The following is a 56,870-nucleotide window of genomic DNA, read 5'->3' on the forward strand; positions in this document are numbered from 1 at the left end:
TCATCGGGGAGCAGCTCTACACCGACCGCAACCTCGCCGTGCGTGAGCTCTACCAGAACGCCATGGACGCCTGCGAGGTCAGGCTTGCGCGGGAGACGCTGCTCGCGCGTTCTCATCAGCACCGGCCCGAGTGGCGCGGGCGGATCAGGATCAGCCAGGGGATGGAGGGACCGCGGAGATTCCTCCAGTGCGTGGACAACGGGTCCGGGATGGGGCGCGAGGAATTGGTCCATGCCTTCGCGCAGGGGGGCGCCAGACTCTCCCATCTCTCCCCGTTCCAGGAGGAGAAGCGGCTGTGGGAGTGGGAGAAGATCCCATTCCGGGAGAACAGCCGGTTCGGGATCGGTGTGCTCAGCTACTTCATGCTCGCGGACGAGATCGAGGTGGAGACGCGAAAGTTCCTCAAGGACGGCTCTCCGGCCGTCCCTTTGAGCGTCACGATCGCCGGGCCGGATCACCTCTTCCAGGTGCGGGAACACAGCGAGGAGAGCGACTTCCTCGGGGAGGTCTGCGGCACCCGGGTGCGCTGGTACCTGCGCAGTGACGTACCCGCCGACTTCAGCTGTGTACGTGCCCTGCGAGCGGTGCTGGGCGTCGCCCGGTTCGATACGGAGGCGGGCGAGGAAGCCTGGGAGTGGCGTCCGCAGGAGCAGTGGAGGAAGGGCGAATACCGAAGCCGTCCCGACAGCGTCGGGGGGCTGTCCATCAACGCGACCGGTCAGGTGGTTGCGGACACGCACGGCGACGTCTACTGGTGTGAGCACGGAGGGGCGCTGCTCGTCGACGGCATCGCGACCCGCGCGAACTGGTACCCGCCGGGTGCGGAATCCGGCCGCGACATGAGGCCCGCCGGTGAAATGCGGGTCGTCGGAGCGGTGGTGAACCTGCAGGGTTCGCTGGGCACCACCCTCAATGCGCGGGGGTCGGTGCCGCAGCTGTCCGTCGACCGGAGCCAGATCCTGCACGATGTCTTCGAGCCCCTCCAGAAGCGGCTGCGCAAGGCCGCTCCGTCACTGGCCGCGAGCGAGCTGTTGACTGAGGCATGGCTGGCGCATGTGGCCGACACGGAGCCGCGCGTCGCGGACCAAGTGGTCCAGGGGCTCGTGGAGTGCGGGGCACGGCTGGTCCACGAGGACGGCAGTGCCTCGGACATTGTCCGGACAGGCTTCCTGTCCGCGGACGTGGACCTTCGATGCAACTGGACCCGGTACCGATCGCCGAAGTCACGCAGTCGACGGCACGATGCCTACTGGAGGGTGGCGCGTCTTCCCGGTCATCTTGCTCTCTGGCGTTATCTGGCGTACTTCCCCACCGACGTCGAGCGTGCTCTCGGAGACTGCTGTCCCTCCGATCTGCCGTCCGCCACCCTCCGCTGGGCTCGTCCTTCCGACGCATGGCTCCTGGGAGACGATGAAGGGCGCGCGGTCTGGGACGGGGAGCCGCAGCTCGGTGACGTGGTCCACTACGCACGCACGCTCAATCTTTCTCTCTCCCAGACGCTCACGCGGCTCGGAGAGCTCGGACGGCCCGTTCTCGTTCCGGGCCGGCTGGACGGTGAGGCGCTGCCGGGAGAAGAGACCCTCCTGCTTCTCAGCAGGGACAACGATGGCATGCGCCCTTGGCTGCCGCCCGGTCAGAAGGTCTCCCCGATAGCCATGCTGACGACCTGCGAGAACACGAAGTTGACCACACACGAGGCATTCAGGCTCCTTGAGTCCTGCGGGTACGACACATCTCCGTACGCCGCTCTGAGGGATCCCGGAAGTCCCGCCGCCTCGCGGGCGCGCATCCTGTTCAGCGCCCGGTTGGACGGACTGGCCCCCTGGGCATCCGAACCGATCGGAGCGAAGCACATCGTCGACGCGGCGCGGCAGCTGAACACGACTCCGCGTGCCGTACGTGAGGAGCTTCGGGCGCTCGGCGTCGATGTGATCAGACAAGCGGAACTCGGAGGCCCGTACAGGTCTTTGCATCTGGCTCTCAACCGAATCAATGGTGACGAGCAGAGGACCAGTCCGGTCACGTCGGCACATGTGCTCAACTCGGCTTACCTGACCGGTGAGACCGTCGAGAACACCGCACTGGCCCTTGAGGCGATCGGCTACACCGTCTCCGAGCATTCCTCGTCGGCCGGCTCCGCTCCGGAACACGCTCACCTGCTCGGCATTCCTCTGGATGACGGCCTCTCGATCGACCTCGACGAGCCGGCGTCCCTCATGGCTGTTCACAGACTCGCACGCCGTAGCGGCGAGTCGTTGGCTCGAACGGGAGAGCTGCTCAGAAGCCTGGGTGTCGACGTTCCTTTCGATGAACTGCCTCTCGACCTGACGCCGGACGAAGTGCAGTTGTTCACGGCCTGCGCGGCTTCTCCCGGTGGGCAGGAAGACGGATTGAATCCAGTCTTGGACGTGCCTCTGGCTCATCTCGTCTACAAGGCCAGTGCTCTCGACCTGCCTCTGCTGCGTGTGGCCGAGCGGATGAAGGAGCTCGGCGCACTCGTGGGACCGATGCCGGAGCCGCTCCCCCCTGTTCCCGCCTCGCAGGTCGAACGCGCAGCCCTCGGAGCGTGGATCCCTTACCCAGGACGTCCGAACCGCGGCGTGCCGTGGGGGCATGTGGTGTGCACGGCGCAGTGGAACGGGTGGACCTCTCAGGAGGCCGCGGTGCGGCTGCGGCAGTGGGGCCTGCCGGTCGTTGACCCGAGCGGATCCGACTGGCCGGAGCCCGAGGCCCACGACCTGACGCTGCTCAGCCGGAACGCCGACGCCAGGACCCCATGGCTTGATCTGGCGCGTCCGGTGAGCACCCGGCATGTCGTCCGCGCCGCGCGAGTGACAGGAATGTCCATCGTGGAGGCCCGTGAGCGGCTGCTTGCCCTGGGCGCCCGTATCTCGCGGCCGGAGCGGACGACCGGTGAAGTGCGGTTCAGGGAGTTGGCCGGCGATGACGCCACGCTCCTCACCCAGGCAGCATGGGGTGCGAAGTACCTGACGGACTCTGCGGAACTGCCCGCCGCGTGGGTGCTCATCCGGGCCATGAGCACTGATCTTCCGGCTCTCGAGGTGGCGGAACGGCTGCGCGCGGCCGGTCTTCGCCTGCAGGACTACCCCTATCCGGACGCCCCCATGACAGCGAAGGATCTCGTGATCCTGAAGGAGAACGCCTACACGTCGAACGACTGGATGCCGCTCGAGACGAGCGTCGGCCTGGAACATCTGCTCGTGTGTGCCCATCGTCTCCATACGACGGTCGAGGACATGGCCGACCGGATGCGCAGGTTCGGCTACGCCGTTCCCCCTGTCACGGACATGGTGGCGGACGCATGGGCGAAGGTGCCGCGGACGGCCGAAGCCTCGGACGGTTGCCTGCCCGCCTGGTGAGCGGCCAGCCTTCCGCGTACGTAAGGTCTGTTGAAAGGCCAACGGAAGGCGGAGCGGTGATGCGCGGTTACAGGGGCGGTTCCTACGGGCTGGACGAGCCGAGAAGTCTCAGGGACCGGGCGGGGGAGTACGCGCTCCTGCCCCTGCGGATCTTTCTCGGCGTCACGTTCGTCTACGCGGGGCTGGACAAACTGACCGACAGCGCGTTCCTGTCGGCCGACGGGGCGGGTTCCATCGGCGAGATGATGCACGCCGTACGCGACAGCGCCGCGATCCCGGGCCTCGTCGACCTGGCGCTTAAGAGTCCCTCGGGCTTCGGCTACGCCATCGCGATCGGTGAGCTCCTCGTCGGCCTGGGCACCCTGGCCGGCCTGTGGGGCCGGCTCGCGGCACTCGGCGGGGCGCTGATCTCGCTCAGCCTGTGGCTGACCGTCAGCTGGCAGACCGAGCCGTACTACTACGGCAACGACCTGATCTACCTCATGGCCTGGCTGCCGCTGCTGCTCGCCGGCACGCCCTACTGGTCGGTGGACGCGCTGAGGGGACAGCGACGCCGCAGGGGGCTCTGACGGCCGACGGCCCACGTCGGGCATATCGCATAAGGGCGGGCACTTCGATGTGAGTGTTTTGAACCCGTGCCCATCCAGTGCGTTCGCCCTGCACGCAAGTTGTTAGCGTGATTGCAGCGGCGGCGTCCACACAGGTCTGCTGACGTACGGGGAAGGGGCAAGCGCCATGGCATGGGATGAATGGGAACAACTCAAGAGCGACGCTGCGGAGAGGAGCTCCGCGCGCATGCAGCTCAACCAGGCTCCCGCGGCCGGGGGTGGCGGCAGCGCGTCCAGCGGTGATCTGGTCGTGCACGACGACCAGCTGGGGAAGCTGGGGAACACGGCGTACGAGCTGCGCCAGCAGTTCGGGACGGCCAGCGACTTCGCCCGCCCCAGTACGTTCACCGCGTCGATCGACCTCTTCAACGACGGTCTCGACATGGGGTCCGCGCTGACCGAGCTGCACGACGCGTGGAACAGCCAGACCGGCACCTTGAAGGAGGCGTGCGCGCACATCTCGAACCACTTCGACTTCACGCGCGCACAGCACTCCAAGGACGAGGTCCACATCCAGACGAGTATTTCGGTGTCGAAGATCGACGATTACATCAAGTAGCTCATCGGAACCGATCGTCGACCGACAACTACGGGGCTGGGCAGCGTTACGGCCGGCAACAGGCGGAAGAAGATCGTGTTCGCCGCCATGGGCGTCCTCGTAGTTGCCGGAGTGGGCGTCGCCCTGTTCCTGCCGGATCAGAAGCCGGCTCTCTCCGTACCCGACCGGGTGTGTCAGGAGGCGGTGCCCGGTACCCACGTGGAGTCTCTGCTGCCGGAGAGCGGGGCCTTCGAGGAGAGTTCCATGAACTTCATGGCTGACGCGTCGAAGGGGCTGGGGAAGTGCGACCTGTCCGGCGGGGGCGGGGATCTCGAAATCAAGTACAGCAGGATCCAGGAGCCCGACTTCACCTGGGATTCGGTGCAGCAGGACGCGTCGAAGCCAGACAACACTCCGCTCTCGCTCGGACCGGCCAGTGGGTACGTCGGTAACAACAGGGCCGAGCTCTTCGTCGACTGCCCGTACTCGAAGGTCCGTAAGGATGCCCTGGAGGTCTCCGTCGGCATCGCGGGAGTCTCCGAGACGGAGGACAGCACCAGGACGGCGGAGCTCTCCGCGCTGACGGCCGACGTCGCCCGCGCGGCAGCCCGCGACGTCATCGGCTGCGAGTGCGCCGCCGACCTCCCCGACAGCGCCCCGAAGATCGGCTGATCCGGCTTGCCGGTGGTGGTCAGGGCACTCGGGTCGAACCAGGTGCCGACGCCTCCGCCGACGCCGTCCGCGCCCCGCGCCGCCGTCGCACCCGGTAGCTCACCCAGGTCGCCGTGGCAGCCAGCCACAGGCCGCCGACGAACACGGGTACGAAGAACGTCCACGGGGCGTTCCACGCGCCCGCCGCGTCCGCCGCGTAGCCGCCCGCCAAGGTGAGCATGACGAGGCCCGCCACCGCGCGGCCGGGCCGGATCTCATGACGCAGCACGGGTGACCTCCAGCTGTCCGATGCCGATTCCCATGCCGAGTTCGAGGGTTCCGGCGGGTTTGCTGTTCTCGGGGGGTTCGATGGTCCGCCGGGTGTGCCGGTCGGGGGCGATGTCCACGTCCTTGCGCAGGTCCGTGGGGAACTGGATGTCGCCGAGGCCCGCTTCGGCGTCCACCTTCACCGTCACCCCAGCGGGCACGACGACGAGCGCGCGGCCCGCCGCGACCTGGACGCGGGTGCGCAGGGTCTCGCCCTTCGGCACGGTGATCCGGGAGAGGTCCAGCTTCGCGATACCGGTGTTGACCTTGTACTCCGGCCGGACCGTGGCCACCGACGCGGGACGCCACTCCTTGCGGGCCCAGTCGGTACCGATGTCCCGGGGGATGGCGGATGCACCCGCGAGCAGCCCGGCCGTGATCATGGCCAGCACGATCGTACCGAAGCCGGTCCGGCCGAGGACGGACGCGACCAGCAGGCCCAGGCCGAACACCCCCAGAGCGGCGGCGAGCCCGATCTGCAGACTCGTCCCCAGCGGATGGGTCTCCCAGCTCAGCCCCGTTCCCAGGCCGCCCGCGATCAGGGCGAACAGGAACACGAGGCCGGCGATCGAGCGTGGGCCCCGGGTGCCCTGCGCACGGTGGGGAGGGCGGAACGGATCGTCGGGGGCCACCCTGCGCCTGCCCGGCTCCGCCGCCTCGGAGACCGCGTCGGCGGGGCCCCACAGATAGCCGGTCCCCGCCGGGCCGGTCGTGCCGTCCTTGACGATCGGATCCCGCCACCAGGACGGTCTGCCCGGCGTGGGTGGCGCCTTCACCTCGGGCGGCGCCCCGTGCCCGGCAGTGTGCGCCGCGCTCTTCGGGGTGTGCGCCGCCGTGCCCGGCGCGTCCTCGGGGGGGATCGTCCTGCGGTGCTGCGTCCACACCGAGAAGCCGATCACGCTCAGCGACAGCATCGCGGCGAAGGCGAGCATCCCGCCGTTGTGCAGCATCGACAGCAGCAGCCCGCAGCCCACCAGGGCCAGTAGCAGGGCGACCAGGGAGGCGCCTTCGACCCGCCCCGAGAGCAGCCGCCGCGCCTCGTTCTCGTCCTCGCCCTCCACCGGGAGCAGCAGCCATGCGAAGCCGTAGAAGATGAGACCGATGCCGCCCGTCACCGCGAGGACGCCGAGCACGATCCGGAAGATCACCGGGTCCACGTCGCAGTACCGGCCGAGTCCGCCGCACACCCCGGCCACCACTTTCCGCCGCGGGCTGCGCTGCAGCCGCGGTGCCGGTTCGGGGGGCGGCGTGACGCCCGGGGAAGCGTCCTGGGGAACGGTCATGGCTCCATGGTGACGGCCCGTACGTCCTCGTGGGACCCGCGACGACCCTGGACGATCCCTGATATTCCGTCCCTCCCGCCCCTGGGGGCCCGCCGCGGGCCCGTGTCGGAGACCCGGACCGCGGCGGCGACGCATCAGGGTCGGGTCGGGGGCGGACCCTGATGCCACGGCCCACCGGTACGTGTGACGATCGGTGCATGCCAGCAGCCACGACCCGAGCCCCGAGCTCCCACGCCCCGGACCCGGAGGAGCAGGTGCCGCGCAAGCTGTACCGCAGCGCCGACGGACGGATGCTCGGCGGCGTCGCGCGCGGGCTCGCCGGACATCTGGGGCTGCCCGTCGCCTGGGTCCGGTTCGTCTTCCTCGGGCTGTTCTTCGCGGACGGCCTCGGCGCCCTGCTCTACGCCGTCTTCTGGATCGTCGTACCGCTCGGGGTGGGCGGTGTCGGCGGCGCCGGTGGGGCGGGAGGCATGCAGAAGTCCCTCTTCGAGACCGCGCCCGACGGCCGGCGCAGACTCCGCAAGCCCGACAAGGGCCAGGTCTTCGCCCTGGTCGCGCTGCTCGTCGGCGCACTGGTCTTCGTCGGCAACGTCGACATGGGGAGCGACGCGGACCGCTACGTCTGGCCGGCGCTGCTGATCGGCGCGGGGTCCGTCCTGGTGTGGCGTCAGGCCGACAACGCCCGACGCGCCCGCTGGATCGAGGTCGGCCGCCGACGTCGCGTGCTGCACCTGGCCCGTGGACTGGCCGGTGTCGCACTCGTCGGCCTCGGCCTCGCCGCCTTCATGGTGGTGCGCGGCTCGGCGGCCCAGCTCGGCACCGCGCTGACCGCCGCCGTCGCGGTCGTCACCGGTATCGCGCTGCTCGCGGGTCCCTACCTCGTGCGCATGACACAGGACCTGTCCGAGGAACGTCTGATGCGCATCCGGGCCCAGGAGCGCGCCGAGGTCGCCGCCCACGTCCACGACTCCGTCCTGCACACACTCACCCTGATCCAGCGCAGTGCCGACGACGGCGGCGAGGTCCGCAGACTGGCCCGCGCCCAGGAGCGCGAGCTGCGCAACTGGCTGTACGACCCGTCGGGTACGGGCAAGGACGAGGACGACGAGCCCACGAACCTCGCAGAGGCGGTCAAGCGCGCCGCCGCCGAGGTGGAGGACAAGCACGGCGTCCCGCTGGAGGTCGTCGTCGTCGGTGACTGCCCGCTCGACGAGAAGCTGACGGCGCAGATGCAGGCCGCACGCGAGGCGATGGTCAACGCCGCCAAGTACGGTGGCGAGGGCGGCGCCGTCCAGGTCTTCGCGGAGGTCGAGGGCCGCACGGTCTTCGTCTCCGTACGGGACCGGGGGCCGGGATTCGACCTGGACGCCGTGCCCGGCGACAGGATGGGCGTACGAGAATCGATCATCGGCCGGATGCAGCGCAACGGCGGTACGGCGCGGCTGCGTTCGGTGCCCGGCGGGGGCACGGAAGTCGAGCTGGAGATGGAAAGGGCGAGCGAATGACCGAGAACACCGAAGCCACCGGGGGCCCGGAGCGCCGGGTACGGGTCGTGCTCGTCGACGACCACCGGATGTTCCGCACCGGGGTCCAGGCCGAGATCGGCCGCACCGAGGAGACCGGGGTCGAGGTCGTCGGCGAGGCCGCCGACGTCGACCAGGCGGTCACCGTGATCACCGCGACCCGCCCCGAGGTCGTCCTCCTCGACGTCCACCTCCCGGGAGGCGGCGGCGTCGAGGTGCTGCGGCGCTGCGCACCGATGATGGGTGCCGTCGAGAACCCGGTGCGCTTCCTCGCGCTGTCCGTCTCGGACGCGGCCGAGGACGTCATCGGCGTCATCCGGGGCGGTGCCCGCGGCTACGTCACCAAGACCATCACCGGCGCCGATCTGGTCGACTCCGTCTTCCGGGTCCAGGACGGCGACGCGGTGTTCTCGCCGCGGCTGGCCGGTTTCGTCCTGGATGCCTTCGCCTCGACGGACGCCCCGCCGGTCGACGAGGACATGGACCGGCTGACGCAGCGCGAGCGCGAGGTGCTGCGGCTGATCGCCCGGGGATACGCGTACAAGGAGATTGCCAAGCAGTTGTTCATCTCGGTGAAGACGGTCGAGTCCCACGTCTCGGCCGTCTTGCGCAAGCTCCAGCTGTCCAACCGGCACGAGCTGACCCGGTGGGCCACGGCGCGGCGGCTGGTCTGAGCCCCGCGCAAGCTCGGGCGGGATCGCGGGCTCAGGGGGATCGGGCTCAGGCGGATCGGCTCAGCGGGGTTCAAGGCGATCGGGCTCAGGCGGGGCCGAGCGAGATGTTGAGCTTCTCGCCGGTCCTGCGGTAGCCGATGCCCGCGTAGACCCGCTCGACGTCGGGACTGCCAGGCTCCAGCCACACCGCGTCGAAGCCGCGCTCGAAGGCGGCGCGGGTCAGCCACGCGGAGAGCGCCGCGCCGACGCCCCGGCGGCGGAAGGCGTCGGTTACGGCCAGGCCGGCCAGTTCGCCGATCCCGTCGATCGGGGCCGAGCAGCCGCCCGCGCCGGCGGGCAGGCCGCCCACGGTGGCGAGCCCCGAGACGCCGCCGCCCTCCGTCGCCGCACGGAGCCACGCGATCTCACCGTCGTCGGGACCGCCCTCGCCGCCGAAACCGGTGTGCTGGACGGCGGCGGCCGAGGTGAACTCCGTGTCGGTGGCGGGCTCGGCGATGCGGAGCCCGTCCACCGGCTTCGGAGCCAGGAGGGTATCCGCGGTACAGGCCATGACCGGGGCACGGTTCTCGACGGTGAAGCCGGCTGCCAGCAGGGCCGGTTCGACCGCGGGTGCCCAGGAGGGCAGGAACTCGAGCCGGGGCAGCCGGTCGTGCTCGCGGAACGCCGCGACCAGGTCGGCCACCTCCGCCTCGGTGGGTTCGGCGTCCTGGTCGGGAATGGCGTAGTTGGCGAACTTCAGTTCCCAGCCCGGATTGTGGCGCACCGTGAAGGGCCCCACCCGGTAATGGTCCGGGGAGCGGAGCGTGTTCGAGCGCGCGTAGTCCTGGATGCTTGTGTCCATGGGCCCGGGAGCCTATGCGACCCGGGTCGCTCCGGCGAAAGGCATTTCGGAGATCGGCGCGATACGTACGGGCGCACCCGGGCGCGGGGCGTGGATCATCTGGCCACCGCCGATGTAGAGCCCGACGTGGGTGACTCCGGAGTAGAAGAACACCAGGTCCCCCGGCGCCAGTTCGGAGCGGGAGACGCGCTGACCCGCGTTGATCTGGGTGTACGTGGTGCGGGGCAGTGACACACCCGCTGCTCGCCAGGCGGCCTGGGTGAGACCGGAGCAGTCGAACGAGGAGGGACCGGTGGCACCCCAGACGTACGGCTTGCCGAGAGCCCCGTACGCGAAGTCGACGGCCTGCGCCGCGCGGGCGTTGGGGGCGGTCACCGAGCCGCGGGCCGTGCTCCGGTCGGCACGGCCACCACCGCCGTGCGCGGCGTCGGCCGAGCGCTCGTAGTCGGCGCGCTGGTCGGCGGTGAGGGTGGCCAGGAGCTTCCGGGCGTCGGCGAGCTTGGTGCGGACGGAGTCCTTGTGCTTCTCCAGCTCGGCCCGGCGGGTGGCGAGGTCCGCGAGCTCGTCCTCGGCGCGGGCGCGCAGCTGGGCGATGTCGCTGATCTGCCGGCGCACGCCCTTGATCGCGCCGGCCTGTCGGTCGCCCGCCCGGTCCTCGTAGGAGGCTCGTTCCAGGTACTGGTCGGGGTCGGAGGAGAGCGCCAGCCGTACGGCGGGGTCGATCCCCGCGCTGCGGTACTGGGCGGTGGCGAACGAACCGAGTGCGTCGCGTGCGGTGTTGAGGCGCTCGGTCCTGCGGGCGGCCTCGTCGCGCAGCGCGTCGAGGGACTTCTCGGTCGCGGCCGCCCGCTCCTTCGCGCCGTTGTACTTCTCGGTGGCCACCTCGGCGTCGTGGTAGAGCCGGTCCACCTTGGCCTTGACCTGCGCCGGGGTGACCTGGGGATCTGCCTGCGCGGCGCCCTCGAGGGCGGTCGCGGCGGCCGCCCCGGCGAGGGCGAGCGTGGCCGCCGTGCGGGCGGCGGGCCCGGCGAACAGGCGCGGTCCGGGTTTGCGGTGAGCGGCTTCTCGATGGGCGGCCACGAGGGTGGTGCGTCCTTCCGATCGACTGCCCGTCGGTGGGTTGCCGGCGGGCCCGCCGGGGTCCGGCGGCGGGTCACCACAGGGGGAGTGGCCCGCCGCCGGATTCCTGGCGGGGCGACCGGGGGGCGCCGCCCGGTACGGGACGGTGGAGCAGAACCGGTCACCTGGGAGGGACGCTAAGCCCGGCACACGGGGAAGAGGCGTAATGACAGCTATTGCCCTCATGTGCTGTTTCGTTTCCTTCGGATGACAGGAAAATTCAACCGGAGTCCGGCAATTCGTGCAGACTCGCGGGCAACTCATCGGTAAGTCGTACCTGGCCGAAGAGTGGTGATATGGCCGCGGTTAGGCTGCGGCCATGGACGTACTCATCAATGTCTTCGTGGCCCTGCACATCATCGGTATCGCCTCCCTGCTGGGCGGCTTCCTGACCCAGATGAAGGCCATGGGGGCGGGCACGGCCCGCTTCGTCCCGGCCATGCTGCACGGTGCGCTCACCATGCTCGTCACGGGTGTCGCCCTGGTCGGACTCAACCAGGCGGACGACCAGAGCGTGAACAACATCAAGATCGGCGTCAAGCTGCTGGTCCTGATCGTGATCCTGGCGCTCGTCTACGTGAAGCGGGACGAGGAGAAGGTGGACAAGGCGGCGTTCGCCGCGGTCGGCGGGCTGACGGTCGCCAACATCTTCATCGCCACGCTCTGGACCTGAGCGGGCGGGCGCACGGCTGAGGGGCCCGGGACGACCCGGGCCCCTCCCGCGTTTCCGGCCGGTCGGGGCCGCGTGCTGGGCGCCGGGCCGTTACGCCGGGCGCACGCTGCCGTAGATCGGCATGTAGTAGATCGACTCCTCGCGGACGTTCGCCCCGGGCTTCGGTGCGTGGATCATCATCCCGTCGCCCTTGTAGATGCCGACGTGGCTGATGTCGTCGTAGAAGAAGACCAGGTCCCCCGGCCGCAGGTTCGCCGTGGCCACCCGGGTGCCCACCTCGACCTGGTCCCAGGTGGTGCGCGGCAGGTCGACGCCCGCGTTCTTCCAGGCGGCCTGGGTGAGCCCGGAGCAGTCGTACGAGGACGGGCCCGTGGCTCCCCAGACGTACGGCTTGCCGATCTGGGCGCGTGCGAAGGCGAGGACCTTCTCGGCCTTCGAGGCGTAGCCGCTGTCGGAGCCCGTGCCGGTGCCGGTGCCGGAGCCCGTGCCCGTGCCGGCCTCCTCCTCGGCGGTGTCCTCGGCCTGCTCCTTCTGGGCGGCGGCCTGCTGCCGGGCCAGCTCCTCGGCCTTGCGCTCGGCCTCGGCCTCCTTCTTGCGCTCCAGATCCGCGAGTCGCGCCTTCTCCTCGGCGGTCAGCTTCGACAGCAGCGAGCGGGCCTCGGTGAGCTTCGTCTGCACCTGCTGCTTGCTGGTGCGCAGCGCGGCCTGCGACTTGGTGAGCGTCTCCAGGCTCTTGGTCGCCTCGACGCGCTTCTCCGCGGCCTCCTTCTGCTGCGTACGGAAGTCCGCGACCGCCTTCTGCTGCTGGCTGGTCATCCGCGCCATCAGCTGGTCCTGGTCGAAGTACGACTGGGGGTCGTCCGCGAGGAAGAACGTCGCCGTCGGGGCGATGGAGCCACTGCGGTACTGCGCCGCCGCGTAGCTGCCCAGCTCGCGGCGCGTCTCGTTGAGCTTGTCGGCCCGCTTCGCCGCGGCCTCCAGCAGGGCGTCGACTTCGGAGCGCTGCTCGGCCGAAGCGGTCTTCGCCTTGTTGTACTGCTGCGTCGCGGTACCGGCCTGCCGGTAGAGGGCGTCGACCTTCTTCTGTACTTCCTCGATACCGGGCTTCGGCTCGGTGGGTGCGGCCGTCGCGCTCTGGGTGGAGAGCAGGGTGACGGAGGCGAGCGCCACCGTCGTGAGGCCGACGACTGGGGTGGTGCGCGCGCGGCGGGTGCGCGGCTTGCGATGCGATGCCAAGGCCGGCATCTCCTTCCGTGGACTGCCTACCGGGTTAGCGATGGGGTCCCCCCAGGCCGTTCGGGCACTGGGGGAGGGGTCGGGCGGAACGGAAGGCTGCCCTACGGTCCGGCGGAGACGGACCGATTCACCCCGGTGCTGCGTGTGGGTCCCCGGTTCCGGGCCCCGTTCGGGGAGTACGGATTCGGCGGGGGTGCCCGTGCGGCGCGGTTCGCCTCAAAGGGGTACGGGGCACCCGTCGGAGCACGCTAACCAACCCGTGGTGTCTCTGTGAAGGTTGATGTTCGATATGCCCGATACGTTTTCGTGACCTTTTCGGGGTGAGGGTCCGCGCGGCCGAAAAGAGCCCTCGAATCTCACGTAACGTGGGCGAACCGTCTCGTTGCGCGCACGGTCCGGGTCCCATGTCGTCGATGCGGCCCGGGCTGTCGGTGCGGCCGCCTAGACTCGTGAGGCGATGAGCAGCCTCTTTGACGACAGTTTCCTGACCGGCCTCCAGCAAGCGGAGGACGGCCCCCCGCCGCCCCCTGAGGAGCGTGCACCCGAAGCGGTGCCGGAGGGCCTCTTCGAGGACGTCTTCGACGCGCCTCCGCCGCCGCGCGACGCCTATTACCGCGACGGCGCCCCGCGTCCCGCGATCGATCCCGCCGCGCTGCTCGACGGGCTGAACACCGAGCAGCGCGCAGCCGTCGTGCACGCCGGGTCCCCGCTGCTCATCGTCGCCGGGGCGGGATCGGGCAAGACCCGCGTCCTCACGCACCGGATCGCCCATCTCCTGGCCGAGCGGGGTGTGCACCCGGGGCAGATCCTCGCGATCACCTTCACCAACAAGGCCGCCGGCGAGATGAAGGAGCGCGTCGAGGACCTCGTCGGCCCGCGCGCCAACGCCATGTGGGTCATGACGTTCCACAGCGCCTGTGTGCGGATCCTGCGCCGCGAGTCGAAGCGCCTGGGGTTCACCTCGTCGTTCTCGATCTACGACGCCGCCGACTCCAAGCGGCTGATGGCGCTGGTCTGCCGCGATCTGGACCTCGACCCGAAGCGCTATCCGCCGAAGTCGTTCACGGCGAAGGTCTCGAACCTGAAGAACGAGCTGATCGACGAGGAGACCTTCGCGGGCCAGGCCGCCGACGGTTTCGAGAAGACGCTGGCGCAGGCCTACGCGCTCTACCAGGCACGCCTGCGCGAGGCCAACGCACTGGACTTCGACGACATCATCATGACGACGGTCCACCTGCTCCAGGCGTTCCCCGACGTCGCCGAGCACTACCGCCGCCGCTTCCGGCACGTCATGGTCGACGAGTACCAGGACACCAACCACGCGCAGTACACCCTGGTGCGCGAACTGGTGGGCCCGGCGGGCGAGGCCGATGCCCCGGGCGAGCTGTGCGTCGTCGGTGACGCGGACCAGTCGATCTACGCCTTCCGCGGTGCGACCATCCGCAACATCCTCCAGTTCGAGGAGGACTACCCGGACGCGACCACGATCATGCTGGAGCAGAACTACCGCTCCACGCAGACGATCCTGTCCGCGGCCAACGCGGTCATCGAGCGCAACGAGAGCCGCCGCCCCAAGAACCTCTGGACGAACGCGGGAGCCGGTACCCGGATCACCGGCTACGTCGCCGACACCGAGCACGACGAGGCGCAGTTCGTCGCCGAGGAGATCGACCGCCTCACGGACGCCGGGGACGCGAAGGCGGGCGACGTCGCCGTCTTCTACCGTACGAACGCCCAGTCCCGTGTCTTCGAAGAGATCTTCATCCGCGTCGGGCTGCCCTACAAGGTCGTCGGCGGAGTGCGCTTCTACGAGCGCAAGGAGGTCAGGGACGTCCTGGCCTACCTCCGGGTGCTGTCCAACCCCGAGGACACCGTCCCGCTGCGCCGCATCCTCAACGTGCCCAAGCGGGGCATCGGCGACCGGGCCGAAGCGATGATCGACGCCCTCTCGATGCGCGAGAAGATCTCCTTCCCGCAGGCGCTGCGCCGTGTCGACGAGGCGTACGGCATGGCGGCCCGGTCGGCGAACGCGGTGAAGCGGTTCAACACGCTGATGGAGGAGCTCCGCACGATCGTGGAGTCCGGTGCGGGGCCGGCGGTCGTGGTGGAGGCCGTCATGGAGCGGACCGGCTATCTCGCCGAACTCCAGGCGTCCACAGACCCGCAGGACGAGACCCGTATCGAGAACCTCCAGGAGCTCGCCTCCGTCGCTCTCGAATTCGAGCAGGAGCGGGCGGAGGAGGAGGGTGCGGGAACCCTCGCCGAGTTCCTGGAGAAGGTCGCGCTCGTCGCCGACGCGGACCAGATCCCCGACGAGGACGAGGACGGCTCCGGTGTCGTCACGCTGATGACGCTGCACACCGCCAAGGGCCTCGAATTCCCCGTGGTGTTCCTGACCGGCATGGAGGACGGCGTCTTCCCGCACATGCGCGCGCTGGGACAGGTGAAGGAGCTGGAGGAGGAGCGCCGACTGGCCTACGTGGGCATCACGCGTGCCCGCGAGCGCCTGTACCTGACCCGGGCGGCGATGCGGAGTGCCTGGGGCCAGCCCTCGTACAACCCGCCGTCGAGGTTCCTGGAGGAGATCCCGGACCAGCACCTGGAGTGGAAGCGCAAGGGTCCGATGGCGGCGTCGGCGGGACCGACGTCCGGCATCACGTCGTCCCTGTCCTCGTCACGCTCGAAGTCGGGGCCCTCGGGATTCGCGACCCGGCGCACCTCCGAGAAGCCGGTGGTCACCCTGGTGGTCGGGGACCGGGTCACCCACGACCAGTTCGGCCTGGGCACGGTGACGGCGGTCGACGGGTTCGGCGACCAGGCGAAGGCGACGGTCGACTTCGGCGACGAGAGGCCGAAGAAGCTGCTGTTGCGCTACGCGCCGGTCGAGAAGCTCTGACCGGAGCCGGCCGGTCGAGGGGCCCCGAGTCCCCGGCCGGTCGAAGGGCTGTGCCTCGAATCGGCCGACCACGCGGGCCAGGTGTGCCGAGCCCCGGCCGGCCCCGTGGGCCGGCCGGTGTCAGTTCGGGTTGATGCCGTGGCTGCTGAACCACGGCATCGGGTCGATCGCCGAGCCGCCGCCGGGCCGTACCTCGAAGTGCAGGTGCGGGCCGGTGGAGTTGCCGGAGTTCCCCGAGTAGGCGATGACGTCGCCGGCCTTGACCGGACCGGAGCGGATCTTGGTGGAGCTGAGGTGGCAGTACCACGTCTCGGTGCCGTCGGCCGCGGTGACGATGGCCATGTTCCCGTAGGCGCTGTTCCACTGGGTGCGGACGGTGCCGTCGGTCGCGGCCATCACCTGGGTGCCGTAGGCGACGGGGAAGTCGATGCCCGTGTGCACGGACATCCAGTTCACACCGGCCTGGCCGTACATGGCGCTGAGGCCGTGCTGCGCGACGGGGAGGACGAACTTCGGGCGTGCGGCCTCGCGGCGGGCGGCCTCCTCCTCGCGCTTCTTCTTCTCCGCGGCCTGACGCTCCTTCAGGTCGATGCGCTCCTGGGTGCGGCTGGCGCGGTCGGCGAAGTTCTCGGCGTCGGCACTGAGGTTGGCGAGCTGGGTGTCCAGCTTGTTGTTGGCCACGGCCGGCTTGACCGTCTCGGCGGCCGCCATGGACGTGGTGTCGTCCTTCGTCTCCTCGCCTCCGCCGACACCGCTCACCGAGGCGGCGGCGATGCCCGCGACACTCATGACGCAGGCGGAGGGGACGGCGACGGTGAGGAGGGCGGACCGCTTCGCGGGGGTGCGGCGCCTGCCCCGGCTGCCGCGCCCGGCGGCGGAACGGCTCACGGGGCGCGCGGAGGCCTGGGCCGAGGGGGATTCCGCGGTCACGTCGAGGACGTCCGATGCCGGCTCGGCGACGTCCGGCATGTGCTCGGCGTCGTGGGCCTCGGGGGCCGTTTCGTAGCCGTCCGTGTAGGCGTCCGGGTGCGGAGCCGCCTGGACGGTCCCGGTCCCGTCGGTCTCGGCGTGGTCGTGGGCGCCGGGGGACTCGTGGGACGTGAACTCGGCCGATCCGTACGACTCGTAGGACGCCGACTGGTGTTCGTACGACAGGTACGACGTCTGTTCGGGTGCGTACGCGGCGTTCTCGGGCGTGGCGCCGCTGTTCCAGGCGGTGGCGTCGAAAGTGCCCGTCTCGGCGGCCGCGTAGCTTTCGTACCCCGCGGTCTCGAATGCGGGAGCTGCGTAGGTGCCGGTCGCGTAGGCCGTGGTGTCGAAGGTGGCGGTGGGGAAGGCGCCTGTGTCGCCGGTGTCCCACTGGCCGGCCTGGCCGGTGTGGTCCCAGCCGGTGGTGTCCCACTGTCCCGTCGCGTCCGTGGTGGCTGCCTGGGCCGGGATCCCGGCCTCGGGCATCCAGGTGGCGGTCGTGTCGTAACTCTGGTGCGCCTGGGCGTCGTAGGTGTCGTACGAGGCCTGCTGGTGCGCGCCGGTGTCCCACTGGCCGCCGTTGTGGCCGTTGTCGTACGCAGCGGCGTAATCGCCGCCGTACGTTGCCGCGTGGCTGCTGTCGTGCTGACCCGGCAGGGTCCCGAAGAGCGGGTCGGTGTCGAAGTTGCCGGTGGAATGGCTGTCGTATCCGGCATGCCCGGCGTGGGGGTGCTGGTCGTTCACCAACTTCTCTCTCGCCTCGGCAGCAGGACCTGTTCCGGGGGTCCGGTGGGGGGACCCCAGGGTGAGCAGTGGCCGCGACTGTACCCGGCGGTACGTGAGGACGACAATCTTCGGAGGGGTTCAGCACCTCAGGAAACGGGCAATCGGCCGCCTTTCGGAGAGCCGAGGCGACAGGCTTGGGTTTATGTTCGAAAGTCGTTCTATTCGGTAAGGGGCTCAGGGCGGTTCGGCCTCTGTCTCCCTTCCGGTGATGGTGCTCGGGTGGCTCGTACCCCGGTGTCGGGAGGAAATGTGCGTCGGTCCGGCCGGGGCGCGAACCCGGCCGGACCGGCTGCTCCTTGTCGGTCCGGCCGGTGCGGGACCACGGTCTCCACCGACGTCACCCGGGGGCCCGCGCTCCTCCAGGGCTCCGGACTTCGGTGACGACGGCTCCAGGTAGCGCGCGGTGCGGAGCCCGCGGAAGCGGGGGTCAGGCGACCGAGGCCGAACCCGGAGTGCCGATGGCGGCTCCGTCGGATTCGAGTGCCTGGCGGATCGCGGACGCGACCGCGGGATGCACCGGAAGGGCGAGATGGCCGATGCCGGTGACACGCACGTTCACCGCGTCGAGGTCGGGATGGTCGACGCAGGCCGTCTCGACCGGGAGCATCACCCTGTCCAGCTCGCTCCAGAAGCTGATGAAGCGAGTCCGGCAGTTCGGAGCGGGGCGGCGCAGTTCCTCGATCAGATCGGATCCGCTCCGCATCTGGCGGACGATGGGGTGGGCGCCGGCCAGTGGGGCGGCGGCGGTGCCGCCGTGCGGCGTGCCGAGGGTGACGAGTGTGCGTACCCGGCGGTCCCCGCCGAGCCGCTGCACGTAGTACCGCGCGATCAGACCGCCGAGGCTGTGGCCCACGATGTCGATCTCGTGATGCCCGGTGCGGGCGCAGATCTCTTCCACATGGCGGTCGAGCAGCTCCGCCGCCGTGCGGATGTCGCAGGTCAGGGGCGAGTAGTTGAGTGACTCGAGATGGTGCCAGCCGTGGCGGGCCAGGGAGCGGCGGAGGAGGACGAAGACGGAGCGGTTGTCGATGAAGCCGTGCAGGAGGACGACGGGTGGACGGTCCTCCGCCGCGGTGGGCAGCGCGGCCATGGTGGCCTGCGCGGTGGCCTGAGGCGTGTTCGTCCTGGGCAGCCCCGCCGGTTCCGCCGTACGGGTGATCCGGCCGGGGGAGGGTTCAGGTCCCGCTCCGGTGCCGGGTGCGGTATCGGGATGGGGCGGGGGCGCGGGGGTGCGGCGTTCCGGCGTGAGCCCGGACGGGTACATGAGCACGTGCCCGGCGAGGATCACCAGCTCCAGCGCGGTGGCTCTGACCAGCGTCGAAGACAGCCGGCTGGGGCGCAGGCACGGCCTGCGCAACAGTAGGGGTAGGAAGGACAGGACCTTCATGGCCGACCTCCTGCACCGGCATCCGGGGAAGGCGGCTCCTGCCCCGTACACCCTCACGGGGGTCGCTACGGAGGTTCGTGCGGCCTGTCGCGGCCTGGGATCGCACCACCGTGCCGTGCGGCTGACGGCGCGGTGGTACGACGACCTCGTTGCGGCTCCCTCGACGGCGTTCCCCGCGCGGCCGGGGCCGCCCGGTGTCGGGAACGACGCCGGCGAACATATCCCATGTGTGATTTCCCCCTCCCGGTCCACCGCGAAACGGCGCCGTGCGGGATGCTGCAGATAACGTTCGTTCACATCACCGGCCCTCCGGGTACGGGAGACGCATGTGGAGGCTTTGATGGGTGTGACCGGTCCGATCCGTGTGGTGGTGGCCAAGCCGGGCCTCGACGGCCATGACCGTGGGGCCAAGGTGATCGCCCGGGCGCTGCGGGACGCGGGCATGGAGGTCATCTACACGGGGCTCCACCAGACTCCCGAGCAGATCGTCGACACGGCGATCCAGGAGGACGCCGACGCCATCGGCCTCTCGATCCTCTCCGGTGCGCACAACACGCTCTTCGCCAAGGTCATCGAGCTGTTGAAGGAGCGCGACGCCGAGGACATCAAGGTGTTCGGCGGCGGCATCATCCCCGAGGCGGACATCGCTCCGCTGAAGAAGCAGGGCGTGGCCGAGATCTTCACCCCGGGTGCGACGACGACCTCGATCGTCGACTGGGTGAACGCTCACGTCCGCCAGCCTGCCGAGGCCTGACCGCCCAGCCCGCGCCGGTGGTCCGAGTCCGGAGAGGTCCGGGCCGGGCCTCCTGGGTCCGGCCCCGGGCCGGGTGAGCGCCGGGCCGTGGATCTGCCGGGACCTGGTGCCGGGCCGGCGGAGGGAGCTCGGCGCGGGTCCGGGCCGGTGGATCCTCGCCCCCTGACCTGGCGCGCCTCACCCGGTGCGCTCCTGCCCACGCCCCTTCCCCGTCACTCCGTGCCCCCCTGGGCCAGCTCCGCGTCCATGGTGCCGCGCAGGCGCAGGGTGGAGACCAGGCGCTGGAAAGCCTCCGACCAGTAGCCACCCGCACCCGGAGAAGCACCTTCCGGTTCGTCCGGCGTGGTGGTGAGGACCGCGAGCCTCTCCGCCTCGGCGGGGTCCAGGCAGCGCTCGGCGAGGCCCATCACCCCGCTGAAGCTCCAGGGGTAGCTTCCCGCGTCCCGCGCGATGTCCAACGCATCGACCACCGACCGGCCGAGCGGCCCGTGCCACGGCACTGAGCAGACGCCGAGCAGCTGGAAGGCGTCGGACAGGCCGTGTGCCGCTATGAAGCCGGCGACCCAGAGCGCCCGTTCGCCGGGGGGCAGGGTGGCGAGGAGCTTCGACCGCTCCGCCAGCGACGCCGTCCCGGGGCCGTTCGCCGGAGGTGTAGAGGGGGTGCCGAGCAGCGCCCGCGCCCAGTCGGGATCCCGTTGCCGCACAGCGGCCCGGCACCAGGCGGCGTGCAGTTCGCCGGACCAGCCGTCGGCGACCGGCAGTGCCACGAGCGCCTGTGCCGTCCGCCCGCCGAACCTCTCCCGCCAGACACAGAGCGGGGTCGACTCCACCAACTGACCCAGCCACCAGGACCGTTCACCACGACCCGAGGGCGGTGTCGGCACCACGCCGTCGCGTTGCATCGCGGCGTCGCACTCGTGCGGTGCCTCCACTGCGATGGACAGGGCATCCCCCGTACGGTCGGGGTTCACGCAGGACGTGGCACGGGCCGCCATCCGGCGGGCGAGCGCCGAATCGGGCAGCGCGGACAGCAGTTCGGCCGCCGTGTAACGGACGTTACGACTGCGGTCCGTGAGGGCGCCCTCCAGGAACGCCTCGTCGGCCGCGGAGAGGCCGGATCGCAGGGAGTCGAGGAACATCAGCCGGTCCTCGGCCCGCTCGGAGGACCAGGTACCGGCGAGCAGGGAGCGGGCGGCCCCGGGGTCCTCCTCCCTGAGGGCTCCGAGCAGCGCGACCCGCTCGGCGAAGAGGCCCTCCTCCCACAGCACGCCGACCTCCTCGGGATCCGTTGTGTCCGGGCGCGGCGCGCCGCGGGACGAGGCCCGCAGCGCGAACCTCCACTCGGGATTCAGCGCCGCCAGCCAGAGCCCGCGCGGCCCGGCGAATTCCAGGACGTGCGGACGAAGGTCCGTACGCGCTCTCGCCGCGTCCAGCAGAGCGGGCAGCAACTCCGCGGGCGCCCGGTAGCCGTGCGCACCCGCGGAGGCCAGCCACTGGGGGATGAGCTCGGTGAGATCGGGAGCCGCTCCCCGGCGCCCGCCGCCGGAGGGTGCCGACCGGTCGGCGAGCAACTGGGCGAGCCTGCGGCGTGCGGCGGCAGGCAGCGGTGGCCGGGGATCGGCGGGAGCGGGCTTTGGCAGTGCGGTCCGGCCGGCCGGCCGCAGAGCCGCCCTGCGCCGCACGGTATGAACCGCCGCCGCGTCGAGTAGCGCCGCCGGGCCGGCCGCGGCGCCGTCCCCCATCCGGAGCGGGCGCCGGTCGGTGCCGAGCAGGGCCGAGGTGACGAGGTCTTCCCAGGGGGCGCTCAGGGGCACGCCGGTCGTGTCGGAGGTGGGCATCGGTTCCCTTTCCGGTGGTCCGGGCCTCGCGGGCAAGGAGGTGCGTCTGATCGGGAGGGCGGTGCGTCAGGCCAGCGCGACGGCAGCCCCCGGTCCGGCGCTCTCAGCGGCCTCGGGGCACCAGGCGGCCAGCGGGTCGAAACCCCGGTGCCCGCACTCGCCGAACACCGTCAGGGGGCCACCACCGGAGAGCGCCACGAGCTTCCACAGGCCCGGCCGGGACAGCGCCGAGGGTGCGACCGGCAGGGCGGATCCGTCGGTCCGGCCGGCCAGCTGCCAGCCGTCCGCGGACGGCACGGGTATGACGTCGCGCAGCGTGGCCGGCCAGGCATCGAGCCAGGGGTCGTCCCGCAGGGCCTTCCCGTACGCGGCGACGGCATCGGCCGTCGTACCGCCGGGCGGTGGTGCTGTCGTGACGACCGGCTCGCCGAACCGCGGTCCCAGCACGACCCGTAGACCTCCGCCGCCCGGATAGGGCGTCACCTCGGCGTCGATCACCGCGCCCACCGGCAGCGTCTGGGCGGGGGAGCGCCCCGGCGATCCGTAGGACAGCAGCAGCGCGGTACGCGCCGACTCCCTGCCGTACAGCCAGATGCGGCGGGTGACGATCCTGCCCTCCGGCGCGTCGTGCAGTGCGAGGACCAGCCACTGGTCGCGGATGGCCGGGCCCTCCGCAGAGGCCGTCAGCCCCACCCTCGCGCGGACCGTGGCCGCCAGCGGGGCGGGCAGCCGGTCGAGCCCCAGCCAGGCGGAGTCCAGCAGGTGCAGCAGCGCGCACTCCTCCAGCAGCCGTGCCGGCCAGCCGGGCCCCGAAGCAGCTACCGAGCCCATCTCCCGCACACGGCCTGCGAGTCCCGGGGCCTGAGCGTCGATCATGCGCGCCGCTGTCTCCTCCCACAGTCCGTAGTCCGGCCGGTCCGTCGTCGCGAGTCCGCCGCGCAGCAGGTCGGTGAGCCGCTGGTCCAGCTCCTGCGCCCCGCCCGTGACGCGCTCGGCCCTGCGCTCGGCGCGACGGGCCGCGGCCCTGCCCGCAGACACCGCGGCCGCAGGGTCCTCCGGCGCTGCGACTCCCTGCCCGCGCCGGTCAGCCAGCCACTGCAGGACCCATGGCGGCTCCTGAGCCTCCGGTATCGGCGCGCCGGAGGAGAGGAGCAGCAGCAGCCCCAAAACATGCCCGCACGGGCGGCTGCCACCGGTGCAACTGCACGTGTGGGAAACCCCGTCGGTGTCGACCGCCGTGCGGTACGGCACGCCGTCGCCCCGGCAGACACCCCATACCGCGCCCGGGCCGGCGTGACCCGCGTCGGACCACACGTGTTCCGACGCGAGTGCCAGGCCGACGCCCCGTGTCGCTTCGTCAGGAGCGAGCGCCAGCACCTGCTCCCTCGTCCGACGCACCACCGGGTGGGTGGAGCGCCGGGTTTCTCCCCTGTGAGACAGCACCATGAGAACGACGGTAGGACGTGCCACTGACAATCGGCTCCGACCGGCGATCGCGCCCCTTCCGCGAGGGCTTGACCACTTCGCCGGTGTGCGCCTCTCGACGAAGGGAGAGGGCCGGTCAACGGAATCGGGGGATTCGGATGAACCGCGTCATGCGCACCACCCATGCCGGACGCACCCATCGCGCCGGACACGTCACCGGCGCCCGGCCGTGCCGCCCGCGCTGCCGCGGCGGCTGTCCGCGACCCCGCGTTCGGTCTCGGCGGCTGCTCGGAAGGCGCCGTCGACAGCGGCGACGAGGCAGGGGGCGAGACCTGAGGGGCGACGTACGAAGTCACCGGCACCAGTGCCGACGGCATCCGGTTCCACAGCGGCGGCGGCACGGCCGTGGAGCCCGGGACCGAGATCGTCGTGTCCCCGCGCCGGCCGTGGAGGAGGACCACTGTCACTCCACGCGGCAGTGTGCCCCCGGCGGTCATGCCTGCCGTATCGGCCGCTGACGCGGCGGATCTCGCCTGCGCCATCACGGACAAGGGCGAAGCATCGAGGAGGTGGAGGACGAGGCACCCCTGACGAGCGGCGACGCGTGGCGGCGGTCTCGCCCGTCTTGGGCCGACCCTCCAGGCGCGCCCGGAACGACATGGGAGCGGCACCGGGAAACGACCCCGGACCGGCACCGGGAAACGACCCCGGACCGGCACCGGGAAACGACCCCGGACCGGCACCGGGACCGATTGTCAGTGGCATGGTGCACCGTGGAAACCGCATCGGATCGACCGATCCGGAGGGGGATCCATGACCGTGTCCGTACAGACCGACGCGCCCGGCGGCGAAGTCCTGAGGCCGCACGCCGAGCACGCCTTCGCCGACGAGCTCACGGCGCTCGCCGCTGCCGACGACCGCCCCAGACCCACCCGTTGGAAGCTTTCGCCATGGGCGGTCTCCACCTATCTGCTCGGCGGGACACTCCCGGACGGCACTCTGATCACCCCGAAGTACGTGGGTCCGCGCCGTCTCGTCGAAGTCGCCGTGACCACGCTCGCCACCGACCGTGCCCTCCTGCTTCTCGGCGTTCCGGGGACGGCCAAGACCTGGGTGTCCGAACACCTCGCCGCAGCCGTCAGCGGGGACTCGACCCTGCTCGTCCAGGGCACCGCGGGCACCCCCGAGGAGGCCGTCCGCTACGGGTGGGACTACGCGCGGCTGCTGGCCCACGGGCCCAGCCGCGAGGCGCTGGTGCCGAGCCCCGTCATGCGGGCCATGGCGGAGGGCATGACCGTCCGCGTCGAGGAGCTCACCCGCATCCCCGCCGACGTCCAGGACGCGCTCATCACGATCCTGTCGGAGAAGACGCTCCCCGTCCCGGAGCTCGGACAAGAAGTGCAGGCGGTGCGGGGGTTCAACCTCGTCGCCACGGCGAACGACCGCGACCGAGGGGTCAACGAGCTCTCGAGTGCCCTGCGCAGGCGGTTCAACACCGTCGTGCTGCCACTGCCCGCGACCCCCGAGGCGGAGGTGGACATCGTGTCCCGGCGGGTGGCCCAGATCGGACACTCGCTCGACCTGCCTCCCGCACCCGACGGCGCGGCCGAGATCCGACGCGTCGTCACGGTCTTCCGCGAACTGCGCGACGGCATCACCACGGACGGCCGCACCAAGCTCAAGTCGCCGTCCGGGACGCTGTCCACGGCCGAGGCCATCTCCGTCGTCACCGGCGGTCTCGCGCTCGCCGCCCACTTCGGCGACGGTGTCCTGCGCCCCGGTGACGTGGCCGCGGGCGTCATCGGTGCCGTCGTCCGGGACACCGCTGCCGACCGCGCGGTCTGGCAGGAGTACGTGGAGACCGTCGTCCGGGAGCGGGACGGCTGGAAGGACTTCTACCGCGCCTGCCGTGAGGCCGCCGAATGACACCCCTCGCCGGGGGGACGCCCACGGCTCCCGGGGGACCGCTGCTGATGGGGGTGCGCCACCACGGGCCCGGCTCCGCACGCGCGGTCCTGGCAGCCCTCGATGCAGCGCGGCCGAGCGCCGTGCTCGTCGAAGGGCCGCCCGAGGGGGACGCGTTGCTGCCCCTCGCCGCGCACCGTCGCATGCGTCCGCCGGTCGCGCTCCTCGCCCACGCCGTGGACGACCCGGGGCGCGCCGCGTTCTGGCCGCTGGCCGACTTCTCGCCCGAGTGGGTGGCGATCCGCTGGGCGTCGGCGCGGGGGATCCCCGTGCGCTTCGTCGACCTGCCCGCCGCCCACTCCCTGGCGCTGACGGAACACCGGGACGGCGGGCCGGGGGAGGGCCGGGGCATCGGGGGCATCGACCCGATCGGAATCCTCGCCGGGACCGCGGGATACGACGATCCCGAGCGCTGGTGGGAGGACGTCGTCGAGCACCGTGGGGCGGCCGGCGGACCGGCCGACCCGCGCGCGCCGTTCGCCGCGCTCGCCGAGGCGATGACGGCACTGCGTGAGGCGCACGGGGACGGAGGGCATCCGCAGGACGCCGTCCGGGAGGCGTGCATGCGTCTTCAGCTGCGCGCCGCCCGCAAGGAGTTCGGCGACGACATCGCGGTGGTCTGCGGTGCGTGGCACGTGCCCGCACTCGGGGCGAGGACCACGGTCGCCGCCGACCGGGCACTCCTCAAGGGGATGCCCAGGGTCAGGGCGGAGCTGACCTGGGTGCCGTGGACCCATCGCAGGCTCGCGCGGCACAGCGGATACGGCGCGGGGATCGATTCGCCCGGTTGGTACGGGCATCTCTTCGCGGCCCCGGACCGGCCCGTGGAGCGCTGGATGACGAAGGTGGCGGGACTGCTGCGCGACACGGACAGGCCCGTCTCCTCCGCGCACGTCATCGAGGCGGTCCGGCTCGCAGGGACGCTGGCCGCCCTGCGCTGGCGCCCTGCCGTCGGCCTGGCCGAGGCCACGGACGCGGTCAGGGCCGTCATGTGCGAGGGATCCGATGTGCCGCTCGCCCTGGTGCGGGACCAGCTCGTCGTCGGCGAGATCCTGGGCGAGGTGCCGGACACCGCGCCCGCCGTCCCGCTCCAGCGCGACCTGGACAGGCAGCAGCGCTCGCTGAGGCTCAGGCCCGAGGCGGAGCGGCGTGACCTGGAGCTCGATCTGCGCAAGGAGACCGACGCGGCCCGCAGTTGTCTGCTGCACCGGCTGCGGCTCCTCGGAGTCGAGTGGGGCGAACCCTCCGAGGGCCGGGGCAGCACGGGGACGTTCCGGGAGAGCTGGCGGCTGCGCTGGGAGCCCGAGCTGTTCGTCCGGATCGCCGAGGCCGGCGTGTGGGGCACCACCGTGCTCGGCGCCGCGACCGCCAGGGCGGAATCGGACGCCCTGTCCGCGTCGTCGCTCGCCGCGGTGACCGCGCTCGCCGAGCAGTGCCTCCTGTGCGGTCTGTCCGGGGCGTTGCCCGTCGTGATGAGTGCCCTCGCCCACCGGGCCGCCCTCGACGCGGACGTCGGCCACCTCGCGGACGCGCTGCCGGCCCTGGCCCGCTCCCTGCGGTACGGCGACGTACGGTCCACCGACACCGCGGCCCTGGGGGAAGTGGCCGTCGGCCTCGCCGAGCGCGTCTGCGTGGGACTGCCGCCCGCCTGCACCGGTCTCGACGCGGACGCCGCGGCGGAGGCACAACGCCGGGTGGACGGAGTGCACCGGGCGATCGGGCTGCTCGCCGCCGCCGAGGTGCGGGCGGACGGGCTGTCGGAGCGGTGGGCCGGAGCCCTCCACAAGCTGTGCGCGAGGGATGCCGTCGCAGGCGTCGTCAGGGGCCGTGCCACGCGACTGCTCCTGGACGACGGGCGGCTGGCCGGGAGCGAGGCCGCGCGTCTGATGGGACTGGCCCTCTCGCCCGGTACCGAACCGGCCGACGCGGCTGCGTGGATCGAGGGCTTCGTCGGCGGAGCGGCGGGCGGGGGCCTGCTGCTCGTCCACGACGACCGGCTCCTCGTGCTCGTCGACACGTGGCTGACGGGCATACCGGCCGACACGTTCGCCGCCGTACTGCCCCTGTTGCGCCGTACGTTCTCGACCTATGACCCGGGTGTGCGGCGCACGTTGGGCGAGCTCGTCCGGCGCGGTCCGGATCCCGGCAGGGCGCGCGACGAGGGCGCGAACGGCGCGCACGGGTTCGGCGACGGATTCGACGAGGAACGGGCGGACGCGGTGGTTCCGGTGCTCCGGCTGCTGCTCGGCATCGAGGCCCCGGCCGAGCGGGCGGCGACCGGATGATGACGGACCGGGCGGGCACCGAGGAAAGGGTGAGGGAAATGGGCGCGACTCCTCCTGCCGAGGACGAGCGGCTGCGGCGCTGGCGCATGGTCCTGGGCGCGGACGGTGCCGACGGCACGGGACACGAGGTCACCGGACGCGACGCGGCGATGGACGGAGCGCTGACCGCGCTGTACGGCGGCGGGACGAAGCCGGCCGGCAGGGGCGGAGCCGAGCGTTCGGCCGGACTCGGGGCATCCGCCCCGTCCGTGGCCCGCTGGCTGGGCGACATACGTACGTACTTCCCGGCCTCCGTCGTCCAGGTCATGCAGCGCGACGCGATCGACCGCCTCGGACTCGCCACCCTGCTGCTGGAGCCCGAGATGCTGGAGGCGGTCGAACCCGACGTCCACCTGGTCGGAACCCTGCTCTCGCTCGGCAAGGCCATGCCGGAGACGACGAAGGAGACGGCCCGGGCCGTCGTGCGCAAGGTCGTCGAGGACCTGGAACGCCGGCTGGCCACCCGCACGAAGGCCACGCTCACCGGCGCCCTGGACCGCTCGGCCAGGAGCCGGCGGCCACGTCATCGCGACATCGACTGGGACCGCACGATCCGGGCCAACCTCAGGAACTACGTGTCTCTCCCCGGAGGCGAGGGGGCCGGCACGGTGGTGCCCGAGCGTCTCGTCGGATACGGGCGCACGGACCGGTCCGTGAAGAAGGACGTCATCCTGTGCGTCGACCAGTCGGGCTCCATGGCCGCTTCCGTCGTCCACGCCGCAGTCTTCGGCGCGGTGCTCGCCTCGATGCGGACCCTGTCGACCCGGCTCGTCGTCTTCGACACGGCCGTCGCCGACCTCACCGACCAGCTGGACGACCCGGTCGACGTCCTGTTCGGCACGCGGCTCGGGGGCGGTACGGACATCAACCGTGCGCTCGCCTACTGCCAGTCGAGGATCACCCGTCCGGCGGACACCGTGGTCGTCCTCATCAGTGATCTCCACGAGGGAGGGATCCGTGACGAGATGGTCGGGCGAGCCGCGGCGATGAAGGCGTCCGGGGTGCAGTTCGTGACCCTGCTCGCCCTCTCGGACGAGGGCACGCCGTCCTACGACCGTGAGCACGCCGCCGCGCTGGGAGCGCTCGGCGCCCCGGTGTTCGCCTGCACCCCGGACCTCTTCCCCGAGATCATGGCGGCGGCGATCGAGAAGCGGCCCCTGCCGATACCCGACCCCGGCCGGTGACCGGACTGCGCCCGGCCCGCACCACCCGACGCCGCCCCGGACCGCTCCCGGGGGGCGCCGTTTTGTCCTTCGTACCCCGGCTACCAGCGCGATCTGTGACCGGTATCACCGCTCAGGTGTGATCTGCAATTTAGGGTCCGGCGTGGCGCGGGGATAACCTGCCGGATGGACATGCCGCGTACCCGGTCACCGTGTGCGCCTCCCTAGTGACTGCGCAGTCACGTTGCCCTCGCGGCACGCCCACGCAGAAAACCAACCGCGAGACCACTAAAAGGGACGGACGCGCGTGGACCTGTTCGAGTACCAGGCGAGGGACCTCTTCGCCAAGCACGGTGTACCGGTGCTGGCCGGTGAAGTCATCGACACGCCTGAGGCAGCCCGCGAGGCGACCGAGCGGCTGGGCGGCAAGTCCGTCGTCAAGGCGCAGGTGAAGGTCGGTGGCCGAGGCAAGGCCGGCGGCGTGAAGCTGGCGGCAGACCCGGATGAGGCGGTCGCCCGGGCGACCGACATCCTCGGCATGGACATCAAGGGCCACACGGTCCACAAGGTGATGATCGCCGAGCTGTCCCCGGAGATCGAGGCGGAGTACTACGTCTCGTACCTCCTCGACCGCACCAACCGCACCTTCCTGGCCATGGCGTCGGTGCAGGGCGGCATGGACATCGAGGAGGTCGCGGAGAAGACTCCCGAGGCCCTCGCGAAGGTCCCGGTCAACGCCGTCGACGGCGTCGACATCGAGAAGGCCCGCGAGATCGTGGCCCAGGCGAAGTTCCCGGCCGAGGTGGCCGAGGGTGTCGCCGAGGCCATGGTGACCCTGTGGGACACCTTTGTCGCCGAGGACGCGCTCCTCGTCGAGGTCAACCCGCTGGTGAAGACCAAGGACGGCCGCATCCTGGCGCTGGACGGAAAGGTGTCTCTCGACGAGAACGCCGACTTCCGTCAGCCCGACCACGAGGCGCTCGAGGACAAGGCCGCGGCCAACCCCCTCGAGGCCGCCGCCAAGGCCAAGAACCTCAACTACGTCAAGCTCGAGGGCGAGGTCGGCATCATCGGTAACGGTGCCGGTCTGGTCATGTCGACGCTGGACGTCGTCGCGTACGCCGGTGAGAACCACGGCGACGTGAAGCCCGCCAACTTCCTCGACATCGGTGGCGGCGCCTCCGCAGAGGTCATGGCGAACGGCCTGGAGATCATCCTCGGCGACCCGGACGTCAAGTCCGTCTTCGTCAACGTCTTCGGTGGCATCACCGCCTGCGACGAGGTCGCCAACGGCATCGTCCAGGCCCTGGAGCTGCTCAAGTCCAAGGGCGAGGACGTCACCAAGCCGCTGGTCGTGCGCCTCGACGGCAACAACGCGGAGCTGGGTCGCAAGATCCTCTCCGACGCCAACCACCCGCTCGTGCAGCGCGTGGACACCATGGACGGCGCGGCCGACAAGGCCGCCGAGCTCGCCGCGGCTGCGAAGTAAGGGACGAGGGACTCCAACACCATGGCTATCTTCCTCACCAAGGACAGCAAGGTCATCGTCCAGGGGATGACCGGCGCCACGGGCATGAAGCACACCAAGCTCATGCTGGCCGACGGCACCAACATCGTCGGTGGCGTGAACCCGCGCAAGGCGGGCACCTCCGTCGACTTCGACGGCACCGAGGTACCCGTGTTCGGATCCGTCGCCGAGGCGATGGAGAAGACCGGCGCCGACGTGTCCGTCCTCTTCGTGCCGCCGGCCTTCGCGAAGGCAGCGGTCGTCGAGGCGATCGACGCCGAGATCCCGCTGGCCGTCGTGATCACCGAGGGCATCGCGGTCCACGACTCGGCCGCCTTCTGGGCGTACGCCGGTTCGAAGGGCAACAAGACCCGGATCATCGGCCCGAACTGCCCGGGTCTGATCACCCCCGGTCAGTCCAACGCCGGCATCATCCCGGGCGACATCACCAAGCCCGGCCGCATCGGTCTCGTGTCCAAGTCCGGCACGCTGACCTACCAGATGATGTACGAGCTCCGTGACATCGGCTTCTCGTCCGCGGTCGGCATCGGTGGCGACCCGGTCATCGGTACCACCCACATCGACGCCCTGGCGGCGTTCGAGGCGGACCCCGAGACGGACCTCATCGTGATGATCGGCGAGATCGGCGGCGACGCCGAGGAGCGTGCCGCCGACTTCATCGCGAAGAACGTCACGAAGCCGGTCGTCGGCTACGTCGCGGGCTTCACCGCCCCGGAGGGCAAGACCATGGGCCACGCCGGCGCCATCGTCTCCGGCTCCTCCGGCACCGCCGCCGCGAAGAAGGAGGCCCTCGAGGCCGCCGGCGTGAAGGTCGGCAAGACGCCGACCGAGACCGCCAAGCTGGCGCGCGAGATCCTCGAAGGCTGACCGCGCGCCGCGGCGGCCCGTCCGCCGCGGCACCGTGTCACCCGTAGCAACGGCGCGGGCCCGCACCCCCTCATCGAAGGGGTGCGGGCCCGCGCCGTTTCCGGTGGGTGAGTCCGGTCAGGGAATGCGCGGGAGGAGCCGTTCCGGGCCGTGCGCGAGCTCTCCCCGCAGCGATTCCTGGAGTTCCAGGTCCTGCGGCGTCAGCTTCTCCGGGCCCCCCTGTGCAGGGACGCCGCCGACCTGCTGGGCGGGTGCCAGCGGCTGCTCGTACCGGGTGGGGGCCGTGTGCAGAGTGAAGGCGGTCGAGCCGATGAGCAGCGCCCCGAAGCAGAGTGCGGCCCTGGTCCAGAGTTCCGCGACGCGCTCGCCGCCCGCGCGGACGGCCGGGGCCGGTGGCGGAGCGGGCACCTCCTCCGCGAGGGCGAGTGCGTCGAGCCGGTCGTGCAGCGGTACGGACCTGTCGTCCGGCTCCGAGGGAGCCGGCGGCTCCGCCGGTTCGGGCAGCTGTTCGGCGACCGCGGCACGTGCGTGCAGCAGTCTGCTCGCCGCGGCGGGGGTGCTCGCCTCCGTCTCCGCCGCTGTCTCCGGCAGGCCCAGGCCCACGCCGTCGTGGAGCAGCAGCGTGCGACGGTGTGAGGGCGGCAGGCCGAGCAGCGCGTCGAGCAGCGCGCGCCGCGCCGGGTCCTCGGGCGGCGGGTCGGCCCGGCGGTGTGCGCGGCGCAGCCGGTGCCAGGGCGACATCGCGTACTCGTACGAGGCCGCACGGACCCAGCCCGCCGGATCGCGGTCCCTGGCCACCTCGGGCCAGCGCTGCCAGGCGATGCGGAAGGCGTGTTCGACGGCTTCCCGTGTCAGCTTCCGGCGACCCGTCAGCAGGAACACCTGACGGGTCAGGCCGGGCGCCGTTCGTCCGTACAGGACGTCGTAGGCCTGTTCCGCCGTGAGAGCCGGCTGCGGAACGGGGTCCGGGCCGTCCGGCGCGGCCGTCTCCGGTGCGCTGCCCTCCTGGCGGGGGGAGACGCCGAGGGAGGCGGGGGCGGGCGCGTGAGGGGACGGCGTGGCCCGGGCGGGCGGTTCCGGGGTGGGGGCGTCCTGGGCGCGCGGTTCCGGGACCGGATCGACTTGCGTGCTTGTGGTGGGGCGGGTGCCGGGCTCGGTCGGGGACATCGTGCTGCTCCCGGAGGCTTCGACGGGGTGGGGCGGCGCGGGGCGGTGCTCGGCGAAGCCGATCAGCCTGGCGTAGGCGGCGCGCCGACGGCCCCGCGGGCTGGTGCGCCCCGTCTCCCAGGCGTGGACGGTGGCGGGCGTGACGCCCACGACCGCGGCGACCTGTTCCTCACTCAGCGCCCTCGCCTCGCGCAGCCTGCGGCGCTCCTTGGGAGAGGGCAGGGGGGCGGCGGAAGCGGCGGGAGCCGGGCCGGTGGTGCTCCGCGTCATGCCCGGCCTCCGCACGTGGTGGCACTGCACTGGGTGAAAAAGTACATAAACGTATATTGAGCGACACAGCGGCCATTGGCCCGTTACACGAAATAGGCGCGTGTCGTTGGCAGCATGGCCGGGTGACCCAAGTGACCGAGTGCAGCCCGACGTTGCCGGCCGAGCGGAGCAGGTCCGCCGTCCTGGCCTCCGCCCTCGTGCGCGGGGCGCTCGCGGCGGGGCTCGGGCTGGGCTCCCTGGCCGTCCTGGTCATGGTGCTGTGGATCAGTTCGCCGTACCCCGACAGCGGGCCCGCCGGGGCTCTTCACGTGGCGACGGGGCTCTGGCTGCTCTCCCACGGCGCCGAACTCGTGAGGGCCGACACCGTGGGAGGGCATCCCGCGCCCGTGGCGACGGTCCCGCTGCTCCTCGTCGTGCTGCCGGTGTGGCTGGTGCACCGGGCCGCCCGGGACTCGGCGGAGACCGACGGGAAGGCCTCGGGCGGCCACTCGGCGGTCGGGGCGTTCTGCGCGGTGAGTGCCGGATATCTGCTGGTGGTGCTGGCCGCGGCGGCGTACGCGCAGGACGGGGCGCTGCCTGCCGACCGGGCGTCGATCGCCTTCCCCGTCACCGTCGTGGTGGCCGGCGCGGCCGCCGTCGGGGTGTGGGTGGCGCGGGGGCGCCCGCTGACGCCGCTGCTGGTCCGGGCGCCGCTGAGGCTGCAGGAAGCGGCCGCCCGCTCCCGGTTCCGGGCCGGGGCCGGCGTGGTCCTGAGGTCGGCCGCCGCCGGTGTGCTCACGCTGCTCGGTGGCGGTGCGCTCCTGGTCGCGGTGGCGCTGGTCTGGCACGCGGGGGCGGCCAGGGAGTCGTTCCTGGGGCTGTCGGGAGACTGGGCGGGCCGGATCTCCGTCCTCCTGCTGGCGGCGGCGCTCGTGCCGAACGCGGCGGTGTGGGGTGCCGCCTACGGCCTCGGGCCGGGATTCGCTCTCGGTACGGCGTCCACGGCCGCCCCGCTCGCGTTCACCGGGCCGCCCGCGCTGCCTGACTTCCCGCTGCTCGCCGCGGTTCCGTCCCACGGTCCGGGTACGGCGGTGAACTGGGCGGCGGCCGCGGTGCCGGTCGTCGCGGGCCTGACCGTCGCACGGTTCGTGGCACAGGGGGCCGCGCCGGTGCGCGGGATGCGCGAGGAGGCGTGGAGTCAGGGCCGGACCGCGCTGGTGGCGGGGCTGGCGGCCCTGGGCTGCGGGGCCGGGGCGGCGGCCCTGGCGGCGGCTTCGGGTGGCGCTCTGGGGACCGGGGCGCTGGCGGAGTTCGGCCCCGTGTGGTGGCTGGTGGGCCCGGCCGCTCTCCTGTGGACGGCCGTGACCGGTGTGCCGGTGGCGCTGCTGGTCAGGGCGTGGCGGCTCAGGGAGAACCGGTGGGGCTGGCGCTGGGACGCGGCGAAGGGGGAGCCGACCGAGCCGGCACCCGGGCTGACGCCGGAGAAGGCCGGGAAGAAACAGCGCAAGAAGGTGGAGAAGACGCCGGGGGGCGAGGACGCGGAGCCCTACGACTTCCTGTCGGCCGACTCATGGCACGCGGACGGGGCGAGGGAGGCGCGCTGGGCCGCGCTCAAGAAGAATTCGGGAGGGCTGATGGCCGGCTTCCGTGCGGATACCGACCAGGGGGCCGCATCGGTGCCGGCACCGTCCCCCGCCCCCGTCTCGAAGCCCGCCGCTGCGCCCGGAGCCTCGCCGGATCCCGCCCCTGCCGCGCCGACGCCCGGTCCCGCCCCCGCGCCGACGCCCGGTCCCGCCCCCGCGCCGGCCCCCGCCCCGGTCGAGGAGGCCGCGTCCTCCTCGACCCCCGAGCCTGGTTCCCGCGAGGCTCCCGCCGACGAGCCCGATACGCGGACCGGCCGGGTTCCGGATGCCTCCGGGCACTCGGAACCCGGCCGGGACGACGCTCCGTAGGGAGCGTCACGTGCAGGCAGCGGGGCTACTTCTTCACGCCGAAGAAGGGCTCCAGCGGGTCGGGCAGCTTGTCGTTGCAGGCGACGGCGCCGGACTTGGTGAGTGCGTCGTTCACGCACGTGTAGTAGTCGCGGTAGACCAACTGCACCGTGTATCCGGTGGCCACGATCACCAGGGCCAGCAGTGCAGTCACCAGGCCGCTGACGGCCGCCGTCGTCTGCTGACGGCTGCTGACCTGCGAGGTGCCGGGCACCGCTCCGGGCGTGGCGGTACGGTCCGGGCCGCCCGTGCCGGATACGGCGGTGGGGGCCGCGCCGGCCGCCCCGGTCTTCCGCGGCCCGCCGCGGAGGGCGCTGATCGACCAGTACACGGCGAGGGCGCCGAGGAGCATCGCGATCTCGGGGAAGTCGAAGAGGGCGAAGAAGAACGCCCACATACCGCCCAGCACCGCGTAGCGGGCGCGTCGCTGGACGGGGTCGGTCGGGTCCCAGCGCAGCCCGCCGCGGCCGCCCTCGGGGCCACCGCCCTGGCCGCTGGGTCCACCGGTGCCACCTGGGCGGCCGCCGAAGCCGCCGTTCTGGCGGCCGGGCTGCTGGTCGCTCCACTGGCTGCCCCAGACAGGGCGGTCGTCGGAGTGTCCTTCGCCACCGTCACCGCCGTTGCCGTGGTTCCCCGGCGTGTGGGAGGGGTGGCGGGGCTGCCAGGGCTGGTCGGGGCGGTCCTCGGGCGGCGCCGCGAACGGATTGTCGTCGGACGGACCCGACGGGGAGCCCGAGCCCCGGGAGGATCCTGAGCCCGACGAGGAGCCCGACGAGGAGCCCGAGGAAGAGCCCGACGGTGATCCCGAAGAGGAGTCCGGCGATGAGGACTTGCTTTCCCGCATCAGCATGGATGCCCGCTCGGGCAGCGGGTGGCCAAGGGCGGTGCGGAGGCGGTCCGGCATGTGGTGAACGTCTTCCCCATCTCGTCATTTCCGCCCGGGGGCGGTTCCCTGTCCCCTGACGCTACCTTCCGGTCACGCACCCGTCCCGTGGGGGCCGCCAGGTGTGCCGGTATCGTTGCTGACGGTCGGACCGTTCGTAGAGTTCCCCGTATCGAGGGGCGAGCCTCTTTCGTACGACCATACAAACGCACCTCCTGCACATCGCGTACTTGCTGCACCACGCGAGAAAGGGCCCCGCCGTGGCCTCCCCGCCCCCCTCCGCCGCTCCGGCCCGTGTGGTCGTGCTCGTCTCCGGCTCAGGCACGAACCTCCAGGCACTCCTCGACGCGATCGGTGCCGACCCCGAGGGTTACGGAGCCCGGATCGTCGCCGTCGGCGCGGACCGGCACGGCACCGTCGGTCTCGAACGGGCCGAGCGCGCCGGGCTCCCGACGTTCGTGTGCAGGCTCGGCGAGTACGCGAGCCGTGACGAGTGGGACGCGGCCCTGACCGCGGCCGTGGCGGAACACCGCCCGGACCTCGTCGTGTCCGCGGGATTCATGAAGATCGTGGGCAAGGGGTTCCTCGCCGTGTTCGGCGGCCGTGTCGTCAACACCCACCCCGCCCTGCTCCCCAGCTTTCCCGGTGCCCACGGTGTCCGCGACGCGCTCGCGTACGGCGTGAAGGTGACCGGGTGCACCGTCCACTTCGTCGACGACGGCGTCGACACCGGTCCGATCATCGCCCAGGGCGTGGTCGAGGTGACCGAAGAGGAAACGGTGGAGGGCGAAGCCGCCCTCCACGAACGCATCAAGGAAGTCGAGCGCAAGCTGCTCGTCGAGGCCGTGGGGCGGCTCGCCCGCGACGGCTATCGCATTGAGGGACGAAAGGTTCATCTCGGTCATGTCGGTGAATAAGCCCATCCGCCGCGCCCTGGTCAGCGTCTACGACAAGACGGGGCTCGAAGACCTCGCCCGCGGTCTGCACGAGGCGGGAGTCGAGCTGGTGTCCACCGGCTCCACCGCCGGGAAGATCGCAGCCGCCGGTGTGCCGGTCACCAAGGTCGAGGAGCTCACCGGCTTCCCCGAGTGCCTCGATGGTCGCGTCAAGACCCTGCACCCCCGTGTGCACGCGGGCATCCTCGCCGACCTGCGCCTGGACGCCCACCGCGAGCAGCTCGCCGAGCTCGGCGTGGAGCCGTTCGATCTCGTGGTCGTCAACCTGTACCCGTTCAAGGCGACCGTCGCCTCCGGCGCGTCCGACGACGAGTGCGTGGAGCAGATCGACATCGGCGGGCCCTCGATGGTCCGCGCCGCCGCCAAGAACCACCCGTCCGTGGCGGTCGTCACCAGCCCCGAGCGTTACGCCGACGTCCTTGCCGCGGTCGCGGCGGGAGGCTTCGACCTGACCGCACGCAAGCGGCTCGCCGCAGAGGCCTTCCAGCACACCGCCGCCTACGACGTGGCCGTGGCCTCCTGGTTCGCCGACGGTTACGCGGCCGCCGACGACTCCGGCTTCCCCGACTTCTCCGGTGCGACGTACGAGCGCAAGAACGTCCTGCGCTACGGCGAGAACCCGCACCAGCCCGCCGCGCTCTACACCTCGGGTCAGGGCGGTCTCGCCGAGGCCGAGCAGCTGCACGGCAAGGAGATGTCCTACAACAACTACACGGACACCGACGCCGCCCGCCGCGCCGCGTACGACCACGCCGAGCCGTGCGTCGCGATCATCAAGCACGCCAACCCGTGCGGCATCGCCGTCGCCGACGACGTCGCGACCGCCCACCGCAACGCGCACGCCTGTGACCCGCTGTCCGCGTTCGGCGGCGTCATCGCCGTCAACCGGCCGGTGACCGTCGAGATGGCCGAGCAGGTCGCCGAGATCTTCACCGAGGTCATCGTCGCCCCGGCGTACGAGGACGGCGCCGTCGAGGTGCTGGCCCGCAAGAAGAACATCCGGGTGCTGCGCTGCCCCGAGGCCCCGGCCGCCACGGTCGAGGTCAAGCCGATCGACGGCGGTGCACTGCTCCAGGTCACCGACCGGCTCCAGGCCGAGGGCGACGACCCCGCCAACTGGACCCTCGCCACCGGCGAGGCCCTCTCCGACGATGAGCTCAGGGAGCTCGCCTTCGCGTGGAAGGCGTGCCGCGCGGTCAAGTCCAACGCGATCCTGCTCGCCAAGGGCGGCGCCTCGGTCGGTGTCGGCATGGGCCAGGTCAACCGCGTCGACTCGGCGAAACTGGCGGTCGAGCGGGCGGGCGAGGAGCGGGCCCGTGGCGCATACGCAGCGTCCGACGCCTTCTTCCCCTTCCCCGACGGTCTGGAGATCCTGACCGCCGCGGGCATCAGGGCCGTCGCCCAGCCGGGCGGCTCGGTCCGGGACGAACTCGTCGTCGAGGCCGCGAAGAAGGCCGGCGTGACCATGTACTTCACGGGCACGCGCCACTTCTTCCACTGACCTCCGGGTCGTAGCACCACCGCAGGCCGCACCCCTCGGGGTGCGGCCTGCGGCGCGTCCGGCGTGCGCCGCCCGCTCGCCCCTCTGTTCTAATGGATGGCCTTGTCGGGCCGTAGCGGCGGGACCGGGCGACCGGCAGTGACCAGTGGGGGATTCCGTTGCGGGGGCATGGTGCTTGACCTGAACCAGAGCGAGACCGACGTGCCCGGGGAGCAGGCCCCGGGGCCTGCCACGGGCACGCCGCACCCGGCACCGCCGCGTCCGTACCTGATCACGGCCGCGGTCCTCTGCGCGCTCTACTTCCTCTACGCCTACCTGCGCTACAGCCACTTCCAGTCGCCGTCCTGGGACCTCGGCATCTTCGAGCAGGAAGTGCGCGCGTACGCCGGATTCGACGCCCCCGTCGTCGACATCAAGGGACCGGGCTACCTGATCCTCGGCGACCACTTCAGCCCGCTGGTGGCGCTCCTGGTGCCGCTCTACTGGATCTGGCCCTCCGCCGTCGCCCTGATCTTCGCGCAGGCCGCACTGTTCGCCGCCTCCGCGGTCGTCGTCGGGCGTACCGCCCAGCAGATCCTGGGCGGCCGCACCGGCCTGTGCGTCACCGTCGCGTACGGGCTGTCCTGGGGGCTGCAGGAAGCGGTGAAGGCCGACTTCCACGAGATAGCGCTCGCGGTCCCGCTGCTCGCCCTGGTCTGCCGGGCCCTGCTCATGGAGCGCTGGCGGGCCGCCGTCCTGTGGTCGTTGCCGCTGGTCCTGATCAAGGAGGACCTCGGTGTCACCGTCGCCGTGGTCGGCGGACTCCTGGCCCTCTACGGGCGGCGGCTCCAGGGTTTCCTGCTCGCCGCCTTCGGGGTGAGCGCGTTCGCGCTCACCGTGCTGGTGCTCATACCCGCGGCCAGCAGCGCGGGGTCGTACGACTACTGGAAGAAGATCGAGGAGAACGGCGGGCAGGAAGTCCCCCTGCTCGACTCCGTCCTGGGCGTGTTCGACTCCTCCGTCAAGCTGGAGATGCTCGTCTTCCTGGTCGGCATCACGGCCTTCATGGCGCTCCGCTCGCCCCTGATCCTGCTCGTCCTGCCCACCCTCGGGTGGCGTCTGCTCTCCCAGGACTCCAACCACTGGGGCATGGTCTGGCACTACAGCGCGATCCTCATGCCGGTGGTCTTCCTGGCCATGGCCGACGGCATCCGCCGCAGCCGGGGATCGAAGAGGCCCTGGCTCGTCTCGTACGCGAACGTCGCCGTGCCCGTGGCCACGGCGATCGCCGTCACCCTCACCCAGCACCTCCCGCTCCGCGACCTGCTGCGCCCGGAGACGTACCGGGCCGACGCGCGCACCCACGCCGCCGAAGAGGCGCTCGAAGCCATACCCGCGGGCGCGCGCGTGGAGACGGACATCACGCTGATGGCGCACCTGACCGGGGACCGCACGGTCTACTGGGTCGGCGGTGCCCCCGGAACCGCACCCGACGTCGTCGCGATCAACCTGGACTTCGGCTGGTCGCGGCCGATCGACGACCCGGTGGAGTACGCCGAGCAGCTGCACCCGGAGGCGCGCTACCGGATCATCCGCGAGGCGGGTTCCTTCGTCGTCATGGAGCGGACCTCACCGGCGCCGGAAAACAGCTGAAGGCCGCACACCCGCCGCTGGGCGGGTGCTACGGCCTTCACGCGCGGGTGCGGGAACGTCAGTGCTGCTGCTGGCGGTTGAACCACGCGCCGCCGTCGGACTTCGCCACGAAGACGACGACCAGGATGGCGAGGACCGTGTGGGCGAGGCCCATCACGACGAAGGGGTAGATGCCGAGGATCGCGGTGATCACGCCGAAGACGATGGTGGCGATGCGGATTCCGCTGCCACCCTTGCCGAACTTGGCGGCGAGGACGACGGCGAGGACTCCCCACAGCACGGCGAAGGCGACGATTCCCCACAGCACGGCGCCCGAGTACTCGGCGAGCTGCTGGAACTGGACGTCCTCCTGGAGCGTCGCGTCGTTCTTGGCGGCGTTCACCGCCGCGGCCGCGAGGGCGACGAAGATCGCGCCGATGACCTGGAGTCCGGCTATCACGTAGAGCATGACGCGGGCGGCCTTCACACCGCCGGGCATCTCGGTGGGTCCGCCCGGGAAGCCGTAACCGCCCTGGACCGGAGGCGCCTGCGGGTAGCCGTAGCCCTGCTGGGGGGCGGCACCCTGCTGGCCTTGCTGCGGGTAGCCGTAGCCCGGCTGCCCGCCCGGCTGTCCGCCCTGCTGCTGGCCGTAGGGGTTGTTGGGGTCGCCGAAGCTCATGGCGAGGTTCCTCCGTTGCGAAGTGCGGGGACGACGCGGTCCGGGCGGAGGAATCGTGTGCAATCTTGAACGGTGGTCCCCCCGACACTGTCCGCGGTGATGCGGGACTTATCGTCGTCATGACATCCACGTTTTGTCCAGCCGATTGCCGAATGCGTTGTGCAAGTGCAATCTCCTGTCCACGTGACAGACCAGGATTGGTACGCGGGCGGGGTCATCCGCGAGGATGGGTGTCATGACTGCCCAGATTCTCGATGGCAAGGCCACCGCAGCTGCGATCAAGTCCGATCTGACCGTCCGCGTGGCGGCCCTCAAGGCGCAGGGCATCACACCCGGCCTGGGGACCCTGCTCGTCGGCGACGATCCGGGCAGCCGCTGGTACGTGAACGGCAAGCACCGCGACTGTGCCCAGGTCGGCATGGGCTCCATCCAGCGTGAACTCCCCGACACCGCCACCCAGGAGGAGATCGAGGAGGTCGTGCGGGAGCTCAACGCCGACCCGGACTGCACGGGCTACATCGTGCAGCTCCCCCTCCCCAAGGGCATCGACACCAACCGCGTCCTGGAGCTGATGGACCCGGCCAAGGACGCGGACGGGCTGCACCCCATGAGCCTGGGCAAGCTCGTGCTGAACGAGAGCGGTCCGCTGCCCTGCACCCCGCAGGGCGTCGTCACCCTGCTCCGTCGCCACGGTGTGGAGATCAACGGTGCCCACGTGGTCGTCGTCGGCCGGGGTGTCACCATCGGCCGCCCCCTCCCGCTGCTCCTGACGCGCAAGTCCGAGAACGCGACCGTCACCCAGTGCCACACCGGCACCCGTGACCTCTCGGCGCACCTCAGGCAGGCCGACATCATCGTCGCCGCCGCCGGTGTGGCCCACCTGATCAAGCCCGAGGACGTGAAGCCGGGTGCGGCGGTGCTGGACGTCGGTGTCAGCCGGGACGAGAACGGCAAGATCGTCGGAGACGTCCACCCCGGTGTGGCCGAGGTGGCCGCATGGGTCGCCCCGAACCCCGGCGGCGTCGGCCCCATGACCCGTGCCCAGCTGCTCGTCAACGTGGTCGAGGCGGCCGAGCTCGCCGCCGCCGAGGCCTCCGCCGCATCCGCCGGCTGACCCGGACCGGAGGAACGTCATGGGTGCTGGCACGAGTCCGGCGGACGGTACGCACGCGGGCGGGCCCGCCGAGGAGGCGGCGACGTCCGACGAGGCCCGGGTGGCCGGAGGGGCTGTTGCGTCGGGGGAGTCCGCAGTGGCCGGGGAAGCCGGGACGAACGAGGGCGCCGGAGCACCGGAGAGGGCCGTGACGTCCGGGACGTCCGACGAGGGCGGGGAGTCCGTCTCCACCGAGTCGGCCGGGGCCGACGGGGAGACCGTGAGCGGGGGCTCGACCTGGGCGCCCTCACGGCGCTTCTCGCTGACCCGTGACACCGCGCGTCCCGAGGGCGGCGGCCGGGCGGCGCCAGGTGACGCCCCCGCCCCCGCCAGGCAGTGGCCGCTGCTCACGGTGCTCGGCACCGCCGGGCTCGGGCTGCTGATCGTGGGGGCCGACCCCTTCGACCAGGCGTTCAGGATCGGCGCGATGCTGATGGGTGTCGCACTGCTGGCCGGGGCGGCACTGCGCTGGGTCGTCCCCTCCGTCGGCATGCTGGCCGTCCGGTCGCGGTTCACCGACCTGGTCACGTACGGCCTGATGGGCACGCTGATCGTGCTGCTCGCACTGATGGCGCAGCCCAAGCCGTGGCTGCAGGTGCCGATCCTCCAGGACGTGGTCCACTTCACGATCCGCTGAGGGGTGTCCGTGGGGTGTCCGTCCCCTCCCCCGAGAAGGGACGGACACCGGCCAGGGGGACGGCACGAGAAACTCCGGAATGCGGTGACTTGTGCGGCCTTGCCCTGTCCTGTTGTAAGTGTCATGCGCATGAGGCGGCGGGTTCAAGGGCTGCCTGGTGCCTGTGACGCGGAGGTGACCATTCCGCCACCGTGTGATCGTCGCGCAACGGTCGGTGGCGGCCTCGGCGCGCGCTACGGAACAGCCCTCGGGGCGCACAACCCGGCGCGCGCTCCCTCGGATGCTCCGGCGCCCTCGCGGAGGTCCGCTACAGCCGGACCTGCGGGGCCGCCCGGGGCCGCGTCACCCGGGCGTCGGAGGGTGACACCGTGCGGATCACCGCCGGTTCGTCCGAGCGGAACGGCACGGTGGAGGCCGGAGCCGACGCGTACACCCCGATGGTCGCCGTGAGGCGGGCCTCCGATGCCGAGGCCTGCGCGGTCCGCGCCTCCGTGGCGACCGGCTGCACCAATCCGGGGTGACGTGGGCGAAGGCTCCGCTGCGTAACCGGCTGTGTGCGGTCCCACAGGGGGGCGGACGGCTCGGGGAACGTGGGTCGGATAGCCTGACGGCTGGATATCTCTTCACATCAAGATTCAGAGGTATCCAGCACCAGGGGCAGGGACCCCCACCGCCAGCTGTCTAACGGAGATCGCCATGACCCGCACTCCCGTGAATGTCACCGTGACCGGCGCAGCCGGCCAGATCGGCTACGCGCTGCTCTTCCGCATCGCCTCCGGCCACCTGCTCGGCCCGGACGTGCCGGTCAACCTGCGACTCCTCGAGATCCCGCAGGGCCTCAAGGCCGCCGAGGGCACCGCCATGGAGCTCGACGACTGCGCCTTCCCGCTGCTGCGCGACATCGAGATCACGGACGACGCCAACGTCGGCTTCGCCGGTGCCAACGTCGCCCTCCTGGTCGGCGCCCGCCCGCGCACCAAGGGCATGGAGCGCGGCGACCTGCTGTCCGCCAACGGCGGCATCTTCAAGCCGCAGGGCAAGGCCATCAACGACAACGCCGCGGACGACATCAAGGTCCTCGTCGTCGGCAACCCGGCCAACACCAACGCCCTCATCGCGCAGGCCGCCGCCCCGGACGTACCGGCCGAGCGCTTCACCGCGATGACCCGCCTGGACCACAACCGCGCGATCTCGCAGCTGGCCGCCAGGACCGGCGCCGCCGTCTCCGAGATCAAGCGGCTGACGATCTGGGGCAACCACTCGGCGACCCAGTACCCGGACATCTTCCACGCGGAGATCGCGGGCAAGAACGCGGCCGAGGTCGTCAACGACGAGGCGTGGCTGGCCGACACCTTCATCCCGACCGTCGCCAAGCGCGGCGCCGCGATCATCGAGGCCCGTGGCGCGTCCTCGGCCGCCTCCGCCGCCAACGCCGCCATCGACCACGTGCACACCTGGGTCAACGGCACCGCCGACGGCGACTGGACCTCGATGGGCATCCCGTCCGACGGCTCCTACGGCGTTCCCGAGGGCATCATCTCCTCCTTCCCGGTCACCACGAAGGACGGGAAGTACGAGATCGTCCAGGGCCTGGACATCAACGAGTTCTCCCGTGCGCGCATCGACGCGTCGGTGCAGGAGCTCACCGAGGAGCGCGACGCGGTCCGCGAGCTCGGCCTGATCTGACCGGCGTCCGGCCACGCGCCGGATCCGGAGCCACAGGAGGGCGCCCCCGGGCAGCGATCGCTGCCCGGGGGCGCCCTCCTGTGTGTGCTCAGCGGCCGAGAAGCCGGTCCGCGAGGTCGCGCACGGCTTCCGCTGCCCTGCGCTGCAGCTGGGGGCCGAAGGTGATCCGGGCCGCGCCCAGCTCGCCGAGCCGGCGCACGGCGGACGGGCCGTCGGGTGCGCCGAGGGCGTTGAGCGGGACGGTGACCGCCCCGGCCAGACGGGGAAGGTCGTCGGCCGGGGCCATGATCGGATAGACGCAGTCCGCACCGGCTTCGGCGTAGAGCCGGGCGCGGGCCACCGTCTCCTCGACCACGTCCACGGTGTCCGGGTCCCCGTGGACGTACGTGTCGACGCGGGCGTTGACGAAGAGGCGGTCGCCCGCCACGGCGCGCACCTCCGCGAGCCGGTCGGCCTGCCGCAGCGGGTCGACGAGGACGCCGTCGGTCGAGTCCTCGAGGTTGCAGCCGGCCACTCCTGCTTCCAGCAGGCGCTCGACGAGTTCGGCCGGGGCCAGGCCGTAACCCGACTCGATGTCCGCCGACACGGGAACGGAAACCGCCCGTACGATCCGGCCCACCGCCGCGAACATCTCGGCGGCCGGTGTCTGCCCGTCGGCGTGACCGAGAGAGGCGGCGACACCCGCGCTCGGGGTGGCCAGGGCGGCGAACCCGGCGTCCTCGAACACGCGCGCGCTCGTGGCGTCCCACGGGCCGGGGAGTACGAGCGGGTCGGCCGGCGCGCGGCCGCGGTGCAGGGCTCGGAAGACGGAAGCGGGCTCGTTCATCGGGGCTCCGGAGTGGAAGGGCGCGGGGTCGGGCGGCCCGGCCGGGTGCCGGGGCGGGGAAGGACCCTCGCCCCGGCACCCCGGCGGGTTCAGTGCTTGATGTCGCCGGGCGTGTAATGCCCCGGAGCCAGCCGGGCGGTCACCCCGAAGCGGTTCCACGCGTTGATCACGGTGATCGAGGCGATGAGCTGGGCGAGCTCGCCCTCCTCGAAGTGCTCGGCGGCCTTCGCGTAGACCTCGTCCGGCACGAAACCGTCGGTCAGGACCGTCACAGCCTCCGTCAGCCGGATCGCCGCCAGCTCCTTCTCCGTGTAGAAGTGCTGCGACTCCTCCCAGGCGCTGAGCTGGATGATCCGCTCGACGGACTCGCCCGCGGCGAGGGCGTCCTTCGAGTGCATGTCCAGGCAGAAGGCGCAGCGGTTGAGCTGCGAGGTGCGGATCTTCACCAGTTCGAGCAGCGTCGGGTCCAGTCCCTTACGGGAAGCGGTGTCCAGCCGGACCATCGCCTTGTAGACGTCGGGCGCGAGCTGGGCCCACTGCAGACGGGCGGGGTGCTCGGGGGCGTTGCCGGCGGGCGCGTGGAGATGCGTGTGCGTGGTCATGGTGGTGAAGCTAGTGGGTGGATGGCGCAGCGGTATGGTCCATTTCCATGACGGATTCCTGGGCCGCTTTCGGTGCGGACCTGCACATCGAACCGGTCGGCGCGGGCCTGCGCAGCGGGCTGACGAAGGCGCTGCGGGAAGCCGTACGCACCGGACGGCTGGCCCCCGGCACCCGGCTGCCCTCCTCCCGGACGCTCGCCGTGGATCTCGGGATCGCCCGCAACACCGTCGCCGACGCCTACGCCGAGCTCGTCGCCGAGGGCTGGCTCACCGCGCGGCAGGGTTCGGGGACCAGGGTCGCGCAGCGCGCCGCCCCGCCCGGGCCGGCCGCACGCGGGGCCAGCGGCCGCCGGGTCGACCGGAGGCCCGCGCACAATCTGCTGCCTGGGTCACCGGACCTGTCGTCCTTCCCGCGGGCGGAGTGGCTGAGGGCTGCCAGGCGCGCCCTCACGGCCGCTCCCGACGCGGCCTTCGGCTACGACGATCCGCGGGGCCGCATCGAGCTGCGCAGGGCGCTCGCGGACTACCTGGCCCGGGCGCGCGGGGTGTACGCGGACCCCGAACGCATCGTGATCTGCTCAGGGTTCGTCCACGGGCTCATGCTGATGGGGAAGGTGCTGCGGCGCCACAAGGTGCGGGGGGTGGCCGTCGAGTCGTACGGCCTGGACATCCACTGGGACATCCTGAGGGGGGCGGGCCTGCGCACCCCGTCTCTGCCGGTGGACGGGCTCGGAGCGGGGACCGGGGCGCTGGGCGGGACACCGGACGTGGGCGCGGTGCTGGTGACCCCCGCCCACCAGTTCCCCACGGGCGTCCCGCTCCATCCCGACCGGCGCACGGCGGCCGTCGACTGGGCCCGCTCCTCGGGCGGTCTGATCCTCGAGGACGACTACGACGGCGAGTTCCGCTACGACCGTCAGCCGGTGGGCGCGCTGCAGGGGCTGGACCCGGAGCGGGTGGTCTACATGGGGACGGCCAGCAAGTCGCTGGCGCCCGGGCTGCGGCTGGCCTGGATGGTGCTGCCGGAAGGACTGGTGGACGAGGTCTGCGACGCGAAGGGCGGTTTCGACTGGATGTCCGGTGCGCCGGACCAGCTGACCCTCGCGGAGTTCATCGCGTCCGGGGCGTACGACCGGCATGTGCGCGCCATGCGGCTGCGCTACCGGCGCCGCCGCGACCAACTCGTCGAGGCGCTCGCCGAACGGGCGGCGGACTTCCGGGTGAGTGGCATCGCGGCGGGCCTGCACGCGGTGCTCGAACTCCCTGAGGGGGCCGAGCAACCGGTCGTCCAGGCGGCCGCCTGGCAGGGGCTCGCGCTGGAGCGGCTCTCGCGCTTCAGGCACCGGGAGGCGGAGCCGGGCCGCGACGGGCTGGTCATCGGCTACGGCACGCCTTCGGAGAGCGGTTGGGCCGGTGCACTGGACGCGCTCTGCCGCGTGCTCCCGTGAACGGGGATTCCGGGACGCGCGGGAGGAGTGGGCGGCACCGGGTTTCAGTCGCGCGAGCCATGCATCTAATCTGACTGACAGTTCGCCGGTGGGCGGGCACGGCTCATGGGCACGACGGGGGAGAACAGAACATGAACAGGCGCAGGCTGAGGTCGAGCACCGTCGTGCTCGGCGGCATGGGAGTACTCGCGGCAACGCTCACCGCGTGCAGTTCGGAACCGGACGAGCGGTGCGTCGACCCGGTGACCCAGGAGATCCTGCCGAGCTACGAGTGCGAGGACAGCGACGGCGGCGGCACCTACTACTACGGCGGCAGCAGCCACAACAACCGGATGTCCGGCGGCAGTTTCAACAAGTCGGCGGTCGAGCGCGACGGATTCGGCTCCTCCGGCTCCAGCGGCGGCTGAGACCTTCATGGAACGCCGCACCACGGAACCGCGTCCCGGCTGGCAGGAGACCGTCGAGGAGCAGGGGCTGATCTACCCCCTGACCCGGTACCCGGACGGATCCCTGCGCCCGTACTGGGACGAGAGCGCCTACTACGTCTTCTCGCTGCCGGAGGTCGAGGCGCTGGAAGAGGTCGTGGAGGAACTCCACACGATGTGTCTGGCGGCCGCCGCGCACATCGTCGAGCACGACCGCTTCGCCGATCTCGGCATCACCGACCCGCGACTGGCGGGCCTGATCGCCGAGTCCTGGCGGCGTCGTGCCGAACTCCCCTCCCTGTACGGCCGTTTCGACCTGCGGTACGACGGGACCGGTCCGGCCAAGATGCTCGAGTACAACGCGGACACCCCCACCTCACTCGTGGAGGCCGCCAGCCCCCAGTGGTTCTGGATGGAGGACCGCTTCCCCGGGGCCGACCAGTGGAACTCCCTGCACGAGCGTCTCGTCGACGCGTGGAAGCGACAGGCCCCGCTGCTGCCGCCGGGCCCCCTGCACTTCGCCCACTCCGACGGCGACGAGCTGGGCGAGGACCTGATGACGGTGGCGTATCTGCGGGAGACCGCCGCGCAGGCCGGGATCGACACCGAGGCGCTCTCCGTCGAGCGGATCGGCTGGGACCAGCTGTCCAAGCGCTTCGTCGACGAGCGGCTCCGCTTCATCCGCAGCTGCTTCAAGCTGTATCCATGGGAATGGCTCACGACCGACCGCTTCGGCCCGCACGTGCTGGCCACCCTCGACAACGGCGGGGGCACCGGCAGCACCTGCTGGATCGAACCGGCCTGGAAGATGCTCCTCTCCAACAAGGCTCTGCTCGCCGTCCTCTGGGAGCTGTACCCCGGCCACCCCAACCTCCTCCCCGCCTATCTCGACGGCCCCCGCGAACTGGCCGGGGCCGGCGGAGCGGGTTATGTCGCCAAGCCGCTGCTCGGCCGTGAGGGCGCCGGGGTCACCGTCCACGAACCGGGCAGCGCTCCGTCGCTGCGCGACGAGCCCTGCTGCTACCAGGAGCTGGCACCCCTTCCCGACTTCGCCGGCAACCGTGTGGTGCTCGGAGCCTGGGTGGTCGAGAACGAGTCCGCCGGGCTCGGCATCCGGGAATCGGCGGGGCTGATCACGGACGAGTACGCCCGCTTCCTGCCCCACGTCATCCTCTGAGCCGTCGGCCGGGCCCCGCCGACCGGGACTCGGCCGACGGGGCTCCGCCGGGCCGGAACTTCAGCCGACGGGACCTCGGCCGACGGGGATTCAGCCGGCCACTACGCCGCGGAGCTGGTCAAGGCCCCAGTCCAGGTCCTCCTTGCTGATCACCAGGGGCGGGGCGATCCGGATCGTGGAGCCGTGGGTGTCCTTGACCAGCACCCCGCGGTCCATCAGCTTCTCCGAGATCTCCCGGCCCGTCCCGAGCGCCGGGGAGATGTCGACCCCCGCCCACAGACCTCGTCCCCGCACGGCCTGCACGGCGCCGCCGCCGGTCAGCAGCCCCAGCTCGTGGTGGAGATGGTCGCCCAGCTCCGCGGCCCTCTGCTGGAACTCGCCGGTGCGCAGCATCGCGATCACCTCCAGCGCGACCGCACAGGCCAGCGGATTCCCGCCGAACGTGGATCCGTGTTCGCCCGGCCGGTAGACACCGAGGATCGCGGCGGAGGACACGACGGCCGAGACGGGCACGACGCCACCGCCGAGCGCCTTGCCCAGCACGTACATGTCGGGCACGACGCCCTCGTGCTCACAGGCGAAGGTCCGGCCCGTACGGCCCAGACCCGACTGGATCTCGTCCGCGATGAACAGGACGTTCCGCTCCTGGGTCATCTGTCGTACCCCGGCGAGATAGCCCGGCGGCGGAACCAGCACCCCGGCCTCGCCCTGGATCGGCTCCATCAGCACCGCGACGGTGTTCTCCGTCATGGCCTCGGCGAGCGCGGTGAGGTCCCCGTACGGAACGATCTCGAACCCCGGTGTGTACGGACCGAAGTCCGCCCGTGCCTCGTGGTCCGTGGAGAAGCTGACGATCGTCGTCGTCCTGCCGTGGAAGTTGTCGGCGGCGACGATGATCTTCGCCATCCCGTCCGGCACGCCCTTGACGCGATAGCCCCACTTGCGGGCCGTCTTCACGGCCGTCTCCACCGCCTCCGCCCCGGTGTTCATGGGGAGGACCATCTCCATGCCGCAGAGCTCGGCGAGACGCGTGCAGAACTCGGCGAACCGGTCGTGGTGGAAGGCGCGCGAGGTCAGCGTCACGCGTTCGAGCTGAGCCTTGGCCGCGTCGATCAGCCGCCGGTTGCCGTGCCCGAAGTTGAGGGCCGAATAGCCGGCGAGCATGTCGAGGTAACGGCGTCCCTCGACGTCGGTCATCCAGGCACCGTCCGCCGAAGCGACGACGACCGGCAACGGGTGGTAGTTGTGCGCGCTGTGCGCCTCTGCGGAGGCGATGGCGGTTTCCGTGGTCGACACGGGATCTCCGTTCGTCGTGCGGCGTGGGCGGGGGTCGTGCCCACTTTGTATCGTCGGTCGGATCCGGCGCGGGGAAACCTTCGGCGCGTGGCGCGCCTCGCGGCCTCAGGGCCCCGCCACCCGCTCTGCCGCCGTTCCCGCGGCTCGGAAACGAAGCGCGCCACTCCCCGGCCACACCCGGTCGGCCCGTCAGGCCGAGCTCCCCGGAGAGCGCGGGCCGTCCTTCCGGCCCAGCCACCACGCGCGGACCCGCTCCAGGCGGCCCGCGGGCTCCGCAACGAGCACGGACGCCGGCACAGGCACCGCTCCCGCGAGGATCTGGGCCAGGACCCGCTCGGCCATCGTCGCGCCGTCGGTGTCCGGCACGTCCAGCCCGTCGCGCAGCGCCATCAGCTCCGCCCGCAGCCGCTCCCGCGTCCCGTCCCGCCGCCGCCGCCCGGGGAGCTCCGGGTCATCGCCGTCCGTCGTTCCTCGCACCGCGCCCTCCCTCCTTCCGTTCGTCCCGCTCCGGACCCAGCTGGCCGCCGAGCCGCCGCTCCAGCTTCCTCAGCGCGCGATTGAGCCGGGACTTCACCGTCCCCCGGGGCCAGCCGAGGGCCTGAGCCGTCTCCGCCTCATCCATCTCCAGCAGGTAGCGGCAGGTCACCACCTGGCGCTGCTCCTCGCCCAGCTCCTCCAGCGCGGCGGTCAGCAGCGTCCCGCGTTCCCGGGCGAGGGCCGCCGCGGCCGGGTCCACCGAATCGGGTATCACCGGATCCACCCCCCGGGAACAGGCGTCACGGCCCGCCACCGCTCGCGCACGCCCTGCCGAGCGGACCGTGTTTCTCGTCTCATTCATCACGATGCGCAGCAGCCACGGTCTGAAGGGCGCGCCATCCCGGAAACGCCCCAGCGCCTGATACGCCTTGAAGAAGGCGGACTGCACCACGTCCTCGGCGTCCGCCCCCGCTCCGAAGGCCACCGCAGCCCGCAGCGCGACCCCCGTGTGGGAGCGCACGAGCTGCGCGTATGCCTCAGCGTCCCCGGCGCGCACACGAGCGATCACCACCGCCTCGCTGTCGTCATGTCCTGAGGGCAGCCCTCCGGCTCGCCCGACAGCGCCTCTCCCGCCCCCGTCGTCGATGCTGCGGCCCTCCTCCGGGCCCGGTCGCGATGCCCCTTCCCGCGTCCTCACATCTTTCCTACACCGGTTGCCGGAGATCGGTTCCACACCTGAGACAATGAGTTCATGGCCTCTGACCGACCCCGCGTGCTCTCCGGAATCCAGCCCACCGCAGGCTCGTTCCACCTCGGCAACTACCTCGGCGCGGTCCGCCAGTGGGTGGCGCTGCAGGAGTCCCACGACGCCTTCTACATGGTCGTGGACCTCCATGCGATCACCGTGCCGCAGGACCCGAAGGAACTCCGCGCCAACACCCGGCTCGCCGCCGCCCAGTTGCTGGCGGCCGGGCTCGACCCGGAGCGGTGCACCCTCTTCGTGCAGAGCCACGTCCCCGAACACGCCCAGCTCGGCTGGATCATGAACTGCCTCACCGGCTTCGGCGAGGCGTCCCGCATGACGCAGTTCAAGGACAAGTCCGCCAAGCAGGGCGCCGACCGGGCGACCGTGGGCCTCTTCACCTACCCGGTCCTCCAAGTCGCCGACATCCTGCTGTACCAGGCGGACCAGGTCCCGGTCGGCGAGGACCAGCGCCAGCACATCGAGCTCACCCGGGACCTCGCCGAGCGGTTCAACGGCCGCTTCGGACAGACGTTCACGATCCCGGCGCCGTACATCCTCAAGGAGACGGCGAAGATCTTCGACCTGCAGGACCCGGCGATCAAGATGAGCAAGTCCGCGTCCTCGCCGAAGGGTCTGATCAACCTCCTCGACGACCCGAAGGCCACCGCCAAGAAGGTCAGGAGCGCGGTCACCGACACGGACACCGTGATCCGCTACGACACGGAGAAGAAGCCCGGTGTCAGCAATCTGCTGAGCATCTACTCCACCCTCACCGGCACCGCGGTCACCGATCTGGAACAGAAGTACGAGGGCAAGGGCTACGGCGCGCTCAAGACCGACCTCGCCGAGGTCATGGTGGAGTTCGTCACCCCGTTCCGGACCCGCACCCAGGAGTACCTGGACGATCCGGAGACCCTGGACGCCCTTCTGGCCAAGGGAGCGGAGAAGGCCAGGACCGTCGCGGCCGAGACGCTCGCGCAGACCTACGACCGGATGGGTCTTCTGCCCGCGAAGCACTGAGTCCAAGGACCCTGGCGGGACCACGGCCGAAGGGGCCACACTGGCGTCGGCACGACCGAAGAACGACCTTCGAGGATTGAGGAGAACGACGTGGGGACCGTAACGCTCGGCGTTTCGATCGCGGTCCCGGAGCCGTACGGCAGCCTGCTCCAGGAGCGGCGCGCGAGCTTCGGGGACCCTGCCGCGTACGGCATCCCCACGCACGTCACCCTTCTCCCGCCGACCGAGGCCGAGGCGGCCGACCTGCCGGCGGTCGAGACCCACCTCTCCCAGATCGCCACGGCCGGCCGCCCCTTCCCGATGCGGCTGTCCGGCACGGGAACCTTCCGCCCGCTCTCACCGGTCGTCTACGTCCAGGTCGTCGAGGGTGCCTCGGCCTGCTCCTGGCTCCAGAGGCGGGTCCGGGAGGCCTCCGGGCCCCTGGTGCGCGAGCTGCAGTTCCCGTACCACCCGCACGTGACCGTGGCGCACGGCATCGCGGAGGAGGCCATGGACCGGGCGTACGAGGAGCTCTCGTCGTACGAGGCCGCCTGGACCTGCGGTTCCTTCGCACTGTACGAACAGGGCGAGGACAGTGTCTGGCGCAAGATCAACGAGTTCCCGTTCGGCGGCGGCGGGAGCGCCCCCGCCGTACCCGCCCAGGGCGGCAGCTCCATGGACCAGCCGTCCCTGCGCCCCTGAGCCCCGCATCTCCCGGACCTGACACAGCCCCGCGCCTGACACAGCCCCGGACCTGACACAGCCCCCCCCGCCGGGGTCCTACCGCACCGGCAGCCGTCGGAACAGCGGACGCGGTACGTGCCGCAGGGCCGACATCACCACCCGCAGCGCCCCCGGCACCCACACCGTCTCCGAACGCCGCCCCAGCCCCGTCACGATCGCGTCGGCGACTGCCCCCCGGGGTCGTGGCCAGCGGAGCCTCCTCGCGCCCTGCCGTCATCCGTGACCGTACGAAGCCGGGGCGTACGACCATCACGTGCACCCCCGTGCCGTGCAGCGCGTCGCCGAGCCCCTGCGCGAACGCGTCCAGCCCCGCCTTGCTGGAGCCGTAGATGAAATCGGCGCGCCGGGCGCGCTCTCCGGCCACCGAGGAGAGCACCACCAGCGATCCGTGGCCCTGCGCCTGGAGCGCGCCGGCGCACACCAGGCCCGCGGAGACCGCCCCCGTGTAGTTGGTCTGCGCGACCCGGACCGCGGAGAGCGGTTCCTCCTCGTCGCGGGCCTGGTCGCCCAGGACACCGAAGGCCAGCAGCACCATGTCGATGTCCTCCTCGGTGAAGAGCTTCCCGAGCACCTCCTCGTGGGAACCGGAGTCGAGCGCGTCGAAGGGGACGGTACGGACGTCGGCGCCCAGCTCACGCAGTTCGGCCGCGGCCCTTTCCAGGGCCGGCGAGGGCCTCCCCGCCAGCCGGACGGTCCTGGTGCGGCGGGCGATCAGCCGCCGTGCGGTGGCCAGGCCGATCTCCGAGGTGCCGCCGAGGACGAGCAGGGACTGCGGGGCACCGAAGGCGTCCTTCACGGGATAACTCCTAGCGGGATGACTGAGAGGTGCTGCGGCGCGGGCCCGGAGCGCGAGGCGGCGGGACAGGCCGGACGGGGAGGCCCCTGCGCCGGACGGGGAGGCCCTCGCCGCGTCCGGCCCCCGCTCGGGGCCCGAGCCGGGCCGGGACACCGTGCTGACAGACATGATCGTGACGTTATCGCCCGCGAAAACCCTTTTGAGGGATTCGTTACATGACTCACCGAAATGGGTGATTGGTGATTCGAGAGGGCGCTCGCATCGGTTTTCTGCGCCGGGAGGGGTACGCGTACGTCATGGACTGGCTGAAGAACCTCCCCGGCATCGGGCCGTTCGTCGCACGGCTGATGGAGACGCACGCCTGGCGCTCCTACGAGACGCTGGACCGGGTCCACTGGACCCGGCTCGCCGCGGCCATCACCTTCCTCAGCTTCCTGGCCCTCTTCCCGCTGATCGCGGTCGGGGCCGCCATCGGCGCCGCGCTGCTCACGCCCGGGCAACTCGACAAGATCGAGGACAAGCTCGCCGACCAGGTCCCCGGCATCTCGGACCAGCTCGGCATCGACAACCTCGTGGCACACGCGGGCACGGTGGGGCTCGTCGCCGGTGTGCTGCTGCTCTTCACCGGCATCGGCTGGATCGGCTCGATGCGGGACTGCCTGCGCGCGGTGTGGGAGAGGGACGACGTGGACGAGGGCAATCCGGTCGTCCGCAAGCTCAAGGACGCCGGCCTGCTGTTCGGCCTCGGCGGAGCGGTGCTCGTGACGCTCGCCGTGTCCGCCGTCGCCTCCACGGCCATCGGCTGGACGGTCGACCGTCTGGGCATCCCCGAGAACGGTGTGGGCGGGGTGCTGCTCCAGGTGGCCGCCGTGGCCGTGGCGGTGCTCGGCGACTTCCTGATCCTGCTCTACCTGCTGACCCTGCTGCCCGGGGTGGAGCCGCCGCGCCGACGGCTGATCGTGGCGGGGCTGGTCGGCGCAGTGGGCTTCGAACTGCTCAAGCTGCTGCTCGGCAGCTACATCCGGGACGTCGCGTCGAAGAGCATGTACGGCGCCTTCGGCGTGCCCATCGCGCTCCTCCTCTGGATCAACTTCAGCGCGAAGCTCCTCCTCGTCTGCGCCGCCTGGACGGCGACGCCGAGCAAGGGCGAGGAGAAGGACGCGGTGGACGGGGAGGGCGCGGACGTCAGCGACGGGGGAGGCGACGCGCCAGGGCCGGCAGCGGCCACCGCCGGTTGACCAGGAACACTCCGGCCGCCAGGACCACCAGGACACCGCCGACGACCGACAGGGCGGTCCAGGCCCCGCCGGAGCCGGCCGGGGCCGTCGCGGTCGCCGCGGCCGCGTGCTTCTTCTCGGCCTTGCCGGCGCCCGCCGCCGGTTCCGAGCCCTTGACGGCCACGGCGGACTTCGGCGGCACCAGCTCACCGACCGGGGTCACCTTGCCGCTGGCGGAGAAGCCCCAGTCGAGCAGGTGCGCCGCCTCCTTGTAGACGGCGTGGCTCTCCTCCGCCGAGGGCTTCATGACCGTCACCAGCAGCACCTTCCCGTCGCGTTCGGCGATCCCCGTGAAGGTGTTGCCGGCTTGGGTGGTGTAGCCGTTCTTGACGCCCGCGATGCCCTTGTACGGGTCCACCCCGATGTCACCGGTGATGAGCCGGTTGGTGTTCTGGATCTCGAAGCTCTTCCGCTTCTTGCCCTTCTTCTGCTCGCCGGGGAACTCCGCCGTCGCCGTCGCGGCGTACTCGCGGAAGTCCGCCTTCTGCATCCCGCTCCGGGCGAACAGCGTCAGGTCGTACGCGCTGGAGACCTGGTGCGGGGCGTCGTAGCCGTCGGGGGAGACGACCGTCGTGTCCAGGGCCTGGAGCTCCTCGGCGTGACGCTGCATCGCGGCGACCGTCGCGGGCACACCGCCGTACATCTCGGACAGCACGTGCACCGCGTCGTTGCCGGAGCGCAGGAACACGCCGAGCCACAGGTCGTGCACCGTGTAGGAGTGGTCCTCCTTGACGCCCACCAGGCTGCTGCCCGCGCCGATGCCGGCGAGCTCGTCCTCGGTCACCAGATGGGTCATGGACTTCGGCTGCAGGGCGGGCAGGACCGTGTCGGCGAAGAGCATCTTCAGGGTGGACGCGGGCGGCAGCCGCCAGTGCGCGTTGTGCGACGCGAGCACCTCTCCGTTCTCCGCGTCGGCGACGATCCACGACCGTGCGCTGAGGTCCTTCGGCAGCACCGGAGCGCCCGGCCCCAGGTCGACCTGCGTGCCGATCTGTCCCAGCCGCTCGCCGCCCACGGTCGACATCGGACCGGTCGGCTTCGGCTGTTTGTCGTCGGTCTTGTCCTTCTCGGCCGCCCCAGCGGGACAGACGGCAGACACGGACAGCAACGCGGCAGAGAGGACCGCCAGTACGGTCTTTTTCAGAGCAGGCACGGTCGGAAACGTACAGGGCGTCACTGAGGATGGGGACCCGGATGGCCTGACCCGCCGTGCATACCGCCGGGACAGCCCACCCCGGGCGATCGACGAGGAGCGCGGCGGCGATACTGATTCCATGAAGCTCAGCCGCCCCGTCTCCTGGTTCCTGCTCGTCTTCGGAGCGTGGAGCTGGGTCATCTGGGTCACCTTTGTCAAAAATCTCTGGAAAGACGGCAGCGGGCTCGCGTTCGACGACGCGGGCGACCCGACTGCGTACTTCTGGGTCCATCTCCTGCTCGCCGTCACCTCGTTTCTTCTGGGGACGGCTGTGGGGGTCATCGGGTTCCGTGGTGTCAGGGCTTCGCGTCACGAAAGCAGATGACGTGACGGGTGGGGGCCGTCGTCCGGACAGCATCGTTTCAGCGGGGGAGCGTACGTGTTTGTGGTCTTCGTAGTCGTGGCGGTCGCGGTTGTCGCGCTGCTCGCGGGCGTACACCGCTATGTGTGGCGCCGGCTGATCGGCGACACGACACGGAAGGGCGGCCTCGCGCGCCGCGCGGGCACCGTCGCGGCCTTCGTGCTGCCACTGCTGACCGTCGGCGCCTTCATCTCCAGCCGCGCGGGCTTCCCCTTCCCGCTGCAGCAGGCGCTGGCCTGGCCGGGCTATCTGTGGCTGGCCGCCCTGCTCTACCTGACGCTGGCTCTGCTGGTGGGGGAGGGCGTCCGCCCCCTCCTGCGCAGGATCCTCGCCCGCCGGGCCGAAGCCGCCGGCGCCGGGCACGCGGACGTGGCCACGGCGACCGCTGACGGGTCAGCCGCACCCGCCGGGCACACGGACCGGGAAAGCGTGCCGGCCGCCCTGCAGTCCGACGCCGTCACCGCGACAGCCGCCGAACCCGCCACCGCGGCGGGGGGCGGCAGCGCCGTCACGGACCTCGCGCCGCGCGCCGAGACCCCCGCGCCGTCCGTCGCCGATCCCTCGCGCCGGCTCTTCGTCGCCCGAGCCGTCGGCGGAGCGGCCGCCCTCGCCGGTCTCGGCACGGTCGGGTACGGCACCTACGGGGTGCTGCGCGGCCCCAGCACCAAGCGGATCACCATCCCGCTCGCCGGACTGCCGCGATCGGCCCACGGCTTCCGGATCGCCATGGTGAGCGACATCCACATCGGCCCCATCCTGGGCCGCGCCCACACCCGGCGGATCGTGGAGGCGATCAACGCCACCCGTCCTGACCTGGTCGCCGTCGTCGGAGACCTGGTCGACGGATCCGTCGCCGACCTCGGTACGGCGGCCGAGCCCCTGGCCGGACTGGAGGCCCGACACGGCAGCTTCTTCGTCACCGGCAACCACGAGTACTTCTCTGGCGCCGCGGAGTGGGTCGACCACGTACGCGAGCTGGGTCTGCACCCGTTGGAGAACGCCCGCGTCGAGATCGCCGGCTTCGACCTCGCCGGAGTCAACGACGTCGCCGGCGAGAGCGAGGGCCAGGGCCCCGACTTCGCCCGCGCCCTCGGCGACCGTGACCGCAGCCGCGCCTCGGTCCTCCTCGCGCACCAGCCCGTCGTCATCGACGACGCCGTCGAGTACGGCGTCGGTCTCCAGCTCTCCGGCCACACCCACGGGGGCCAGCTCTGGCCCGGGAACCTGGTGGCCG

48 protein-coding genes and 2 pseudogenes (2 of these 50 only partly in view) are annotated in these 56,870 nt (G+C 71.5%); 31 read left to right on the plus strand and 19 right to left on the minus strand.

The features are described 5' to 3' along the window. The 4 genes from JOC24_RS02520 to JOC24_RS02535 form a co-directional block, all read left to right on the plus strand. Positions 1-3,380: the 3' portion of a wHTH domain-containing protein gene (locus tag JOC24_RS02520; protein WP_205018404.1), read on the plus strand. It extends 1,783 nt beyond the left edge of the window; the window shows 3,380 of its 5,163 coding nt (coding positions 1,784-5,163); the start codon falls outside the window, past its left edge; the stop codon is at positions 3,378-3,380. Between the two features lie 59 nt (positions 3,381-3,439). After that, positions 3,440-3,949, plus strand: coding sequence for a DoxX family protein (locus tag JOC24_RS02525; RefSeq protein WP_205018405.1), 510 nt, complete (start codon positions 3,440-3,442; stop codon positions 3,947-3,949). Between the two features lie 166 nt (positions 3,950-4,115). Then, complete coding sequence (locus JOC24_RS02530) at positions 4,116-4,547, plus strand: hypothetical protein (protein WP_205018406.1); 432 nt, start codon at positions 4,116-4,118, stop codon at positions 4,545-4,547. A 75-nt stretch (positions 4,548-4,622) separates the two neighbouring features. Next, positions 4,623-5,198, plus strand: coding sequence for a hypothetical protein (locus JOC24_RS02535; RefSeq protein WP_205018407.1), 576 nt, complete (start codon positions 4,623-4,625; stop codon positions 5,196-5,198). A gap of 19 nt (positions 5,199-5,217) precedes the next feature. On the opposite strand, the gene JOC24_RS02540 is transcribed toward JOC24_RS02535, so the two are convergent. Further along, entirely contained in the window at positions 5,218-5,466 is a 249-nt protein-coding gene (locus tag JOC24_RS02540) for a hypothetical protein (protein ID WP_205018408.1), read from the minus strand. Beyond that, positions 5,453-6,787, minus strand: a complete 1,335-nt coding sequence (locus tag JOC24_RS02545) for a PspC domain-containing protein (RefSeq protein ID WP_205018409.1) — start codon at positions 6,785-6,787, stop codon at positions 5,453-5,455. Before JOC24_RS02545 ends, JOC24_RS02540 begins: the two co-directional genes overlap by 14 nt. A 197-nt stretch (positions 6,788-6,984) precedes the next feature. Between JOC24_RS02545 and JOC24_RS02550 the strand changes: the two genes are divergently transcribed. Both JOC24_RS02550 and JOC24_RS02555 read left to right on the plus strand, forming a co-directional pair. Then, positions 6,985-8,292, plus strand: coding sequence for an ATP-binding protein (locus tag JOC24_RS02550; protein WP_205018410.1), 1,308 nt, complete (start codon positions 6,985-6,987; stop codon positions 8,290-8,292). Beyond that, positions 8,289-8,984, plus strand: a complete 696-nt coding sequence (locus JOC24_RS02555) for a LuxR C-terminal-related transcriptional regulator (protein ID WP_205018411.1) — start codon at positions 8,289-8,291, stop codon at positions 8,982-8,984. The genes JOC24_RS02550 and JOC24_RS02555 overlap by 4 nt, the downstream gene beginning before the upstream one ends. Positions 8,985-9,069: 85 nt before the next feature. Here the strand turns inward: JOC24_RS02555 and JOC24_RS02560 are convergent, their stop codons facing one another. Together JOC24_RS02560 and JOC24_RS02565 are read right to left on the minus strand one after the other, a co-directional pair. After that, on the minus strand, positions 9,070-9,825 hold the full coding sequence (locus JOC24_RS02560) for a GNAT family N-acetyltransferase (protein WP_205018412.1): 756 nt from the start codon (positions 9,823-9,825) through the stop codon (positions 9,070-9,072). 12 nt (positions 9,826-9,837) lie between these two features. Next, positions 9,838-10,905, minus strand: coding sequence for a C40 family peptidase (locus JOC24_RS02565; protein ID WP_205018413.1), 1,068 nt, complete (start codon positions 10,903-10,905; stop codon positions 9,838-9,840). Positions 10,906-11,263: 358 nt separating this feature from the next. On the opposite strand from JOC24_RS02565, the gene JOC24_RS02570 reads away from it, so the two are divergent. Further along, positions 11,264-11,617 carry a hypothetical protein gene (locus JOC24_RS02570; protein WP_205018414.1) on the plus strand — a complete coding sequence of 118 codons (354 nt, stop codon included), beginning with the start codon at positions 11,264-11,266 and terminating at the stop codon, positions 11,615-11,617. A gap of 90 nt (positions 11,618-11,707) precedes the next feature. On the opposite strand, the gene JOC24_RS02575 is transcribed toward JOC24_RS02570, so the two are convergent. Further along, on the minus strand, positions 11,708-12,862 hold the full coding sequence (locus JOC24_RS02575) for a C40 family peptidase (RefSeq protein WP_205018415.1): 1,155 nt from the start codon (positions 12,860-12,862) through the stop codon (positions 11,708-11,710). 448 nt (positions 12,863-13,310) lie between these two features. Here JOC24_RS02575 and pcrA point away from each other — a divergent pair, with 448 nt between their 5' ends. Further along, the gene (pcrA, locus tag JOC24_RS02580) at positions 13,311-15,749 is read left to right on the plus strand and encodes a DNA helicase PcrA (protein WP_205018416.1); all 2,439 of its coding nucleotides are present in this window, start codon (positions 13,311-13,313) and stop codon (positions 15,747-15,749) included. Positions 15,750-15,869: 120 nt separating this feature from the next. On the opposite strand, the gene JOC24_RS02585 is transcribed toward pcrA, so the two are convergent. Next, on the minus strand, positions 15,870-17,462 hold the full coding sequence (locus tag JOC24_RS02585; protein WP_205018417.1) for a M23 family metallopeptidase: 1,593 nt from the start codon (positions 17,460-17,462) through the stop codon (positions 15,870-15,872). A gap of 469 nt (positions 17,463-17,931) precedes the next feature. Then, positions 17,932-18,891: an esterase/lipase family protein gene (locus JOC24_RS02590; RefSeq protein WP_205018418.1), complete on the minus strand. Its 960-nt coding sequence runs from the start codon at positions 18,889-18,891 to the stop codon at positions 17,932-17,934. 340 nt (positions 18,892-19,231) lie between these two features. Between JOC24_RS02590 and JOC24_RS02595 the strand changes: the two genes are divergently transcribed. Continuing rightward, complete coding sequence (locus JOC24_RS02595) at positions 19,232-19,645, plus strand: cobalamin B12-binding domain-containing protein (protein WP_205018419.1); 414 nt, start codon at positions 19,232-19,234, stop codon at positions 19,643-19,645. Between the two features lie 212 nt (positions 19,646-19,857). Here JOC24_RS02595 and JOC24_RS02600 read toward each other — a convergent pair whose 3' ends face one another. Together JOC24_RS02600 and JOC24_RS02605 are read right to left on the minus strand one after the other, a co-directional pair. Continuing rightward, entirely contained in the window at positions 19,858-21,483 is a 1,626-nt protein-coding gene (locus JOC24_RS02600) for a DUF5691 domain-containing protein (protein ID WP_205018420.1), read from the minus strand. A gap of 66 nt (positions 21,484-21,549) precedes the next feature. Beyond that, complete coding sequence (locus tag JOC24_RS02605; protein WP_205018421.1) at positions 21,550-22,929, minus strand: SWIM zinc finger family protein; 1,380 nt, start codon at positions 22,927-22,929, stop codon at positions 21,550-21,552. Between the two features lie 162 nt (positions 22,930-23,091). On the opposite strand from JOC24_RS02605, the gene JOC24_RS02610 reads away from it, so the two are divergent. From JOC24_RS02610 to sucD, 6 genes are all read left to right on the plus strand, one after another. Further along, entirely contained in the window at positions 23,092-23,244 is a 153-nt protein-coding gene (locus JOC24_RS02610; protein WP_205018422.1) for a hypothetical protein, read from the plus strand. 477 nt (positions 23,245-23,721) lie between these two features. Continuing rightward, positions 23,722-24,834 carry an ATP-binding protein gene (locus tag JOC24_RS02615; protein ID WP_205018423.1) on the plus strand — a complete coding sequence of 371 codons (1,113 nt, stop codon included), beginning with the start codon at positions 23,722-23,724 and terminating at the stop codon, positions 24,832-24,834. After that, a complete protein-coding gene (locus JOC24_RS02620) occupies positions 24,831-27,158 on the plus strand; it encodes a DUF5682 family protein (RefSeq protein WP_205018424.1) in 2,328 nt (775 codons plus the stop codon). Before JOC24_RS02615 ends, JOC24_RS02620 begins: the two co-directional genes overlap by 4 nt. 38 nt (positions 27,159-27,196) lie before the next feature. After that, a complete protein-coding gene (locus JOC24_RS02625) occupies positions 27,197-28,381 on the plus strand; it encodes a VWA domain-containing protein (RefSeq protein ID WP_239579363.1) in 1,185 nt (394 codons plus the stop codon). A gap of 286 nt (positions 28,382-28,667) precedes the next feature. Next, complete coding sequence (sucC, locus tag JOC24_RS02630; protein WP_205018425.1) at positions 28,668-29,849, plus strand: ADP-forming succinate--CoA ligase subunit beta; 1,182 nt, start codon at positions 28,668-28,670, stop codon at positions 29,847-29,849. 21 nt (positions 29,850-29,870) lie between these two features. After that, positions 29,871-30,755, plus strand: coding sequence for a succinate--CoA ligase subunit alpha (gene sucD / locus JOC24_RS02635; RefSeq protein ID WP_205018426.1), 885 nt, complete (start codon positions 29,871-29,873; stop codon positions 30,753-30,755). Positions 30,756-30,872: 117 nt separating this feature from the next. On the opposite strand, the gene JOC24_RS02640 is transcribed toward sucD, so the two are convergent. After that, positions 30,873-32,192, minus strand: coding sequence for a helix-turn-helix domain-containing protein (locus tag JOC24_RS02640; RefSeq protein ID WP_205018427.1), 1,320 nt, complete (start codon positions 32,190-32,192; stop codon positions 30,873-30,875). A gap of 131 nt (positions 32,193-32,323) precedes the next feature. Here JOC24_RS02640 and JOC24_RS02645 point away from each other — a divergent pair, with 131 nt between their 5' ends. Further along, complete coding sequence (locus JOC24_RS02645; protein ID WP_205018748.1) at positions 32,324-34,123, plus strand: cell division protein PerM; 1,800 nt, start codon at positions 32,324-32,326, stop codon at positions 34,121-34,123. 25 nt (positions 34,124-34,148) lie between these two features. Here JOC24_RS02645 and JOC24_RS02650 read toward each other — a convergent pair whose 3' ends face one another. Further along, positions 34,149-35,066 (minus strand): hypothetical protein, encoded by a 918-nt coding sequence (locus JOC24_RS02650; protein WP_205018428.1) that lies wholly within the window; start codon positions 35,064-35,066, stop codon positions 34,149-34,151. A gap of 239 nt (positions 35,067-35,305) precedes the next feature. Here JOC24_RS02650 and purN point away from each other — a divergent pair, with 239 nt between their 5' ends. From purN to JOC24_RS02665, 3 genes are all read left to right on the plus strand, one after another. Further along, positions 35,306-35,962, plus strand: a complete 657-nt coding sequence (gene purN, locus JOC24_RS02655) for a phosphoribosylglycinamide formyltransferase (protein ID WP_205018429.1) — start codon at positions 35,306-35,308, stop codon at positions 35,960-35,962. Continuing rightward, entirely contained in the window at positions 35,949-37,502 is a 1,554-nt protein-coding gene (gene purH, locus JOC24_RS02660) for a bifunctional phosphoribosylaminoimidazolecarboxamide formyltransferase/IMP cyclohydrolase (RefSeq protein WP_205018430.1), read from the plus strand. The genes purN and purH overlap by 14 nt, the downstream gene beginning before the upstream one ends. Before the next feature lie 168 nt (positions 37,503-37,670). Beyond that, a complete protein-coding gene (locus tag JOC24_RS02665) occupies positions 37,671-39,134 on the plus strand; it encodes a DUF2079 domain-containing protein (protein WP_374104468.1) in 1,464 nt (487 codons plus the stop codon). A 58-nt stretch (positions 39,135-39,192) separates the two neighbouring features. On the opposite strand, the gene JOC24_RS02670 is transcribed toward JOC24_RS02665, so the two are convergent. Beyond that, entirely contained in the window at positions 39,193-39,792 is a 600-nt protein-coding gene (locus JOC24_RS02670; protein WP_205018432.1) for a hypothetical protein, read from the minus strand. Between the two features lie 235 nt (positions 39,793-40,027). Between JOC24_RS02670 and JOC24_RS02675 the strand changes: the two genes are divergently transcribed. The 4 genes and pseudogenes from JOC24_RS02675 (at position 40,028) to JOC24_RS02690 (ending at position 43,268) form a co-directional block, all read left to right on the plus strand. Further along, positions 40,028-40,906 (plus strand): bifunctional methylenetetrahydrofolate dehydrogenase/methenyltetrahydrofolate cyclohydrolase, encoded by an 879-nt coding sequence (locus JOC24_RS02675; protein ID WP_205018433.1) that lies wholly within the window; start codon positions 40,028-40,030, stop codon positions 40,904-40,906. 19 nt (positions 40,907-40,925) lie between these two features. After that, positions 40,926-41,582, plus strand: coding sequence for a DUF3017 domain-containing protein (locus JOC24_RS02680; protein WP_205018434.1), 657 nt, complete (start codon positions 40,926-40,928; stop codon positions 41,580-41,582). 308 nt (positions 41,583-41,890) lie between these two features. Continuing rightward, positions 41,891-42,103, plus strand: a pseudogene (locus tag JOC24_RS02685) (DUF2690 domain-containing protein); the annotation flags it as partial. Positions 42,104-42,278: 175 nt separating this feature from the next. After that, entirely contained in the window at positions 42,279-43,268 is a 990-nt protein-coding gene (locus JOC24_RS02690) for a malate dehydrogenase (RefSeq protein WP_205018435.1), read from the plus strand. 88 nt (positions 43,269-43,356) lie between these two features. Here JOC24_RS02690 and JOC24_RS02695 read toward each other — a convergent pair whose 3' ends face one another. Together JOC24_RS02695 and JOC24_RS02700 are read right to left on the minus strand one after the other, a co-directional pair. Beyond that, on the minus strand, positions 43,357-44,094 hold the full coding sequence (locus tag JOC24_RS02695) for an isocitrate lyase/PEP mutase family protein (protein WP_205018436.1): 738 nt from the start codon (positions 44,092-44,094) through the stop codon (positions 43,357-43,359). Between the two features lie 89 nt (positions 44,095-44,183). Continuing rightward, the gene (locus tag JOC24_RS02700; protein WP_205018437.1) at positions 44,184-44,696 is read right to left on the minus strand and encodes a carboxymuconolactone decarboxylase family protein; all 513 of its coding nucleotides are present in this window, start codon (positions 44,694-44,696) and stop codon (positions 44,184-44,186) included. 47 nt (positions 44,697-44,743) lie between these two features. On the opposite strand from JOC24_RS02700, the gene JOC24_RS02705 reads away from it, so the two are divergent. The 3 genes from JOC24_RS02705 (at position 44,744) to JOC24_RS02715 (ending at position 47,746) form a co-directional block, all read left to right on the plus strand. Next, positions 44,744-46,144: a MocR-like pyridoxine biosynthesis transcription factor PdxR gene (locus tag JOC24_RS02705; RefSeq protein WP_205018438.1), complete on the plus strand. Its 1,401-nt coding sequence runs from the start codon at positions 44,744-44,746 to the stop codon at positions 46,142-46,144. A 131-nt stretch (positions 46,145-46,275) separates the two neighbouring features. Continuing rightward, positions 46,276-46,551: a hypothetical protein gene (locus JOC24_RS02710; protein WP_205018439.1), complete on the plus strand. Its 276-nt coding sequence runs from the start codon at positions 46,276-46,278 to the stop codon at positions 46,549-46,551. A 7-nt stretch (positions 46,552-46,558) separates the two neighbouring features. Continuing rightward, the gene (locus tag JOC24_RS02715; protein WP_205018440.1) at positions 46,559-47,746 is read left to right on the plus strand and encodes a glutathionylspermidine synthase family protein; all 1,188 of its coding nucleotides are present in this window, start codon (positions 46,559-46,561) and stop codon (positions 47,744-47,746) included. 90 nt (positions 47,747-47,836) lie between these two features. On the opposite strand, the gene rocD is transcribed toward JOC24_RS02715, so the two are convergent. The 3 genes from rocD to JOC24_RS02730 all read right to left on the minus strand — a co-directional run bounded on the left by rocD (position 47,837) and on the right by JOC24_RS02730 (position 50,264). After that, entirely contained in the window at positions 47,837-49,042 is a 1,206-nt protein-coding gene (gene rocD, locus JOC24_RS02720) for an ornithine--oxo-acid transaminase (RefSeq protein ID WP_205018441.1), read from the minus strand. Between the two features lie 189 nt (positions 49,043-49,231). Beyond that, a complete protein-coding gene (locus JOC24_RS02725) occupies positions 49,232-49,519 on the minus strand; it encodes a hypothetical protein (RefSeq protein WP_205018442.1) in 288 nt (95 codons plus the stop codon). Next, positions 49,494-50,264, minus strand: coding sequence for an RNA polymerase sigma factor (locus JOC24_RS02730; RefSeq protein WP_374104472.1), 771 nt, complete (start codon positions 50,262-50,264; stop codon positions 49,494-49,496). The genes JOC24_RS02725 and JOC24_RS02730 overlap by 26 nt, the downstream gene beginning before the upstream one ends. 6 nt (positions 50,265-50,270) lie before the next feature. On the opposite strand from JOC24_RS02730, the gene trpS reads away from it, so the two are divergent. Beyond that, positions 50,271-51,284, plus strand: a complete 1,014-nt coding sequence (trpS, locus tag JOC24_RS02735; protein WP_239579367.1) for a tryptophan--tRNA ligase — start codon at positions 50,271-50,273, stop codon at positions 51,282-51,284. A gap of 90 nt (positions 51,285-51,374) precedes the next feature. Beyond that, complete coding sequence (locus tag JOC24_RS02740) at positions 51,375-51,965, plus strand: 2'-5' RNA ligase family protein (protein ID WP_205018445.1); 591 nt, start codon at positions 51,375-51,377, stop codon at positions 51,963-51,965. A 78-nt stretch (positions 51,966-52,043) separates the two neighbouring features. On the opposite strand, the pseudogene JOC24_RS02745 reads toward JOC24_RS02740, so the two are convergent. Continuing rightward, positions 52,044-52,803 (minus strand): annotated as a pseudogene (locus JOC24_RS02745) (decaprenylphospho-beta-D-erythro-pentofuranosid-2-ulose 2-reductase). Between the two features lie 296 nt (positions 52,804-53,099). Between JOC24_RS02745 and JOC24_RS02750 the strand changes: the two are divergent. Next, complete coding sequence (locus tag JOC24_RS02750; RefSeq protein WP_205018446.1) at positions 53,100-54,041, plus strand: YihY/virulence factor BrkB family protein; 942 nt, start codon at positions 53,100-53,102, stop codon at positions 54,039-54,041. Here the strand turns inward: JOC24_RS02750 and JOC24_RS02755 are convergent. Beyond that, complete coding sequence (locus JOC24_RS02755) at positions 53,989-55,233, minus strand: D-alanyl-D-alanine carboxypeptidase family protein (protein ID WP_307792616.1); 1,245 nt, start codon at positions 55,231-55,233, stop codon at positions 53,989-53,991. The two genes, JOC24_RS02750 and JOC24_RS02755, sit on opposite strands and share 53 nt — an antisense overlap. 121 nt (positions 55,234-55,354) lie before the next feature. On the opposite strand from JOC24_RS02755, the gene JOC24_RS33010 reads away from it, so the two are divergent. Beyond that, positions 55,355-55,600 (plus strand): SCO4848 family membrane protein, encoded by a 246-nt coding sequence (locus JOC24_RS33010; RefSeq protein ID WP_239579371.1) that lies wholly within the window; start codon positions 55,355-55,357, stop codon positions 55,598-55,600. Between the two features lie 60 nt (positions 55,601-55,660). Continuing rightward, a protein-coding gene (locus JOC24_RS02760; RefSeq protein WP_205018448.1) for a metallophosphoesterase crosses the window boundary here: on the plus strand, positions 55,661-56,870 show its 5' portion. 149 nt of this gene lie beyond the right edge of the window; 1,210 of the gene's 1,359 nt are visible here — the first part of the coding sequence; it begins with the start codon at positions 55,661-55,663; its stop codon lies off the right edge, out of view.

It is taken from the genome of Streptomyces sp. HB132, assembly GCF_016909575.1.
Classification (GTDB): Bacteria; Actinomycetota; Actinomycetes; order Streptomycetales; family Streptomycetaceae; genus Streptomyces.

What these genes read in the sequence shown, in the direction of transcription:
- JOC24_RS02545 (WP_205018409.1), bottom strand. Translation starts at nt 6,787, where the DNA reads ATGACCGTTCCCCAGGACGCTTCCCCGGGCGTCACGCCGCCCCCCGAA.
- JOC24_RS02705 (WP_205018438.1), top strand. Translation starts at nt 44,744, where the DNA reads ATGACGGATTCCTGGGCCGCTTTCGGTGCGGACCTGCACATCGAACCG.
- JOC24_RS02640 (WP_205018427.1), bottom strand. Translation starts at nt 32,192, where the DNA reads ATGACGCGGAGCACCACCGGCCCGGCTCCCGCCGCTTCCGCCGCCCCC.
- JOC24_RS02575 (WP_205018415.1), bottom strand. Translation starts at nt 12,862, where the DNA reads ATGCCGGCCTTGGCATCGCATCGCAAGCCGCGCACCCGCCGCGCGCGC.
- JOC24_RS02595 (WP_205018419.1), top strand. Translation starts at nt 19,232, where the DNA reads ATGGGTGTGACCGGTCCGATCCGTGTGGTGGTGGCCAAGCCGGGCCTC.
- sucD (WP_205018426.1), top strand. Translation starts at nt 29,871, where the DNA reads ATGGCTATCTTCCTCACCAAGGACAGCAAGGTCATCGTCCAGGGGATG.
- JOC24_RS02615 (WP_205018423.1), top strand. Translation starts at nt 23,722, where the DNA reads ATGACCGTGTCCGTACAGACCGACGCGCCCGGCGGCGAAGTCCTGAGG.
- JOC24_RS02650 (WP_205018428.1), bottom strand. Translation starts at nt 35,066, where the DNA reads ATGCCGGACCGCCTCCGCACCGCCCTTGGCCACCCGCTGCCCGAGCGG.
- JOC24_RS02680 (WP_205018434.1), top strand. Translation starts at nt 40,926, where the DNA reads ATGGGTGCTGGCACGAGTCCGGCGGACGGTACGCACGCGGGCGGGCCC.
- JOC24_RS33010 (WP_239579371.1), top strand. Translation starts at nt 55,355, where the DNA reads ATGAAGCTCAGCCGCCCCGTCTCCTGGTTCCTGCTCGTCTTCGGAGCG.
- JOC24_RS02550 (WP_205018410.1), top strand. Translation starts at nt 6,985, where the DNA reads ATGCCAGCAGCCACGACCCGAGCCCCGAGCTCCCACGCCCCGGACCCG.
- JOC24_RS02715 (WP_205018440.1), top strand. Translation starts at nt 46,559, where the DNA reads ATGGAACGCCGCACCACGGAACCGCGTCCCGGCTGGCAGGAGACCGTC.
- JOC24_RS02530 (WP_205018406.1), top strand. Translation starts at nt 4,116, where the DNA reads ATGGCATGGGATGAATGGGAACAACTCAAGAGCGACGCTGCGGAGAGG.
- JOC24_RS02600 (WP_205018420.1), bottom strand. Translation starts at nt 21,483, where the DNA reads ATGCCCACCTCCGACACGACCGGCGTGCCCCTGAGCGCCCCCTGGGAA.
- JOC24_RS02570 (WP_205018414.1), top strand. Translation starts at nt 11,264, where the DNA reads ATGGACGTACTCATCAATGTCTTCGTGGCCCTGCACATCATCGGTATC.
- JOC24_RS02525 (WP_205018405.1), top strand. Translation starts at nt 3,440, where the DNA reads ATGCGCGGTTACAGGGGCGGTTCCTACGGGCTGGACGAGCCGAGAAGT.
- JOC24_RS02700 (WP_205018437.1), bottom strand. Translation starts at nt 44,696, where the DNA reads ATGACCACGCACACGCATCTCCACGCGCCCGCCGGCAACGCCCCCGAG.
- JOC24_RS02605 (WP_205018421.1), bottom strand. Translation starts at nt 22,929, where the DNA reads ATGGTGCTGTCTCACAGGGGAGAAACCCGGCGCTCCACCCACCCGGTG.
- JOC24_RS02590 (WP_205018418.1), bottom strand. Translation starts at nt 18,891, where the DNA reads ATGAAGGTCCTGTCCTTCCTACCCCTACTGTTGCGCAGGCCGTGCCTG.
- JOC24_RS02620 (WP_205018424.1), top strand. Translation starts at nt 24,831, where the DNA reads ATGACACCCCTCGCCGGGGGGACGCCCACGGCTCCCGGGGGACCGCTG.
- JOC24_RS02665 (WP_374104468.1), top strand. Translation starts at nt 37,671, where the DNA reads ATGGTGCTTGACCTGAACCAGAGCGAGACCGACGTGCCCGGGGAGCAG.
- JOC24_RS02610 (WP_205018422.1), top strand. Translation starts at nt 23,092, where the DNA reads ATGCCGGACGCACCCATCGCGCCGGACACGTCACCGGCGCCCGGCCGT.
- trpS (WP_239579367.1), top strand. Translation starts at nt 50,271, where the DNA reads ATGGCCTCTGACCGACCCCGCGTGCTCTCCGGAATCCAGCCCACCGCA.
- pcrA (WP_205018416.1), top strand. Translation starts at nt 13,311, where the DNA reads ATGAGCAGCCTCTTTGACGACAGTTTCCTGACCGGCCTCCAGCAAGCG.
- JOC24_RS02670 (WP_205018432.1), bottom strand. Translation starts at nt 39,792, where the DNA reads ATGAGCTTCGGCGACCCCAACAACCCCTACGGCCAGCAGCAGGGCGGA.
- JOC24_RS02690 (WP_205018435.1), top strand. Translation starts at nt 42,279, where the DNA reads ATGACCCGCACTCCCGTGAATGTCACCGTGACCGGCGCAGCCGGCCAG.
- JOC24_RS02560 (WP_205018412.1), bottom strand. Translation starts at nt 9,825, where the DNA reads ATGGACACAAGCATCCAGGACTACGCGCGCTCGAACACGCTCCGCTCC.
- JOC24_RS02625 (WP_239579363.1), top strand. Translation starts at nt 27,197, where the DNA reads ATGGGCGCGACTCCTCCTGCCGAGGACGAGCGGCTGCGGCGCTGGCGC.
- JOC24_RS02710 (WP_205018439.1), top strand. Translation starts at nt 46,276, where the DNA reads ATGAACAGGCGCAGGCTGAGGTCGAGCACCGTCGTGCTCGGCGGCATG.
- JOC24_RS02750 (WP_205018446.1), top strand. Translation starts at nt 53,100, where the DNA reads ATGGACTGGCTGAAGAACCTCCCCGGCATCGGGCCGTTCGTCGCACGG.
- JOC24_RS02675 (WP_205018433.1), top strand. Translation starts at nt 40,028, where the DNA reads ATGACTGCCCAGATTCTCGATGGCAAGGCCACCGCAGCTGCGATCAAG.
- purH (WP_205018430.1), top strand. Translation starts at nt 35,949, where the DNA reads ATGTCGGTGAATAAGCCCATCCGCCGCGCCCTGGTCAGCGTCTACGAC.
- JOC24_RS02695 (WP_205018436.1), bottom strand. Translation starts at nt 44,094, where the DNA reads ATGAACGAGCCCGCTTCCGTCTTCCGAGCCCTGCACCGCGGCCGCGCG.
- JOC24_RS02555 (WP_205018411.1), top strand. Translation starts at nt 8,289, where the DNA reads ATGACCGAGAACACCGAAGCCACCGGGGGCCCGGAGCGCCGGGTACGG.